A 56925-nucleotide genomic window follows, 5' to 3' on the forward strand; every position below is an offset into this window, starting at 1 on the left:
GCGCGCCGCCAGGCCACAGCCGGTCCGCCTCGGCCTGGGCGCGGGCGAGGACGCGGGGGTTGCGGGCGAGGAAGTGCAGGGCGAAGGAGAGCGCCCCCGAGGTCGTCTCGTGCCCGGCCGCCAGGAAGGTGATCACCTGGCGGCGGATGTTCTGCGGGGTCAGCCGCTCCCCGGTGTCGGGGTGCGCGGTCTGGAGCATGCGGTCCAGCAGGTCGCCCCGGGCGCCGCTCGCGTCGGCGGCGCGGCGCGCGGCGACGACCTCGTCCACCGTGCGGTTGAGGTAGCCGATGTCGACGGCGTTCCGTCGGGCCGCGGAGCGCAGCAGCAGCGGGGCCAGCGCGGGTGGCACGAGGTTGCGGCGCTGGGCGAAGCTGAGGGCGCCGACCATCGCGGTCAGGAAGGGGTGCGGGCGGGTGCGCTCGAAGGAGCCGAAGTCGTAGCCGAACCCGGTGCGGGCGATGGTCTCCAGCGTCAGCCTGGTCATGTCCCCGGGGACGTCGACGGGGGTGCCCGCCGCCGCGTGGCCGTCCCAGTGGGCCGTCAGCCGGTCGGCCACCTCCAGCATCAGCGGGTGGTAGTTCTCCATCGCGGCGCGGCTGAAGGCGGGCGCGAGGATGTCGTGCGCCAGCTGCCAGTTGGGCTCGTGGTTGTAGGCGGTGAACAGGGCGTCCCCGGCCAGGGGGCGGAGGTTGGCGACGCCCAGGCCCACGTGCTTGGCGAAGCGCGACTCGTCGGCCAGGTCGGTGGCCAGCGGCGCGCCCCAGACGAAGACGATCTCCCGGCCGAAGCCCTTGCGGCGGAAGATGGGCCCCAGCTCGCGGCCGAGCGCCATGGAGTCCTGCACGGGCGTACGGAGACCCGCGCCGAGCACGTCGCCCAGCACCGGGACGCGGCGCGGGGGATGGGGGATGCGGCGCAGTTGCGGCCAGTCCCCCTCGGCGCCGTGGAACCCCCGGCGGAAGCCCTCGGGCGCGTGCGCGGGCGCGGCGCCTGGCATGTCCTGCTGCGCGGTCATCCTCCGTGCACCACCCGTAGCTGTACGTAGGCCCTCATTGTGCCCCACCGGCGCTCCTCCCACTCTCCGCCGCGCCTCCTGACGGGTGGGCGGCGGCGACGAGTTGGGGGCGGCGGGACAGCGGTGGTGGGGCGGGGGCGGTGCGGCGGCGGTGGTGCGGGCCGGCGTCCTACGGGGCCAGCCGGCCGGCACAGCACTCACGGTTCCGCGCCGCGTCCGCGAGGTCCACGCGGCGGGCGCCGGCGGCCAGTACCGCCTGCTCGACCGCGTCTTCCGAGCCGGGCCGCACCTTGCGCAGCAGGACGTGCACCTGGCCGTCCCCGGATTCGTGGAAGGAGCAGCCGTTGTCCGCGCTGTGCCGGGCCAGCACCTCCATGACCAGCGTGCGCGGACCGGCGTCGAAGCTTCCGTCGAAGATCGCGACAAGGTCGGTCAGACCACCGACGCCCACCGCGCGCGTGGCGATCCCGTCGTCCCCGGCGGTGGCGATCTGCACGGAGCCGGTGGTGCCGATCGCGCACGACGTTCCCGAGGCGTGTGCCGCCTGGACCCGGCCGCGCTGCGCGGGAACGGAGGCGAGCGGCTTGCCGTCGTGTCGCAGCAGCTGCACCTCGAAGTCGCCCACCAGCCAGATCCGCTCGTCGTCCGCAGGCATGGCGAACGCGCCGTAGCTGTGACACAGATGCTCGCCCCCGCGGGACGTGAGCCAGCCCACGCGGGAGTCGCGGGCAGCCCAGCGGGCCGTCACCAGCACGCCGCGCGGGGTGGCGTAGCCCGTCAGTTCGGCCTCGTCGGCGCCGCCGGAGTGCCACAGCCCCAGCAGCTCCAGGTCCGGGGAGAAGTGCGCCACGACCCCGCGCTGACCGTCGGCGACGACCAGCCCGTGCGCGGTGGCGGTCAGCGTCGGGTCCCCGCCGACCGCACGGGAGGCAGGCCGCTCGTCGGTGGCGGCGAGGCCGGAGGCGGCAGGGCCGAGGCCGTCCAGGACCACGTCACGCTCCCAGTTGCCCGGCTGCCCGACGGCCAGTCGGCAGACCCCGTCCACCGGCGGGAGCACCGCGGCCAGCCGGCCGCCGCCGAGTGCGGCCACGCGCGCGACACGGTCCGCGTGGTCTGCGTGGTCCGCGACCAAGGACACGTCGCTCAGCCGGAACTCCTGGAGCCGCTCACCGGCCCAGATCCGGTCGGAGGCCACGTCCACCGCCAACGGCGTCTTCCAGCCCAGGTGTGCGCTCTTCGCCTCACCGATCACCGCGGAGTCCCGTAGCACGTGCACAGCGCCGGTGCTCTCGCACGCCTGGACCACCAGGGTGCCGTCGGTCCACATCTCCATGGGTAATCCTCGCGTCGTCGTGTCCAGCGTCGCGGTGACCCTATCGGGCCTGGCCTTGATTCCCTTTACCCGGACGGGCCTTGGAGCGCGCGGTAGTGTCGGTCGGCATGCGCCTACTCGTACTCGGCGGCACCTCGTCCGTGGGGCCGGGCCCTCGTGGACGACGCCCTCCGCGCGGGTGCCGAGGTGACCCTGCTCGTTCGCGGGCGCACAGGAGTTGAGCTGTTCCCCGGTGTACCCCGGCGCATCGGCGACCGGGACACGGCGGCGTCCCTCACCTGCGTCCTGACCCTGCCCTACCTCGCGCTCGTACTGATCGAGCTGGTGAACGGCATGCAGTGGCACGAGCGCCTCCAGCGCTGCCCCCCCGACGTCCGCCGGACGTGCCGTCCGGGCCACCACCCACCTCGCTCCGCCGCGACCCGTGAGGCGCCATGGCCCGCCTCCGGCGCGCGCCGTTCCCCCGAAGCAGCGGCGTTCCGGGATTCCGCACCGCGCCTGCCTCCGGGACGGCCGCCCGTGCGGAATACTCGCCGCCGGGGTTCGCGGTCCGCCCGACCGGGACGACGAGGAGCTGCCTTGTACGACACGGACGTCGCCATCGTGGGGGCGGGCGCCGCCGGTCTCTCCCTCGCCCACCACCTGTGCCTGCCCTCCCGGCCCGGCCGTCGCCGCCCCGCCGTCCAGCTGATCGAAGCGCCGCCGGGACCGGTCAGATCCCCGGAACGCACCTGGTGCTTCTGGGAGCCGCCCGGCGGCGCCTACGACAGCGCGCTGACCGCGTCCTGGCAGCGCCTGCGGGTGCGCGGCCCCGACGGCGCGGAGATTATCGGCGATCCGGCCCCGCTGCGTTACAAGATGCTGCGCTCCCGCAGCTTCGAGGAGCTGGTCGGCGCACGGTTGGAGGCCGTGCCGGAGGTGCGCCGGACGGAGGCCGTGGTCGACGCCGTACGCCAACTGCCGCACGGCGCCGAGGTGCTCGGGCGCACCGCGCGGGGTGGCTCCCTGGCGCTGCGCGCCCGCTGGGTCTTCGACTCCCGCCCGCTGGACGCGCTCCCGCCGAGCCGCACCAGGCTGCTCCAGCACTTCCGCGGCTGGTTCCTGCGTACCGAGCACCCCGTCTTCGACTCCGCGGTGCCCGATCTGATGGACTTCCGTACGCCCCAGCCCGCGCACGGCCTCTCGTTCGGCTATGTACTGCCGACCAGTCCGTACGAGGCGCTGGCGGAGTACACCGAGTTCTCCCCCGCGATCCTCGACGACGCGGGCTACGACCGGGCGCTGGGGCACTACGTGCGCGAGGTGCTCGGCGTGGAGCGGTTCGAGGCGACCGCCACCGAGCAGGGCGTGATCCCGATGAGCGACGCGCGGTATCCCCGTCGCGTCAGTGCCTCGGTGTTCCGCATCGGCACCGCCGGCGGTGCGACCCGCCCGTCCACCGGCTACACCTTCGCTGCCGTCCAGCGGCAGGCGCGCGCCATCGCCTCCGCGTACCACCAGCGCCGTACGCCGCTGCCGCCGCCCGCGCACTCGGCGCGCTCCCGGCTTATGGACGCCGCCCTGCTGCGCGCCCTCGGCAGCGGCCGGGTGGACGGCGCCGCCTTCTTCACCCGGCTGTTCCAGGAGGTGCCCACCGAGCGGCTGCTGCGCTTCCTCGACGGCGGCACCCGCCTCCACGAGGATCTCTCGATCGGCCTGCACACCCCCTTCCTGCCCATGCTGCGTTCGGTGGCCGAGCTGCCGGTGCTCCCGCGCCGCTCCGCGGCCGTCCGGTGACACACGCCCTGATACCGGTACATTCCGAACGTCAGGGCGGCGGCACCGACCAGAAGGAGAGTCTCGATGACCCTGCTCCGCGGCAGCGCGCTGTCCTGCGCCTTCGACCAGGCCTCCCGTACGTACGACCGGCTGGTGGCGGTCAACCCCGGATACCACGCCCAGCTGCGCCGCTCCGCGTGCCGCCTCGGCCTGCCGGGCGGCGGCGCCGGACTGCGGCTGCTCGACCTGGGCTGCGGCACCGGTGCCTCCACCGCCGCGCTGCTGGCGGCGGCGCCGCGGGCCGAGATCGTCGCGGTGGACGCCTCGCCCGGGATGCTGGAGCGGGCCGCCGCCAAGACCTGGCCGCCCGGCGTCTCGTTCGTCCACGGGCGGGCGGAGCGGCTGGCGGAGGCAGGGGTCGCGGGACCCTTCGACGCGGTCCTCGCCGCCTTCCTCGTCCGCAATGTCGAGGACCCGGACAAGCTGCTCGTCACGCTGCGCGAACTGCTGGTGCCCGGCGGCAGGCTGGCGGTGCACGAGTACGTGCTCAGTGGCAGCCTCCTCCACCGTGTGGCCTGGGCCGCCCTCTGCGGCGGCATCGTGGTGCCCGTGGGCGCCCTGGCCGGTGACGGCCGCCTCTACCGCCATCTCGCCCGCAGTGTCGCGGACTTCGGCACCGCCGACCGCCTCGCGGGGCGGCTGCGCTCCGCGGGCTTCGCGCGCGTGCGGTCGCTGCCCGTGCCCGGCTGGCAGACCGGCCTCCTGCACACGACGGTCGGCGCGGCGGGGGCCGGGCGGTGAACGGCGCGCCACGCCGGGCCCGTGACCGTCGCGCCGAGGTGCTGCTCCCGGCTGCCGGGCGTCCGCGCGTCACCGGGGCGGCGCCCCGTACGGCGGTGATCGGCGGCGGCATCGCCGGGCTGGCGGCGGCCACCGCCCTCGCCGAACGCGGCGTCCGCGTCACCCTGTACGAACGCGAGTCCGCCCTCGGCGGCCGGCTGACGGGCTGGCCGGTGGAGCTGGCGGACGGCTCGGCGGCCACCATGAGCCGCGGCTTCCACGCCTTCTTCCGGCAGTACTACAACCTGCGGGGGCTGCTGCGCCGGGCCGATCCCGCGCTGGGCATGCTCACCGGACTGCCGGACTATCCGCTCCGGCACAGCAGCGGCCTCCAGGACGGCTTCGCGCGGGTGCCGCGTACGCCGCCGTGGAGCGCCCTCGGATTCGTCGCGCTCAGCCCGTCGTTCGGCTGGCACGACCTGGCGCGGATGCGGCCGAGGGCGGCGCTGCCGCTGCTGGACGTCCGCGTGCCCGACGTGTACGAGCGGCTGGACGGCGTCGGCGCCGCGGAGCTGCTCGCCCGGATCAACTTCCCCCTGGCGGCACAGCATCTGGCGTTCGAGGTGTTCTCCCGGAGCTTCTTCGCCGACCCGTGCGACCTCTCCGCCGCCGAGCTGGTGCTGATGTTCCACATCTACTTCCTCGGCTCCAGCGAGGGCCTGCTCTTCGACGTGCCGCGCGAACCGTTTCCCGCCGCGCTCTGGGAGCCGCTGGGACGGTACCTCGCCGGGCACGGCACCGACGTCCGCACCGGACGCCCGGTGCGCAGCGTGGCACCCGCACCGGGCGGCGGGCTGGACGTCACGGACGGCGGACGGGGCGGCACCGAGCAGTACGACGCCGTCGTGCTGGCGCTGGACACCGGCGGCCTCCAGCAGCTTGTCGCCGCCTCCCCCCGGCTGGCCGACGCGGAGTGGCGCGCACGCGTCATGCGGCTGCGCACCACCCCGCCCTTCCTGGTCTCCCGGCTCTGGCTGGACCGCCCGGTGGCCACCGGACGCGCCGGCTTCCTGGGGACCAGCGGCTTCGGCCCGCTGGACAACGTCAGCGTCCTGGACCGCTGGGAGGGTGAAGCGGCGCGCTGGGCGGCCCGTACCGGCGGCTCCGTCGTCGAACTGCACGCGTACGCCGTCGATCCGGCCGCGGGCCGGTCCGCCGTACAGGACCGCATGCTCACCGAGCTGCACCGCGTCTACCCGGAGACCCGCACCGCCCGGGTCGTCGACCAGCGGCACGAATGGCGTTCGGACTGCCCGCTCTTCCCGGTCGGCGGCTATCCGCACCGGCCGGGTGTGCGCACCCCGGACCCGGCCGTGACGTTGGCGGGCGACCTGGTGCGCACCGAACTGCCGGTCGCCCTGATGGAGCGGGCCGCGACGACGGGTTTTCTCGCCGCGAACGCGCTGCTGGAGCGCTGGGGGGTGCGTGGCCAGACCCTGTGGACCGTCCCGCGCAGGGGCAGGTCCGCCGCCCTGCGCGCACTCAACCGCCTGGCGGGCGCCTGAGCCGTCGGGCTGGTGCAGCGTGCACAGCTCGGCCGGGCGGGGCTCAGCCCGGGAAGCGGCCGGTGCTGCGGAGGGTCCAGCGGCGTTCCGCGTAGGCGAGGTCGTCCCGCCACAGCCGTCCGGCCGCCGCCCGCATCAGCGGCCGGAGCGCCGGGGCCGCCGCTCTGGCGAGGGCGAAACCGGGACGCGTAGAGGCGGCGACCACGGCTTCCACGACGGCCGTGCGCGGCTGCCCGGACGCGTCCGGGCCCAGCGGTGTCGCATGGGTCTCGACGACCGAGCCACGCCCCTCGCCGCGGGTGATGTGCATGACGACGGTGCGGGGTCCGGGCGCGGTGAAGACGGCCCGGACCGGCACCACCGCCCGGCCCGCGACCTTGAAGGAGACGTCCACGGTGAACCCGTCCGCATCGTCGCCGTCCGCATCGTCGCCGGGCGTGCCGACGACGGTGAGGTCGACGAAGGAGTACGGGTGGAACCACGCGCCGTGCCAGGGGTCGAGCCGGTTGGCGACCACGTCCTCCGGCTCGCACCGCCCGGTGACCGTGCACACGGCCTCGACGGCTGCCGCCGGGTCCGGCCGGGCCGGGACGACCGGCCGCGCCAACGGCTCCTCGCCCCCGGCCTGGTCCAGCCGGACCCAGGCGAGCACCCCGTCGTCGTACGCGGGGAAGGGCTCCCAGCCCGCGAACGGCGCACCGTCGAGGGCGAGTCCGTGCCAGTGGCAGATCAGCGTGCCGCAGCTCACCGGGCTGTCCTTCAGCGGTGCCCCCAGATGCGGGCAGGCCCCGGCGCCCGCCCGCAGCCGCCCGTCCGCGCCGCGCCAGCAGACGACCTCGGTGCCCGCGACGGTACGGCCCAGCGGCCGGCTCGGGGTGATCTCCCGGACGGCGCCCAGCACGTACCAGTTGCCGGACGGGCGGGCCTGGGCCTGCTTGAGCGCGTCGGCGATGAGGGCGGGGCGGGCCGCGCGCCAGGTGGGCTGCTGGCGTTCCCAGGGGACGGGGTCGCGGCGCAGGCTCAGCGGGAAGCGGGCCGGGTGGGGTGAGCGCGCTGCGCGGGGGGACCGTCCGGTGCCGCGCCCGGCGGCCCTCATGCGGCCGTCTCCGGGACGCGGGCCGCGTCGGTACGGGCCGCCCCGGCACGGGCCGCGCCGACCCGCGCCGCCGTGACCCGCGCCAGGCCGTCCACGGCGACGGCCGCCCGCACCCGGCGGGGCACCCGTGCGCGGCGGTGCAGGACCGCGTAGCCGTCGTCGGCGACGGCGTCCAGGATCGCGCCGTAGAGGATGAAGGCGGTGCGGATGCAGGGCCGCGCCACGGCGTCCAGCATGGGGAGCCCGGGGGCCGCCTCGCGGTACACGTCGCGGATGAGGTCCGCCGCGGCCCGCAGCGCGTCGGTGATGCGCCGGTCGCGGGTGCCGGTGGACCGGCTCCACCGCAGGAGGTCGCGGTCGACGCCGTGCGCGGCCAGCAGGTCGGCGGGCAGGTAGATCCGGCCGCGGTCCAGGTCCTCGCCGACGTCCCGCAGGAAGTTCGTCAGCTGGAACGCGACGCCGAGCGCCGCGGCGTGCGGGGCGGCCTCCGCGCGCGGCACGACCGTGCCGAGCACGGGCAGCATCTGGAGCCCGATGACCGCGGCGGAGCCGTGCATGTAGACGCTGAGTTCGTCGAAGGTGGGGTATCCGGTGACATCGAGGTCGCTGCGCATCGAGGTCATGAAGTCGGCGAAGTGCTGGTGGTCGATCTTGTACCGGTCGGCGGTGTGGGCCAGAGCCCGTACCACCGGCTCGTCGCTGTCGCCGTGCCGCAGCCCGGCCTCCAGCCGGTCCTGGAGGAGCCGCAGCGTGGTGGAGCGCTCGGCGGGGGTCGCCGTGCTGTCGAGGTCGTCGACGATGTCGTCGGCCCAGCGCGCGAAGCCGTACAGCGCGTGTACGGCCGGCCGCCGTTCGACGGGCAGCAGGCGGGTGGCGAGGAAGTAGGTCTTGCCGTGCCGTGCGTTGAGCCGACGGCAGCGGGTGTAGGCGTCGCGCAGCGCGGGCTCGGTGATGCCCGCCGCGTCGAGTTCACGGTCGGTCATGGTGCGATGCCTTCCGGGACGGTGCGGGCCGCCGCTGGGGGCGTCCGCCGGGCGGGTGGTGCCAGGCCGGTGACCCGTGCCGCCGCGAGCTTCCCGGAGAGCAGTACGGTCGGCACGCCGACGCCCGGTGTGGTGCCGCAGCCGGCGAGCACGGCGTTCACGGTGCCGCGTACGAGGTTGCGGGGACGGAACGGTCCGGTCTGCGCGAACGTGTGGGCGGCGGCGAAGGGCGTGCCGGCGGCGTGCCCCTGGGCGCTCCAGTGCATCGGGGTCACCACGCACTCCTCCTCGATGGCGGACGCGATGCCGCGGAGGTCGCGGCGGTCCAGCTCGGCGAGCAGGCTGTCCCGGTAGCGGGGCGCGAGGTCCCGCCACTCGCGGCTGCTGGGGCCGATGTCGGTGTTGGGGCACGGCGCCAGCACGTAGTGCAGATGGCGGCCGGGCGGCGCGAGGCCGGGATCGGTGGCGGTGGGCCTGGTGATCAGCAGCGACGGATCGCTCATCAGCCGTCCGGTGCGGGTCAGTTCGTGGAAGGTGTCCTTCCACGCGGCGCCGAAGGAGAGGGTGTGGTGCCCCAGCTCCGGCCAGGTGCGGTTGGTTCCGGCGTGCAGGACGACCGCGGAGGGGGAGTGGCGGAGCGGGACGGCGCGGCGCGGCCGGTGCCCCAGCAGGCCGTAGGCGAGAGGCAGGTCCGGGGTGAGCACCACGGCGTCGCAGGGGAACCGCCCCTGGCCGGTGTGCACGGCGGTGATCCGCTCCCCGGAGCGCTCCAGCCGGGTGACGTCGTGGCCGAAGCGCAGGTCGGCGCCCGCGTCGCGGGCCGCGTCCGCCATGGCCCGGGGCAGCGCGTGCATCCCGCCGCGCGGGAAGTACACCCCGGCGACCGTGTCCATGTAGGCGATGACGGCGTACGCGGCCAGCGCCCGGGCGGGCGGCACTCCGGCGTACAGGGACTGGAAGGAGAAGACCCGGCGCAGCCGCTCGTCCTCGAGGTAGCGGCCGATGCGGGCGTCGAGGCGGCCGAAGCCGCCGAGCGCCGCGAGCCGTGCCAGGTCGGGGTGGAGGAGCGAGAGCGGCGAGTCGAAGTTGGTGTCGATGAAGCGGCGCATCTGCACCTGGTAGAGCTGCTCCAGCCAGCGCCGCAGCCGCCGGTAGCCGAGTGCCTCCCGGCCGCCCGCGAACTCCTCGACGGCGGCCTCCATCGCGTCCGCGCAGGTGTGCACGTCCAGTGCGCTGCCGTCGGTGAACCGCGCCCGGTAGGCCGGGTGCAGGGGGATGAGGTCGAGACGGTCGGCGAGCGTGTCGCCGACCGCCGCGAACGCCTCCTCGACGAGGTGCGGCATGGTCAGGACGGTCGGGCCGGTGTCCATGCGGTAGCCGCCGCGTTCCAGCAGCCCGGCCCGGCCGCCGGGCGTCCCGTCCCGCTCCAGGACGGTCACGCGCCGCCCGGCGCCGAGCAGGTGCAGCGTGGCGGACAGCCCGGCCAGCCCGGCGCCGATCACCACGACGTGGTCGGTGGGGCCCTTCAGCGCCCTCGGCCTGGGGCCGCTCATCGGATGCCGCCTTCGGCCGGGGTCGTCAGGAGGACGGGCAGGGGCGCCGCGCCCGGTGTCCCGCGTGGTGCCTCCGCCGCCTCCGGCTCCTCCGGCCGTACGCCCGCCACCCTGCGCAGCAGCTCGTGCAGGCGGCGGCCGTACGGCGGGACGGTGGGCGCCGTCGCCAGATGACGGGAGCTCAGCGCGGCCAGCCGCTCGATCTTGACCTCGACCACCCTGCGGGCCCCTGTCGTGACGAGCACCGTGCGCACCCGTTCCATATCGCCGTCGGACAGCTCGGTGCCGCGGTGCCGCGCGCCGCCGGGCAGGGCGTCGAGCAGGGCGAGCGCGGGGCGGTCGCCGGACGACTCGGCGCGCGCACGGGCGACCGTCAGCAGATAGGTGGTCTTGCCTTCGCGCAGGTCGCCGCCCGACGGCTTGCCGGTGAGGCGGGGATCGCCGAACGCGCCCAGCAGGTCGTCCCGCAGCTGGAAGGCGAGGCCCGCGCAGCGGCCCGCCCGGCAGAGCGCCCGGGTGAGCGGCTCGTCCGCGCCCGCGAGGGCGGCGCCGAGCGCCAGCGGGCGTTCCACCGAGTAGTGCGCGCTCTTGAGGCAGGCGGTGCGCAGTGCCTGGTGCGCGGAACGGGAGCCGGTCGCCTGGCCGTGCAGGTCCAGATACTGACCGGCCACCATCTCGGTCCGCATGGTCTGCCAGATGTCGCGCACCCTGGGTCCGGTGTGCGGCGGGAGCGGCGTGTCGGCCACGGTGTCGTCGGCCCAGGCGAGGGCGAGGTCGCCGACGAGGATCGCGGCGGCTTTGCCGAAGTGCTGCCCGCCGGGAGCCTCGCCGGCCCCGCCCCGCCCGGCGCTCCCGTACTGGGCGTTCAGGTCGGCGTGCACGGAGGCGCGGCTGCGCCGCCGGGGGGAGTCGTCCATCACGTCGTCGTGGACGAGCGCGCAGGTCTGGATGAGTTCGAGTCCGGCGGCCAGCCGGAGCGCCGCGTCCGTGTCCGCCGCGTCCGTGCCGCCCCCGGCCGCCCGCAGGCCCCACCAGAGGAACTGCGAGCGCATGCGCTTGCCGCCGTGGAGGGTGAAGTGCGCGACGCGTCCGGCCACGTCCCGGGCGAACACCGGGTCGACGGCCGAGGCTGCGGCGACCCGTTCGTCCAGCAGGTCCGCGAGTACGCGGCCGACCGCGCCCGGCACGTCGGTGTCGACGACGGCGGCGGATGCGGCGGCGGCGTCCGGCCGGGCGGGCTGGGGCTGGGGCTGCGGGAGGGGCCGGGGCTGGGTGGCGAACGGGTCCGGCGGGTCGTCACCAACGGATTCCTTCGCCCGCATGCGGCGCATCGCACGTCCTCTCGTCGCGGTCGATCGGCCTGGGACCCCTGCATTCCCTGCGGGGACGCCGTTCGGATGCGGTGCGCCGCACTCTTCCGGCGCCGCGTCACCGCCTAGGAGCCCTTCCCGTTGTGTGCCGCTGTGTGCCGCTCTTTCCGTTGTGTGCCACGTCTGGGCGAACGGCGCGTCGGCGTGGGCGCGCTGCGGCCCGGCCCCCACGCGGCTGAGGCCGCCGGGCCCTCAGGCGTCCCCGAAGCGCGGGCGGGCCCGCGTCCGCCGCGTCGGCCCGGCGGGCGGAAGGGGCCTCCGGGCGTGAGAGTGGACGCGATGGCTACCACGCACTGGCTGTTCGGAGACCAGCTCGGCCCGCACTTCCTGACTCCGGGCGACGCGGGCCCCGCCCGGGACGCGCCCCTGGTGATGATCGAGGCGCGGTCGGTCTTCCGCCGCCGCCGCTTCCACCGGGCGAAGGCGCACCTCGTGCTGTCCGCGATGCGCCACCGCGCCGCCGAACTGGGTGACCGGGTCCGGTACGTGCGGGCCGGGACCTACCAGGAGGGCCTGCGGGAGGCCGTCGGGGACCGCGAGGTGACCGTCCATCACCCCACCTCGCGCGCCGCGCTGGGTCTCGTCCGGTCGCTGGAGCGGGTCACCGTTCTGCCGCCACGCGGCTTCCTCGTCCCACTGCCGGACTTCACCGCCTGGGCGGACGGCCGACGCGGCGCGCGGCTGCGGCAGGAGGACTTCTACCGCTGGGTGCGGCGCGGCTGCGGCGACCCCGGCGACGGCATCCTGATGGACGCGGACCAGCCGGCCGGCGGCCGGTGGAACCTGGACCACGACAACCGCGAACCCCCGCCGCGCGGCGCGGCGGAGCTGGACGTCCCCGCGCCGTACCGGCCGCGTGAGAGCGCGATCGACGACGAGGTGCGCCGTGATCTCGACCGCTGGGAGCGGGACGGCGACGTGTCGTTCGTCGGACGGGACGCCCCGCGCCGCTTCCCCGCGAGCCGTCGCGAGGCGCTCGCCGCCCTGCGCGCCTTCATCGGCCGCCGCCTGCCCGCCTTCGGCCCGTACGAGGACGCCATGCTCGCCGGTGACCCCGTCATGAGCCACAGCCTGCTCTCGTCCTCGCTCAACCTGGGTCTGCTCGATCCGGCCGAGTGCGTGCGGCGCGCGGAGGACGCGTGGCGGGCGGGTGAGGCGCCGCTCGCGAGCGCCGAGGGGTTCGTGCGGCAGGTGGCGGGCTGGCGGGAGTACGTCTGGCAGCTGTACTGGTACTTCGGCGAGGACTACCGGGGCCGCAACGCGCTGCGGCACAGGGCGCCGCTGCCCGGCTGGTTCCTGGAGCTGGACGCCGACGCCGTGACGGCCCGCTGCCTGTCCACCGTGCTCGCCCAGGTACGGGACACGGGCTGGACGCACCACATCCCCCGGCTGATGGTCCTCGGCAGCCACGCTCTCCAGCGTGGCTGGGACCCGGCGGCCGTCACCGACTGGTTCCACCGCTGCTTCGTGGACGGCTACGACTGGGTGATGCTGCCGAACGTCGTCGGGATGTCCCAGTACGCGGACGGCGGCCGGATGACCACCAAGCCGTACACCTCCGGCGGCGCGTACCTGCACCGGATGAGCGACTTCTGCGGCCCCTGCGCGTACCGGCCCACCGAGCGGACGGGGGAGCGGGCCTGCCCGTTCACCACCGGGTACTGGTCCTTCCTCGACCGCCACCGACGGCTGCTGGCGGGCAACCCGCGCATGAGCCGCGCGGTGCGCGGCCTGGACCGGCTCCCCGACCTCGCGGAGCTGCTCCGCGAGGAACGGCACCGGGGCGCCGGCCCGCCCTGACACATGCGCGGGCGCACGAGAGTGTGAGCGGGCAGACCCGGGGGCAGACCCGGGCGCCCCGGCCTCCGTTCCGGGAGCGGGCTCAACGGCGCCGGTCGCGACACAGCCGGACCGCTTCGGCGCGATTCGCCGCAGTGCCGACGACGGTCAGGCGCCGAGTACCACCGGGGCCTGATCCGCATCACCTTCGCGGCGAGCCCCGGCGCGGACGCGTCGCCTCGTACTGACGTCGCCGGGGAGCTGCGCGCGCACGCGGCTCGCGCTGGTCCCTGCGGGAGAGCCCTCAGCCGGTTTCCTCCAGCAGCGCCCGCGCGGCGGCGAGGTCGCCGACGTCGATCCAGCCGGGAATCCGATGCGGCTGCCGGGCGCTGTCCTGCGGGCCCGGGGACATGAGGTAGTCCCAAGCGGTGCGCACCTCGTCACACGTGGCTGAGCCCGGCCCGTCGAGCAGCCACCGTTCCAGGCTCTCCCGCAGGCCGCTGTCGGCCGGTTCCCAGGCGGCCTTGTACGCGAGAGCCACGGCCCGTTCGGCGAGCAGGTCCCGGCTGTCGGCGTCGAGCAGCGCGTTCCACAGCCGAATCTCGCTCTTGGCGTCTTCCCGGGTGATCGCCAACAGCACAAACGCATGCCGGCGCAAGGAGCGGTCCGGGAGTCCCACCACGTCGAACCAATCGGCTGGAGCGACACGCAACTCCTTGCGGCACTCCTCGCCGACGTGCGTCATGTCCGCTCCGTACAGCGTCGTGGGGCCCGGCCAGGCGGCGTGCTTCGCGATGCGGATGAGCAAGGCGACGACGGCCACGCGGTCACGGGTACGCGGGTGCAGCGCGAGACGCCGCAGGAACGGCAGCGCCGCGGAGGTCGCCGGGCTCACGTGCGGGCCGATCGGGCTCAGCAACGCGAGCCGGTCCCGGAGTTGACGCACCGCCTCCAGGTCACCCTGCCGGAGCAGCCGCAACAGCATCGGTACCTGGTCGACGTCGCGCGCGCAGTCCCAGGCCAGCTCCCACCGGACGTCGTCCAGACCTGCGAGCGGCTCGCTGATGCGCGCGGCGGCAGCTCCCGTCATTGTCCGTGCACCTCCACAGGGCGCGTCACCGCCGCCACGTCCTGTCCCGGGACGGCGAACACGACGAGTTAGCCGCGCCGGAGCGCCGTGACGAACGAGGCCCAGGCGGTGGCGGGGAAGACGAGGGCGGGGCCGTGGGGGGTCTTGGAGTCGCGGACCGGCACGCCGCTCGGGTAGCCGTCCAGAACCTCGACGCAGCTGCCGCCTTCGCTGTTGCTGTACGACGACTTGCGCCAGCCGCTCAGTTCGGCCGAGTCCCGGATTATGCGCTCACTCATGTGAGTAGTCCTTCCCGGCGCTCTTCATCAGAGCGACAGATTCCTTCAGGGGCAGGGCATCGCTCAAGGCCAGATCGTATGTGCCTTGGAGGTGCCGGACCAGCGCGGGTGAGTCGTGGACTTTCCCGATGGACTTGCCCTCGCTGTAGGCGGCCGGTGGTTGGTCCTCGAACTCCATGAGGGTGAGCATGCCGAGGAGCAGCGGATGGGCGCCGAGGCCGAGCGGCAGCACATGCACGCGGATTCTCTCGCTGTCGACCAGGCGGATCAGGTGCTGGATCTGTTCCGCCATGACTGCCGGTCCGCCGACAGGTCGGCGCAGCACGGCCTCGTCGACCAGCGCCGACACTACCGGGGTCAGCGGGTCGTCCAGGATCTTCGCCCGCTCCAGCCGGGTGACGACGAGCCGGTCACATTCCTCGGCACTCCGTGGAGGGAAGTTGACCCGCAGGACCGCACGCGCGTACGCCTCGGTCTGAAGGATGCCGGGCACGTAGGACAACGCGAACTCACGGATCACCGTGGCCTGTTGTTCGAGCAGGCGGGCCGTCTCGAAGTAGTCGGCGACAGCCACGTTCTCCTGCGGGAGGAAGCTGCTCAGGACGTTTCCCGTGTTGAGGGCGCGGTCCAGGCGGCGGGCGTCCTCCTTGGAAGGGACGCGGCGGCCCGCTTCGATGTGGGAGATGTGCGAGCGGGTCATGATGACCGCGTCGGCCAGCTCCTGTTGTGTCAGCCCCGCCGTCTCGCGCTGGGCTTTCAGCCATTCCCCATAGGTGCTACCCATCGTCAACTCCCGTGAGACGAAGTCGCTGTCACCCGAAACCCCCTGGTCAGCGTAGCTCGACTCGTCTCACTCTGTGAGTGGATTGCTACACCACGAATCCGGCCACCCGGCCGGTGATCCGCACGAGAGACCCCCGCGACCGCTGCACACGGTCCGGGGGCGTGGTCATCAACCAAGCAACCAACTGGAGTTGACGACGTGTCGCACTGTATCTCCCTGGCCTTCGAGGCACTCCTGCACCTCTTCCGGCCCGCGCGGGGCCGTCACCGGCCGGGCCGGGAGGAGGACTCTGCGCCGCCGCCCGTGGACCCGCCGCCGACGCCGCCCCGCCCGGCGCCCGCCGAGCCCGTGCTGCGGGGTGAGGACAGTCCGCTCGTGCGCCCGTATCTCGTCGCGTACGAGGCGGAGGAGGCGCGCCGCCGACGGGCGGGGCAGCGCGAGCTGTGGCTCGTCGTGCAGGGCCTCGACCTCGGACCGCGTCCGCTTCCCCGGGCGGAGGTGTCGGTGTGATCCGCGACGTGCCCGCCCGCAGCGCCCGGCTGCTGCCGTGGCCCACACCCGAGGGCAACCCCTGCTACGTCCTCGGCGACGGTACCGGGCACATCGCCCGCATGGCCGACCACGTCGAGAGCGTGCAACTGGAGATGGCCGCCGACCTGCTCACCCATGTCGCGGACCTGCTCTCCGACCGCAGGGCCACCCCTGAGCAGCTCCGCTTCGTCACGGCCCGGATGGCCGAGTCGCTGCGCGACGTGCACCGCGTCGCGCGGAGCAGGGGCGACCGTATCGAGTGTCACCCTGGGGGCGACGACGAAGCGCACCGAGGGCTGGAGAGGGAACCGGATGAGGGCACGTTTTGAGGAGATCGACTGGAAGCCGACGCCGATGGGGGAGATCAGCCTTCGGCGGCGGGCCGATCCCTCGACCGGTGCCGACGTGTACGAGGTCAAGCTCGGGGACGAGTTCCTGATGTCGAGCATGTTCACGGCCGGGGAGATCGCGCTGTCCCGGCTCGGGCTGGCGCCGCTGGGCGAGGCCGCGGACGGGGAGCTGGACGTCGTGGTCGGCGGGCTCGGGCTGGGCTACACCGCCGACGCCGTGCTGGACGACGCGCGGGTGCGTGCGCTGCTGGTCGTGGACGCGCTCGGGGAGGTCATCGAGTGGCATCGGCGGGGGCTCGTGCCGCTCGGCCCCCGGCTGGCGGGCGATCCGCGCTGCCGCTTCGTGCACGGCGACTTCTTCGCGCTGGCCGCGCGCGAGGCCGACGGCTTCGATCCGGAGCGCCCGGGACGGCGCTTCCACGCCGTCCTGCTGGACGTCGACCACTCCCCGGAGCACGTCCTGCACCCGAGCCACGCCTCGCTCTACACGGACGCGGGCCTGCGCGCGCTGGCCGAACGCCTGCACCCCGGCGGGGTGTTCGCGCTGTGGTCCAACGACCCGCCCGACGCCCGCTTCGGCGCCGTGCTGGCACAGGTCTTCGCGGAGTCGGAGGCACACGTGGTGACCTTCGACAACCCGCTCCAGGAACGCCCCGCCACCAACACCGTCTACGTGGCCCGGGTTGAGGACCGCGGCTGACCGAACGCAGTACCCGAGGGCTGCACCAGCGTCGCACCGTGGGTGGTCACCGGCGGCACACGCCCTACGGCTGCGAAGGACGGTTCTGCCGCACGGCCTCCTCCACGCGCAGAACCGGATACATGGCGAAGCGGGTGTCCCACGACGAGTGCCGCCGCTCGAAGAACTCGCGGCGTGCTTCCGGGTTCGCGGCGAAGGCCGCGTCCGCGGCGAGCTTCTGCCGGAACTCCTCGGCCAGGGCCGGGTCCTGCTCCAGCATCTGCTGCGCGAAAATCTCGGTGACGTAGGGCTCGACGTATTCCTTCTGCTCGAAGTGGGCGTTGAAGTACCCCCAGGAAGCCAGCGAGTCAGGGGACCGCGGCTCCAGCAGGGTCATCAGGAGCCTGGCCCCGGGCTGCGCGATGGGTACGAACAGGCTGCCCGCGGGCAGCGCCTGCGGCTCGGGCTGCCAGTCGCCCTGGAGGACGAGCGGCATGCGGCCCTCGGACGGGACGGACGCGAACCGCGTGCCGGTCGTGCGGAACACCTCGGTGTCGAGGCGGTCGAAGCCGTGCTCCAGCGTCTGGTGGGCGAGCCCGTGCAGGTCCAGCTTGGCGGCGACCAGGGACGCGTACGCGCGGGGCACCAGGTACCCGGCGCGCGGCGCGCGCACGGTGAGCGAGGGCAGGGTGCTGCCGCGGAAGGGCACGCGCCAGATCTGCGGGGTTGCCGGGTCGTAGACCGTGACGGGTTCGCCGGAGATCGGGGAGAGTTCGCGGGTGTAGGCGTATCCGCGGAACTCGATGGTGCGCACCGGCTCCGCTGCGCCCTGCGGGCCGTCCCCGGTGCCGCGGACCTCGTCCCGCCGGTCGACCACGATGTCCAGGACGACGTCCTGGCCGCCCAGCAGGCTCGCGTGCTGGTCGGCCTGGCGCACGGCGGCGGCCCAGGCGCTGCCGTGCGCGGCGAGAAGCTCGGCCAGCCCGACGATCGCGTTGCGGCTGATCCGCACGCGGGTGGCGTAGTCCTTCCAGGAGTGTGTCTCGACCAGAGCGGTGTAGCGGTTGCGGGTGGGGAAGTAGCCGGTCGAATAGCGCGGGGTGTACTCGGTGACCTGGAAGCCGGAGGAGGGATCGTCCTCGATGACGGGCTCCGGGTAGAACGGCAGCGGCAGCGAGCCCTGCGCGGCCAGCTTCTCCAGCAGCGCCGCACGCATCGCCGTACCGGCGGCGTGCAGCTGCTGGTCGCCCAGGTGGATCGGCTCGACCTGGATCGAGACGTCGGGTTCGAAGTCGGCGCCGTCGGTGACGTGCATGTCCGCGCAGACCAGCGGGTCCCAGTCGCGCAGCAGCGCCAGGAGTGCCTGCATCTCCGGCGATTCGGCCTTGGTGTAGTCGCGGTTGAGGTTGAGGTTGTGCGCGGTCGCACGCCAGCCGGTCTCTTCCGGGCCGTCCTGGTTCGGACGGTTCCACCGGCCCGTCCGCTCGTGGCCGTCGGCGTTGAAGGCGGGCACGAAGAGGATCGCGACGTGTGCCAGGGGATCGCCCTGCGGCGGGTGCACGGCGATGTGCGAGCCGCCCGTCACCTCCGCCGGCGGCTCACCGCCGAGCAGCTCGCGCAGTGCGATGAAACCGGCGTCCTTGCCGTCGCTCTCGCCGGGGTGGATGCCGGCTTGGACCAGCAGCAGCGGGATGCCCCGTTCGCGCAGCGCCTCGGGGGTGAACGCGCCTTGGCGCGAGACGAGCAGGGCCCGCATCGGACGCCCCTCGGCCGACTGCCCGTAGGTGAAGCTGCGCACCGCTTCGGGCCAGCGCTCGGCGAAGGCCGCGCACAGCGCCTCCACCTCGTCCAGCCGTCCGGTGCGGCGGAACTGCGACTTCTCGGCGAGGGTTTCGAGGGTCATCGAGGGTTCTCCCTGTTCGTCAAGCACGGGGCAGGGTGGTCCTGGTCCCGGCTGTCGCCGAGGCCGCGGTCCGTACGGGGCGCAACGCCCCGCGCTCCCAGCCGCCCCGGCGCCCCGGCCGCCGCTCGGACGCCCGTCGCACCGTACCGGACGGCTCGGCCGCCGCTCCGCCGCGGCGACCCAGCGGCGACCTGCCTCCCTGCCCCGGAGCTGCACGTTCCGCCCAGGGCGGGTGGCGGCGACAGGGCCTAGCCGAGGACGCGGCCCAGGAAGCCGCGCAGGTAGCCGGTGACCGTGTCGAAGGCGCTCTCCAGGGCGAAGTGGCCCGCGTCGAGGAGGTGGATCTCGGCGTCGGGGAGGTCGCGGGCGAAGGCGAGCGCCCCGGCGGGGAGGAAGATCTCGTCGTTCCGGCCCCAGACCGCCAGCAGCGGGACCTGGCTGGTGCGGAAGTACTCCTGCACCTGCGGGTAGCGGGCGACGTTGGTCGGGTAGTCGCGGAACAGGCGCAGCTGCACCTCCGCGTTGCCCGGCCGGGTGGCGAGCGCGTGGTCGTGCGCCCAGGTGTCCGGGCTGACCAGGCTGGGGTCCGGCACGCCGTGCAGGTACTGCCAGCGGATCGCGTCCAGGCTCAGCGCGTCGCGTACGGGCTGCTCGGTGGCGGGTCGGGGGTCGGCGGCGTAGGTCCACAGGGGTGCCCAGAACTCCTCGTGGAAGCCCTCCTCGTAGGCGTTGCCGTTCTGGGTGACGATGGCGGTGATCCGCTCGGGGTGCGCCACGGCCAGCCGCCAGCCGACGGGGGCGCCGTAGTCCTGCACGTAGATCGCGTAGCGGTGGACGCCGAGGTGGGTGAGCAGGTGGTCGGTGACGGTGGCCAGTGCGTCGAAGGTGTAGTCGAACTCGCTGACGGGGGGCGCGTCGGAGCGGCCGAAGCCGATCAGGTCCGGCGCGATGACGCGGTACCTGTCGGCCAGTGCGGGGACCAGCTCGCGGAACATGTGCGAGCTGGTCGGGTAGCCGTGCAGGAGGACGACGGCCGGGGCGTCGGGGTGGCCCGCCTCGCGGTAGAAGACGGTGCGGCCGTCGATGGTGGCGGTCCGGTGGTGCACGCCGGGCATGCTAACTCCTTTGAGTCATTGAACTGGTTAGGTCTCCCGTCATGACAGCACGCGGGTGCTAACCTGTCAATGTCGTCGATGGGGTTAGAGGGGTGAGGGGTGTGGAGGCCGAGGCCGACCTGGAGGTGCTGCTCGCGCTCCTCAACAGCAGACCGCTGCTGGACGGCACCGAGCGGGACGAGCTGGCTGACGGGCGCCGCGCGCGCCGCTGGGCGCGGGCGCACGGCGGGACGGGCGGCGCCGCCGAACTGGCGCGGCTGCGGGACGTGCGGGAGCGGCTCCGCGCGGTCGTGACGGACGAGGAGCCCGCGGCGGTGCTCGGTGGGGTGCTCGACGGCGTCCACCAGGTCCCGCGGCTCGGTGAGCGCGGCGTGGCGTGGGAGCTGGTGGCCGAGCCGGACGCCCGGCTGGCCGTACGGGCCGTGCTCGCCTGGGCGTGGGCGCGGGAGAACCTGCCGGGGCGGCTGCGGCCCTGCGGCAACGACGAGTGCCGGCTCTTCCTGCTCGACCGCAGCCGGGCCAACCGGGCGCGCTGGTGCTCGATGGCCACCTGCGGCAACCGCATGAAGGCCAGGCGGCACTACGACCGGGGGCGCACGGGCCGGGCGGCGGCAGCCGAGTAGGGGCCGCCCGCGCGGGAGCCGGAGGGGCATGGGGCGTGCGGGCCGGGCGGAGGTGTCCGTCCGGCCCGCACGCCGCGCGCGCTCAGGGCCGTCCGGCCAGCTTCTCCGCCGCCGCGACGCCCGACACCTTCGTGGCGCCGTGCGTGATGACGTGGACGGCACCGGGCGCCAGCCCGTTCGGCACGCCCATCTCGACGACCACCGCGTCCGGGCGGCTGTCCAGCATCCGGTGCACCGCCTGCTCCATCCAGGCGTGCCGGGCGGCGTCCCGTACCACGACGACCAGCGACCGGCCGGACGCGGCGTCCAGCGTCGAGCGCTCCAACAGGCCGTCACCGCCCGCCAGTTCCTGTTCGGTCAGCCGCACCGAGGTGGTGCCCGGCAGCAGTTCGCTCAGCGGGGCGGCGACGCCCCACGGCGTGCCGCCGTCTATCGCCAGGCTCATCGTCGGCGACAGCTCCACCACGTGCGGCGCGTCCGCCAGCGGCAGCACCGTGTCCGCCCCGGAGGCGGCCAGCACCCGTACGGCGCGGCGTGCCGCGCGCAGCCCGATCTGCGGCTCCGGGCCGGTGCCGGAGGCGGCTGCGGCCCGTACGCGCTCGGCGGACCAGGTGGCGAACTGCCGTACGCGCTCCGCGGCTTCGGCCAGCCGGTCGTACTCCAGTGTGCCGTCCTGGACGGCCTTGACCAGCGCTCCGGCGAGCAGGTCGTAGGTGGACTCGCGGGCGTCCTCGCCGCCCACGCAGACCGCGTCCACGCCGCTGACCACGGCGCGGACCGTCGCGCCGTCGATGCCGTAGAGGTCGGTCACCGCGCCCATCTCGATGGCGTCGGTCACCACGAGGCCGTCGAAGCCGAGTTCGCCCCGGAGGAGGTCTTGCAGGATGCGTCGGCTGAGGGTGGCGGGCAGCTCAGGGTCGTACGCGGGGACCAGCAGGTGCGCCGTCATCACGGCCCGTACGCCCGCCTCCATCGCGGCGGTGAAGGGCGGCAGCGCGGTGGCGGCGATCTCCTCGGCGCTCGCGCCGACGCGGGGCAGGCCGTGGTGGGAGTCGACGGCGGTGTCGCCGTGGCCCGGGAAGTGCTTGGCGCAGGCGGCGACCCCGGCCCGCTGGAGACCGCGCACCCAGGCCGCGGTGTGGCGGGCCACGGTGTCGGTGTCCGCGCCGAAGGAGCGCACGCCGATGACCGGGTTGCGGGGGTTGGAATTGACGTCCGCGCTCGGCGCGTAGTCCAACGAAACGCCCACGGCGCGCAGTTCGCTGCCGATGTCGTAGGCGACGCCCTCCGTCAGCTCGACGTCGTCCACGGCGCCCAGCGCGAGGTTGCCCGGACGGGAGGACCCCGACCACGCCTCCAGCCGGGTGACGTCGCCCGCCTCCTCGTCGATCGCGATGATCAGATCCGGGTTCTCCGCGCGCAGCGACTCGTTGAGCCGGGTGACCTGCTCCGGGTCGACGATGTTGCGGCCGAAGAGGACGACGGAGTTGAGCCCTTCGGCGATCCGGCGGCGGACCCAGTCCGGCGCGGTGGTCCCTTCGAACCCGGGTTGCAGCACGCCGTTGGCAAGCCGCGCCACGTCCTGGTGGCGGCTGTTCGAATCCATGGCTGGAGACCTCCCACGGCGCGCACGGGGGCTCGCCAGTTGGACGACGCGTGACAGGGGGGACTTGGTACGGTCCAATCCGGATGTTGGCGTAGACCAATACGGGTGTCAAGGCATCATGAGACCGCTGGAATCCGGGTAAACACGGAAAATCACCGAGTTCGGACCGGGGTGCTCCCAGCGGCGCGCCGCGCGCGACTTGCCTGGTCGAGTGCGGTGAGCAGGGTGCGCGGGCATGCGTCGGGCCGGTCGGTGCGGACTTCGTCCCGCGTGGAGGAGAAGTCCGTCCGCGCGAGTGTGGCCAGGGTCGGGAGGTCGGCCCCGTGGCGACGCCTGCAGAACGAACGGCCGTCCGGCGGCGGCTGGTTGAAAGGCCTTGCGTCCCCGCCTCAGCTCGCGCGGGCCTCCCGGTGCGCGGTGGGGCGGACGGCGTGGGCGCGCTTGAAGGCGACGCTCAGCGCGGAGGCGTCCGCGTAGCCGACCCGGCGGGCGATGGCGCCGACCGTCTCGCCGCTCTCGCGCAGCAGGTCGGCGGCGAGTGCGAGGCGCCAGCCCGTCAGATAGGCCATCGGCGGTTCGCCGACGACCTGGCCGAAGCGGCGGGCGAAAGCCGCCCGCGACGCGCCGCTGCGGCGGGCCAGTTCGCCGACCGTCCACGGGCGGGCCGGTTCTTCGTGGATCAGCCGCAGCGCCTCGCTGACGACCGGATCGTCCAGCGCGCGGTACCAGCCGGGCACCGGGGTGCCGTCGCGGGCGAACCACTCGCGCAGCGTGGAGACCAGCAGCAGGTCCAGCAGCCGGTCCAGGACCACCTGCCGGCCGGGGGCGCGGCGCCGGCGCAGCTCGGCCAGGACGAGCGCCACCTCGGGGCACTCCTCCTCCTCGTCCTCGCAGCCCAGCACGACCAGGGCGGGCAGCTCGGACAGGACGCGCCGGGCGATCTCGCCGGTGACCTCGTAGGCGCAGGAGAGCACCGCGTCCCGGGCGTCGGGGGTGGTGCCCCAGCTGTAGTGGTCCAGCCGCCGGTCCTCGCCAAGCGGGGTGCCGTCCGCGCCGACGCACAGGTCGTCGCTGTGCACCGTCACCGTCGGCGGGGCGCCGCCGGTCACGGGGGTGTCGGCGACGGTGACCGGGCCGCCGCCCGCCAGCAGCGCGACGTCGCCCGCGCCGAGCAGGTGCGGCTCGCCCGTCCCGGTGCTGATCCAGGCCCGGCCGCTGAGCATGGTCAGCAGCCGGATCGGCGCGCCGTCCACGAACCGCAGCGACCACGGCGGGTCCAGCAGGGAACGGGTGAAGACCGCGCTGTGTGCCCGGACCTTGTCCAGCAGGGCGGAGATGGCGTCCACCGGAGCAGCGTAGCCGGGCGAGACGGGTGCACATCAAGACGGCTGAACATCAAACAGAGACCCGCAGCCGTCGCACGTCTCACCACCGGGTGCTGGACTGGTCGGCATGACCACACCGAACGACGCACCGACCACCCTCGTCCTGGGCGCCACCGGCAAGACGGGCCGCCGGGTGGCGGCCGGCCTGCGCACACGGGGCCTCCCCGTACGGGCCGCCTCCCGCACCAGCGCCCACCGCTTCGACTGGGACGACCGGAACACCTGGGAGCCCGCGCTCGACGGCGTGCGGGCCGCCTACCTGGTGGACTCCCAGGGGCCCGACGCGGCCGTCGCGCTGCGCGACTTCGCCCGCCTCGCGGTGGAGCGGGGCGTCGAGCGGCTGGTGCTGCTCTCCGCCCGGGAGGACGGCGAGGCGGCGGCGGCCATGCTGGCCACCGAGGCGGCCGTACGGGAGTCCGGCGGCGCGTGGACGATCCTGCGGCCCTGCTGGTTCGCGCAGAACTTCCACGAGTCGGACTTCCTGGCGGACCCCCTGCGGGAGGGCGAACTGCGGCTGCCCACCGGGGAGGGCCCGGAGCCCTTCGTCGACCTCGCCGATCTCGCGGACGTCGCGATCGCGGCGCTCACCGAGGACGGGCACCAGGGGCAGAGCTACGAGCTGTCCGGCCCGCGCCTGCTGACCTTCGGTGAGGCGGTCGGCGAGATCGCCCGCGCGAGCGGACGGGACCTGCGCTACGTGCCGGTGTCCGTGGCGGAGTACGTGCCGCATCTGACCGGGCGGGGCTACCCCGTCGCCGTCGCGGAACTGCTGGGCGGACTGTTCGAATGGGTGGCTCAGGGGCGGCACGCGCACCTGTCCGACGGGGTGCGGCGGGTGCTGGGGCGGGAGCCGCGTGACTTCTCCGACTACGTGCGCACCACCGCCGAGTCCGGCGCCTGGCGGGCCAACTCCCCGCGGTAGCGGGCCAGTCGGCCGGTGCGGCCCACGGTGAGCGCGCCGACCAGCCGTCCGCCCCGGTGGTAGGCGACCTCCAGCCGCCGCCCCGGCAGGTCGTACTCGGCGACGCTGGTCTCTTCCGCCCACCCGGGCAGGCCGACGGAGCGGAGCGCGGCGCCGTGCAGGTCCGACCAGAACGAGGGCACGTCGGTGAACGGCACGAGCGCTTCGGGCCGCAGCAGGATGCGGGCGGCGGCGATGCCCTGGGCCACCGCGTGGGACCAGTGGCCGAGCGCGACCGGGGCGCCGTCGGCCAGCGGGTGCGGCACCCGCGCGACGTCGCCCGCGGCCACCACGCCGGGCAGCACGGTGCCGTCTGCACGCAGCACGCGCAGGTACGGGTCGCAGCGCACGCCGCCGTCCAGCGCGAGCCCAGCACCGGCCAGCCAGTCGGTGGCGGGGGCGGCGCCGAGGGCCAGGAGGCAGGTGTCGGCGGGCAGCCGGGTGCCGTCCGAGAGGCCTACGGAGGTCAGCCGACCGGCGGCGCCGGGCCCGTCCGCCGTACCGAAGCCGGTGACGCGGGTGCCCGTACGCAGGCCGATGCCCGCCGCCCGGTGCAGCGCGGCGACGAAGGTGCCCGCCTCGGCGCCGACCGCCCCGGCCAGCGGCTGGGCAGCGGCCTCCACCAGGGTGACATCGAGGCCGCGGGCGCGGGCGGCGGCGGCGACCTCGCCGCCGAGGAAGCCCGCGCCGACCACCACGAGCCGCCCGCCCCGCTCACACGCCGCCCGCAGCGCGACCGTGTCGTCCCAGGTCCGCAGCGTGTGCACGCCCTGGGGCGGCGGGCCGTGGCGCGCCGGCCAGCCGCGGGCGGCGGCGCCGGTGGCGAGGAGCAGCCCGTCGTAGCGCAACTCGGTGCCGTCGGCGAGGGTGACCGCGCGGTGTGCGGGGTCCAGGCGTACGGCGGGGCGGCCCAGCAGCCAGCGGGCGTCGAGGTCCGGCGGCAGCGGCAGGTACGGCGGGTGCGCGCCGTCGTCCGTGGTCAGCAGCTCCTTGGACAGCGGCGGCCGATCGTAGGGGAGCTGCCGCTCGGCCCCGACGAGGGTCAGCTCCCCGTCGAACCCCTCGGCGCGCAGCGCCTGCGCCGCCCGCAGTCCGGCCAGCGAGGCGCCGACGATGACCAGTTGACGGGGCGTCATGGCGCGGCCTGAGAGATGGTGAGCGCCCGTACGGGGCAGAACGCCGCCGCGCGTTCGGCCGCCGCGCGCAGCGTGTCCGGCGGGTCGGTCTCGTAGACGAGGAACTCGTCGTCGTCGAAGGAGAAGATCTCGGGCGCCTCGAAGACGCACTGTCCGTGGTTCTCGCAGCGGTCCAGGTCAACGCTGATCTGCATGGCCGGTTCCCTCCTGGGGTGCGGCGGGCGGGTTGAAGCGGGAGTAGCGGGGCCCCGACCAACGCAGCGGCGAGGCGGCGGTGATCTCCCGGACGTGGGTCAGGGAGAACTCCACGAGGCGCTGCGCGCCGGGCACCGACTCGGCGTGCGCCGGGTCCCAGAGGGTGCGGGCGGTGCCGGTGAGGTGGAGGACTGCGCCGCTCTCCCAGTCGGGGAAGAGGAGTCCGGCGGCGGGGCGGACCGCGAGGTTGCCCAGCGAGAGGAACATGGCGTTCCCGGTGTAGTCGGGCCAGCGCAGCACGGTGGGGGAGAGGACGTGGACGAAGCCGGGGTTGCCGCCCCGGTGCGAGGCGTCGGCGTCGCCCGTCTCGGCCGCGCTGGCAAGGAAGAAGGTGTCCGCCGCCCGGACGGTGCGCTGCTGGGTTGCGGACAGGGCGGTGCCGTCGGTGACGGTGCGGGTGGCCGCCGCCGTGCGGTGCTCGGCCTCGGTGAGGAGGCGGAAGTCGCGCTGCTGGAGGTACTTGGGGCAGTTGGCGATCACCTGCTCGACGTCGACGCGCAGGCCGTCCGCCGTCGGCACGGCCCGCCCGTTGATCCGCATCCGGCGGCGGGTGGCGGGCTCGATCGCGATCATCCCGACGAGGGCGGGCGGCGCGGCGGGTGGTACGGCGGACGGTACGGACGGCGGCCCCGCCGGGACCCGCCCGGGGACGTGCCGGAGCACATCCGCGAGCGGGTCCGCCGAGAGCGGCAGCGCGTCGACGGTGAGCGTGTGGGCGTCGTCCACCCGCAGGAAGCCGGGCGGGCCGGTCAGCTGGGTCGCCCAGACGCGGCCCGAGCCGTCCGCACCCCCGACGACGATCATCGGCTGCCGCGTGAGGAACTCCGCGGCGACCGGCGGGATCGTCCCGCCGATGGCGCCGAGCGAGGAGCCCGCCTGCCGGGTGACCCCGGCGCGCTCCTGCACGGCGATCTCCCCTGGGTGGTAGCGGGCCATGGTGTCTGCTCCGATCAGAAGAAGCCGCAGGTGGGCGCGCCGGCGGTGGGGGCGTCGGCCGGGTCGGCGCCGGTGGGGGCGTAGATCTCCAGCCGGATGCCGTCCGGGTCGGTGAAGTAGATGCCGCCGGAGGTGCCGCTCTCGCCGTGCGGCACGACGCCGTCGTAGTTGAACTCCGCGCCCAGCGTGCGTAGTACCTCTTCGGCGGCCCGGACCTCCTCGATGGTCTCCACCTGGAACGACAGGTGGTGCAGACCCGGCTGGTCCGGCGAGAAGGCGCCCTCGCTCTGCTGCCAGAGGGTGACCAGCAGGCGGCCTTCGCGGCCGAGGAAGACCCAGCGGCGGTCCGCCTCCGTGCCCTGCGCCAGCACGTCGAAGTCGAAGAGCTTGCGGTAGAAGGCGAGCGAGCGGTCCAGCTCGGTGACGTTCAGGCCGACATGGCCGGTCTGGAGGGTGGCGGGGGTGCGGACGGCGGGGGCGGTGCCCATGGGCGATCACATGCCTTCGGGAGGGGTTACGGACCAGCTCCGTAACCGTTGAAAGTGACTTTAAGGGTTAGATGCTGGAAACGTCAACCAGTGATCTGCATCAGAGCGGTTAGAGTAGAGGCGGACACGCGAACCCACGCCCCCGTCCGCCGACCCCGGAAGGAACCGCCGTGCCGAGCACCTCCGAACCGGACCCCCGGCCGCTGATCGGCGAGCCGCCCTCCATGGACCTGCTCAACACCCGCTGGATCGATGCCGACGGCACGCAGGACCTGCTGGAGACCGTCGGCGGCCTGGCGATCTGGCTCGACAGCCCGGTGATCCGCGAGGTGCTGGGCGGGCGCCGGGTCCCGGCCGACCGCGCCACCCTCGACCGGGTGCTCCAGGCCCGGCGCGCCCTCGCGGCAGCCGTGGACGCACCCGACCCGGCGGACGCGGAGGCGGTCGCCGCGCTGAACGCCGTGCTGGAGCGGGGGCGGGTGAGGCGGCTGCTGCGCTGGGACGGCCCGGCCGAGGAGCCCGAGGTGGCCGAGCGCGCCTGGCTGCCCGCCTGGCTGGCCGCCGAGGACTACCTGCGGCTGCTCGCCGACCGCCCCGAGCGCATCCGCCCGTGCGCCAACCCCGCCTGCATCCTGCACTTCTACGACGTGTCCAAGAACGGCACCCGCCGCTGGTGCTCCATGGCGGGCTGCGGCAACCGCGCCAAGGCCCTGCGCCACTACGCCCGTACGCGGGGCTGACCGGGAAGACCGAGGCCCGGAAGACCAGGCCCGGGCGGCGGGGCGCGGCGGCGGGGCGCGGCGGCGGTCAGCCGTGCGGCAGGACCACGGCGCGCCCGTTGACGCGCCCCTCGTGCAGCCGCGCGTAGGCCCGCGGGGCCTCGTCCAGCGGGTACGTCTCGACGTGCACGTCGATCACCCCGGTACGGGCCAGCTCCAGGACCTCGATCAGCTCACCCCGGCTGCCCCAGTACGGCGCGCGCACTGCCGCGTCGTAGGGCGTGACGCCGAAGCCGACGCTCGCCGCGCCGCCGCCGATCCCGACGACGGTCACGTCGCTCTCCATGGCCGCGCAGCCGGTCGCGATCGCCACGGTGGGCGGCGCACCGACGAAGTCGAACACCGCCTCAGCGCCCTGACCACCCGTCAACTCCCGGATGGCGCCCGGCGCTTCGGCATCGGAGAGGAACGTCTCGTGCGCGCCGACCGTACGCGCCAGCCGCAGCTTCTCCTCGCTGACGTCCAGCGCGACCACCCGCGCCGGGCTCAGCGCGCGCAGCAGCTGTACGGCCACGTGGCCGAGGCCCCCGGCGCCGATCACCACGGCGGTGCTGCCCGGCGTCAGCTTCGGCAGCGACAGCTTGATCGCGTGGTACGGCGTCAGCCCGGCGTCCGTGAGCGGGGCGGCCGTCACCGGGTCGAGGTCGCCCAGCGGCACCAGGTGGCGCGCGTCGTGCACGAGCAGGTACTCGGCGAGGGCGCCCGGCGCGCCCAGTCCGGGCGGACGGATGTCCAGTTCGGCGGCGCGGCGGCAGTAGTTCTCCCTGCCCTGCGCGCAGGGCAGGCAGCCGCCGCAGCCCCAGGGTCCGTACACCGCGACGGGCGTGCCCTCGGCCACGAGGCCGCCGACACCCGGGCCGAGGGCCTCGACGGTGCCGGTGGCCTCGTGGCCGAGGGTCAGCGGCAGCGGGAAGGGCAGCTCCTCGGCGGTCCAGCTCATCACGGCGATGTCCGAGTGGCACAGTCCGGCGGCGGTCACCTTGAGCAGGACCTGCCCGGGGCCGGGCCGCGGGGTGGGCACGGTGACCACCTCGGGGTCGGCGCCGACGCTCAGGTACTGGACGGCTTTCACAGGCGACTCCTGACGTCGGCCCCGCCCGCGCCGGGCGGGCGGTCGGCAAGCGGCCCCCGCGTCGAGTGTCCCCCCGATGCCCCGTCCGCGCAGGTCGGGCGCGTGCGGGCCGCGCGTGCCCGGGGTGTCCGTGCGAGCCGGGCAAAACGCTCGATGTGGCATGCAAGTATATTTTCTGGAAACTCTTGACACGCCCTGGCGCGCCTCCTAGCTTTGCGGCTAGCTCGTTAGGCAGGCACAGACGAAGACCACCTGTCGGTGGTCTCGCCGTGCCTTTTTCCGTGTTGCGCCATCGATAGGTCCTTGGGTAAGGACGGAATCCATGGCACAACGTTCGAGCGTCAACGGCGTCGCCGACGTCGTCGCGCTCATCGACAGGCTGGGGAAGATCACCGGCCGCGCGAAGTTCATCTGGTTCCTGGTGTTCGGGGGACTCTTCCTCGACGCCTACTCGAACGCGGCGCTCAGCGCCGGGCTCGCTCCGATGACGGACCAGATGTCCCTCAGCAGCACCCAGGTCAGCGTGCTCACCGCCACCGCCCCCGCGCTCGCCATCCTCTTCAACCCGATCGGCGGCTGGCTGGCCACCCGGATGGGCCGGGTACCCCCGCTGCTGATCGCGAAGGTCTTCGCCCTGGCCGGCGCGCTGCTCGCCGCCTTCGCGGGCGACTTCACCACCGTCTGGCTGGGCCGGGTGATGGTCGGCGTCGCGTACGGCATCGACTTCGCCGTCGCCATGGCCCTGCTGGCCGAGTACACGCCCGCCAAGCTCAGCGGGCGGCTGAACCTGTGGCAGGCCGTCTGGTACGTCGCCACCACCAGCAACCTGGCCCTGGCCCTGGTCTTCTTCCACTTCGACGTCGGCGACGACATCTGGCGCTGGTCGGTCGGCTCGGCGGGCGTCGTCGCGGCCGTGCTGCTCGTCTTCCAGTACCTCTTCCTGGTGGAGAGTCCGGCCTGGCTGGCCGCCAAGGGACGGCTGGAGGAGTCGGTACGCAACCTGCGCCGCATCTACGGCATCACCGCCGTCGTCGGCGACAGGTCCGCCGCGGGGGACGCCGGCGGCGCGGGCCGCCCTCCCGCGCTGGGCCTGCGGCAGGCGGGCATCCTCTTCCGCGGGCGCTACCTGCCGCGGACCATCCTCTCCTCGGTCATCTCGCTCGCCCAGGGCATGCAGTACTTCGCCGTGGGCTGGTACCTGCCGCTGATCAGCCTCACGATCTTCGGCGACAGCTTCGAGAAGGCCACCATCGGCTCGATGGTCTTCAACGCCTTCGGCATCGTGGGCGGTGTCGTCTCGGCCCTCGTGGGACGCCGGCTGGGCCTGCGGATCAGTTCGGCCACCGGCTTCGCGGGGGTCTTCGTCGCCCTGATCGCGATGGGCCTCACCTTCGGCAAGGTGCCCACGGCGGTCGCGTTCCTGCTGCCCGTGCTCTTCATCCTCTGCCACTCCGCCGGTCCGGGCGCCAACGGCAAGTCGATCGCCGCGCTCTCCTACCGCAGTGACATCCGCACCCTGGGCACCGGCGTCACCGGCATGATCGGCAGCTTCGGCAGCGTCGCGGGCCTGTACCTCTTCCCGCAGATCAAGGACTCGCTCGGACTCGCCGACACCTTCCTCGTGCTGTCCGTCGTGCCGCTGCTGGGCATGATCACCTGTCTGATCATCAAGTGGGAGCCGACCAGGGCACCGGTGCCCCCGGACGACGAGGTCCTCGAAGAACTCGACGGCCTGTACGGGATCACCGCGGGCAAGGAGGGCGGCACCCGTCCGAAGCCGCCGGAGGACGTGCCCGCGGGCTCGCGCTGACACCAGCGGCACGGCTGACGCGGCTGACGCAGCCGACACGAGCAGGTGGCGCCCCGTACCGCCCCACCGCGGGGCGCCACCGCCCGCCCGCCACCCGCCGCCCCAACCCCCACCCACCGTCTCTTCCGCTCGGAGTGAAAGGGCTGCAATGACGCAGACGTTCCCCGGCCCCGGCCCCGGCCCCCGCCCCGCCGCCCGGCGCGGCGTGCTGGCCGTCGACGAGGGCACCACCGGCACCCGCGCCGGCCTGGTCCTGGACGACGGCACCGCCGGCGAGGTCTTCTACCGCCCGATCGCGGTGAGCCACCCCGACGGCCTGTCCGTCGAGCAGGACCCGCGCGAGATCTGGACCGCCACCCTGGACGTCTGCCGCCAGGCCCTCGCCGACGCCCGCGCGCGGCACATCGAACCCACCGCCGTGGCCCTGTCCACCCAGCGCGCGACGGCGATCCTCTGGGACCGCCGCACCGGCGACCCCCTGGTCCCCGCCGTCGTCTGGCAGGACCGGCGCTACGCCCAGGACCTGCGGGCCTACGAGGCCGACTGGGACGCGGTGCTCACCCGGCGCACCGGCCGGCCCGTCGGCAGCCGCTCGCCCTTCTACTGGGCGGCCCGCCAGATCGCCGAGCACCCCGCCGTGGCCGCCGCGTACCGGGAGGGCAGGCTGCTCTTCGGCACCGTCGACACCTGGCTGATCTGGCAGCTCACCGGCGGCGCCGTGCACGCCACCTCGGCCACCAACGCCAACCCCACCGGCGGCTACCTGCTGCGGGAGCACGCCTGGGACGAGGAGTGGATCGCCCACCTGGGCTTCCCTCTCGAACTGCTGCCGGAACTGCTCTCGGACGACGGCGTCCACGGCGTCACCGACCCGGACCTGCTGGGCGCCCCGCTGCCGGTGGCCGCCACCATGGGCGACCAGCACGCCGCGCTGATCGCCCTCGGCGGCCTCACCGCCGGAGCGGGCATGTGCATGTACGGGACGGGCGCGTTCGTCGACGTCGCCACCGGCGACCGGCCCGCGCTGCCCCGGCCGGGGATCGAGGGCGTCCTCGCCCAGCCCGGCTGGCGCCAGGGCGGGACCACCGAGTTCAGCCTGGAGGCGTACACCTCCACCACCGGGTCCGCGCTGCGCTGGCTCTGCGACGACCTCGGCTTCTTCACCTCCCCGGCCGAGATCGGCGAGCTGGCCCAGCAGGCCGCCCGGTCCCGGACCGCGCAGCCCGCGTCGGACGGCGGGGGCCGCGCCGCCTGGTTCGTCCCCGCCCTCGCCGGGGTCCGTACGCCCGCCTGGCGGCCGGAGGCGACCGCCGCACTCGGCGGCCTCACCCTCGCCACCAGCCGCGCGGACCTCGCCCGCGCCGTGATCGACGGCATCGCCCACTCCGTCTGCGACCTCATCGACGGGGTCTCCGACACCATGCGGGCGCCCTTCCGCCAGCTGCGCGTGGGCGGTGGCGTCTCCGGCAGCGAGGCGCTCATGCGCAGCCAGGCGGACCTGACCGGCCTGCCGCTGGAGCGGGTGGCCGACTCGGCCACCGCGAGTCTGCGCGGCACCGCCTACCTGGCCGGGGTCCGCCAGGGGCTGTGGTCCTCCCTCACGGAGGTCGTGGAGGCGCAGCCGCGCGGGCAGGTCTTCGAACCCGCCCTCCCCGAGACCGATCGAGCCGAACGCCGGGCGGCCTGGCAGGCCCTGCTCGCCCGGCACCTGCGCGACCCGCACGACAGTCCGTAGGCCGAGGCCGAGGCCCAAGACGCCGAGGCCACCGCCGAGCGCACGGAACGAAACACCCTGGAGCTGATGTGATCACCCTGCCCGCCCGCAAACCGCGGCGCGCCGCCGCCGCGGCGGCCCGCCGCGAGCCCCTGCTGCTGGACCGCGCCGACGCCAAGCGCCGCCTGGCCGACGAGACCTACGACGTCCTGATCATCGGCGGCGGCGTCACCGGCGCCTACGCCGCGCTGGACGCCGCCGCGCGCGGGCTGCGCACCGCCCTGGTGGAGAAGGACGACTTCGCCTCCGGCACCTCCTCGAAGTCCTCGAAGATGGTGCACGGCGGACTGCGCTACATCGAGCAGGGGAACATCAACCTCGTCCGGCACTCCCTGCTGGAGCGCACCCGCTTCCGCAAGAACGCCCCGCACCTCGTCCAGCGGCTGCCGTTCCTCTTCCCCATCCTGGAGCAGGAGGGCGTCTTCAGCCCCAGGCTCGCCAAGGGGTTCGAGGGCCTGCTGTGGACGTACGACCTGGTCGGCGGCTGGCGGATCGGCAAGCTGCACCAGCGGCTCACCGTCGAGGAGGTGCTCGCGCACGCGCCCACGCTGCGCGCCGACCACCTCAAGGGCGGGCTGCTCTACTTCGACAGCCGCACCGACGACGCCCGGCTCACCCTCACCCTCGTGCGGACGGCCGCCGCGCTCGGCGCCACCGTGCTCAACGGGGCGCGCGCCGACCGGCTCTTCACCACCCTCGGCAAGGTCTCCGGGGCGGCGGTGACCGCGGACGGCGAGACGGTCGAGATCCGGGCGCGGGCCGTCGTCAACGCCACCGGCGTCTGGTCCGACACGCTCGACAGCCTGGCCGACACCGGCCACCGGCCGCAGGTGCGCCCGGCCAAGGGCGTGCACATCGTGGTCCCGTGGAGCAAGATCCGCAACGACTGCACGGTGACCGTCCCCATCCCCGGCCGGGCCCGCCGCGCGACCTGCACCCGCTGGGGCGACACCGTCGTGCTGGGCACCACCGACACCGACTACCAGGGCTCCTGGGACGACGTGCACTGCACCACGCGGGAGATGCAGTTCCTCCTCGACGGCGCGAACACCGCCTTCGACACCAAGCTGACCCCCGACGACGTGGTCGGCAGCTTCGGCGGCCTGCGCCCCCTGGTGGGCGGCAAGGAGGGCGCCACCCTCGACATGCGCCGCGACCACCACATCACCGTCGGCGCCTCCGGCATGGTCACCGTGACCGGCGGCAAGCTCACCACCAGCCGCCACATGGGCGAGCTGGTGATCGACAAGGTGCTCACCGTCCTCGGCCGCAAGGCGCGCAGCCGCACCGCCTCCCTCCCGCTGGTCGGCGGCGCCGGGTACGACGCGGAGGCCGTGGCCGCCTCCGGCGGCCTCGCCGCCCACCTCGGCGAACGCTTCGGCACCGAGGCCCGCTTCGTGCACGACCTGATCGCCGAGGACGCCGCGCTCGCCGCGCCGGTCGTCGCCGGACTCCCGTACACCCGGGCCGAGGTCGTCTACGCGGCCCGCGCCGAGATGGCCCGCTCGGTGGACGACGTGCTCGCCCGCCGCACCCGCTCCCGGCTCTTCGCCCGGGACGCCTCGGCGGCAGCCGCCCCCGAGGTCGGCCGCCTGCTCGGCGCGGAGCTGGGGCTGACCGCCGAGCAGGTCGACCGGCAGGTCGCCGACTACCTCGCCTCCGTACAGCACGAGAAGTCCGTCCTCCTGGACGGACCCGCAGGACCCGAAGGAGCAGCAGCATGATCAGCCGCCAGTCCATCACCAACCCCTTCAGCCGTGGCGAGTACGTCGTCGGCGCCCCCACCCCGCCGCGCTGGGGCGACGCCACGCCGCCCGGCGACGGGCCCGCCTCCCTCCAGGGCGAGGTCGTCCACGTGTCCGAGGAGGTGCTCGACGCGCTGCGCGGCGCCGCGCGGGCCGTGCACACCGAACGCTCCGAGGTCGTGCTGCGCACCCGCGACTGGTGGGCCGGTTCGATGATCGGCGAGACCGACGGGAACCCGGCGACCCCGGACGCCGTCATCGTGGAGGCGGCGGACGAGGACCAGGTCGCCGCCGTCCTGCGGATCTGCCACCAGGCGGGCGTCCCGGTCACCGCCTCGGCCGGCCGCAGCAACGTCACCGGCGCCGCGCTGCCGGTCTTCGGCGGCGTCGTGCTCGACCTGTGCGGCCTGGACCGCATCCTCTCCTTCGACGCCGAGTCGAACGTGGTGGACGTGCAGGCCGGCATGTTCGGCGACCTCTTCGAGAAGGAGTTGCAGGAGAGCCACCAGGTCACCACCGGGCACTGGCCCTCCGCCTTCGCCCTCTCGACGGTCGGCGGCTGGATCGCCTGCCGCGGCGCCGGCCAGCTCTCCACGCGCTACGGCAAGATCGAGGACATGGTCGTCGGCATCGACGTCATCCACGCCGACGGCACCAAGGCCACCTACGGCGACTACTCGCGCGCCGCGACCGGCCCGGACCTGCGGCAGCTGTTCGTCGGCTCCGAGGGCACCCTCGGCGTCATCACCTCGGCGCGGCTGCGGGTGCACCCGCTGCCCGACTACGCCAAGGCGCTGGCCTTCGGCTTCGAGACCTTCGAGCAGGGCCTGGACGCCTGCCGCAAGATCCTCCAGCGCGGCGCCACCCCGGCCGTGCTGCGGCTGTACGACACGCTGGAGAGCAAGGTCCACTTCGGCCAGGAGGACACCAACCTGCTGCTCATCGCCGACGAGGGCGACCCCGAGCTGGTCGACGCCACGCTGCGGGTGAGCCGCCAGGTGTGCGAGGAGTACGGCCCCGAGCTGGACAGCGAGGCCGTCTTCGCGCGCTGGCTGCACGACCGGATGCTCACCGGCAAGTCCTCCGACGGCTTCGAGCCGGGCCCCGGCTTCGTCGCCGACACCCTGGAGATGGCGGCCTCCTGGGCCATCCTGCCCGCCCTCTACGACGAGGTCGTGGCGGCCATCCAGTCCGTGCCCGGCACGCTGGCCGCCTCCGCGCACCAGTCGCACGCCTACACCGACGGCGCCTGCGTCTACTTCTCGCTGCGCGGCGACGTCGAACGCGGCGAGCGGCGCACCTGGTACCGGGCCGTCTGGGACGCGGCGAACGCCGTGCTCGTCCGGCACGGCGCCGCGCTCAGCCACCACCACGGCAGCGGCCTGCTGCGCGGCCCGTACCTGGCGGACGCCCTCGGCGCGGGCTTCGACACGTACGTCGCCGTCAAGCGCGCACTCGACCCGGAGGGCATCCTGAACCCAGGCAAGCTGGGACTGCCGAGCCGCTTCGGTACGCCTCCGCTGAGCTGATCCGGTCAGGGTGTGTCCCCCGCACGGCGCTCCCCAGGCGCGGGTGCCGGGGACACGCCTCTCCTCCACCCCAGGCAGGACCCAGTGAACCCCAGCCCCAGCCCTTCCCCGTCACCCAGCCCGTCGCCGCCGAACCCGGGCTCCGGCTCCGGCGCCGCCTCCGCGTCCGCCTCGCGGGGGCGGTCCCAGCTCCCGCCCCGGCTCGCCGCGGCGTTCACGGAGGTGCCGATGATCGCCTCCATCGTGGGCCCGCAGCTGCTGCGGCGGTTCGTCGCCTCGCCTGCCTCCGTGTGCATCCTCGCGTCGATGTCGGTGGGGCAGCTGCCGCAGATCGTGCCCGCGCTGGGCCGGGCGGGGAAGACGGCGTTCGTGAACGTCGACAGCAGCCCCGGCCTGGCCCAGGACCGCGGCGCGCTGGAGTTCCTCAAGGCGATGGGCGCGCACGGCATGGTCAGCACGCGGCTCTCGCTCGTCGAGAAGGGCCGCCCGCTGGGGCTGCTGACCATGCAGAAGGTCTTCGTGACCGACCGGTCCAACCTGCGCCGCAGCACGGACGCCATCGCCCGCGGCATGCCCGACCTGGTCGAACTCATGCCCGCCCCGATCGTCGCCCACATGAGCGCGGCGGCCCAGCGCGCGATGACCCCGTTCGTCGCCGCCGGATTCGTGGAGACGGCCGAGGACGCCGCCACCGCCCTGGCGCTCGGCGCCGCCGCCGTGGCCACCTCCGACCCCGAGCTGTGGCAGCTGCGCCGCGAGCAGCTGACGGCTCCCGCACCCGCGCCGGGGTCCCGCCCCGACAACAGGAGAAAAGCACCATGACCCACGTCGTCGTCGCCCGCTACCGCAGCCTGCCCGGCCGGGAGGAGGAGATCCTCGCCCTGCTCGCCGAGGTGGCCCGGGCGTCCCTGGCCGAGCCGGGCTGCCGCCAGTACCGGGTGCACCAGGGCACCGAGAACCCGCGCGTGCTCGTGCTCTACGAGGAGTACGACGGCGAGGCGGAGTTCACCGCACACTGCGCCTCCGACCACTTCCAGCGGATCGTACTGGGCCAGGTCGTCCCGCTGCTGGAGCACCGCGAGGTGACGCGCTGCGCGCCCGCGGGGGCCGGTGACGGGCAGGGGGGCCGGTCGTGAAGATCGCCGCCGCCGTCCTGCGCGAGGTCGCCCGGGAGCGCCCGTACGGCACCACCCGCCCCGTCGGCATCGAGGAGGTCGAACTCGGCGCACCGCGCGAGGGGGAACTCCTGGTGCGGGTGGCGGCAGCCAGCCTGTGCCACTCCGACCTGTCCGTGGTCAACGGCGACCGGGTGCGCCCGCTGCCGATGGTGCTCGGCCACGAGGCGGTGGGCGTGGTCGAGGAGACCGGGCCCGGCGTACGCGCCCTGCGCCCCGGCGACCACGTCTCACTGGTCTTCGTGCCCAGCTGCGGCCACTGCGCCCGCTGCGGCGAGGGCCGTCCGGCGCTGTGCGGCACGGCCGCCGCCGCCAACGGCGCGGGCGGCCTGCTGCACGGCCCCTCGCTGCTGCGCGGCGCGGGGGGCGAGGTCGTCCACCACCAGCTGGGGGTCTCGGCGTTCGCCTCGTACGCGGTGGTCGCCCAGGAGTCCGCCGTGCGGATACCCGAGGACGTGCCGTTCGGCGTCGCCTCGATGTTCGGCTGCGCGGTGCTCACCGGAGCGGGGGCGGTCATCAACACGGCGGGCGTACGGCCCGGCCAGTCCGTCGCGGTGCACGGGCTCGGCGGGGTGGGGCTGTCGGCGGTGCTGGGCGCGCGGGCGGCCGGCGCGTGGCCGATCGTCGCGCTCGACCCGGCCCCGGCCAAGCGGGAGCTGGCCCTGGAGCTGGGCGCCTCGCACGCGTACGCGCCCGAGGACGCCGAGGCGGTGCGGGAACTGACCGGCGGCGGCTGCGAGTTCGCCGTCGAGGCGGTGGGCAGCCCGGCGGTGATGGCGGAGTGCGTACGCGCGGTGGCGCGTGGCGGCACCGTCGTCTCGGTCGGCCTCCCGGCCCCGGACCGCACACTCGAAGTGCCCGCGCTGGCCTTCGCGGGGGAGGGGAAGTCGCTGCTCGGCTCCTACATGGGCGACTCCGTGCCGCAGCGGGACATCCCGCGCTACCTCGACCTGTGGCGTGCCGGCGCGATGCCGGTGGAGCGCATGCACAGCGGCACCGTGCCGCTGGACGGGCTCAACACGGCCCTGGAGGAGCTGGCCACGGGGGCGGCGATCCGCCAGGTCATCGACACCTCGGGCGACCTGTCGGTCTAGGTCGCCCGGCTCGGCGGGGCCCTGCCGCCTCACCGTGCGGATGCCCGGGGCGGGTGCCACGCTGGAGGCATCGGCCGCGACCGGTCGTGCGCCTCGCGCCTCGCGCCTGAAGGGAAACGATCATGATCACGACTGACTTCGTTCCCGGCTCGCCGTGCTGGCTCGACATCGGCGTGCGCGACGCCGCCGCGGCGTCGGCGTTCTACGGCGCGGTGTTCGGCTGGCGGGTCGCCCCGTTCGGTCCCGAGTCGGGCGGCTACGGCCTCTTCCAGCTGGACGGCCGCACGGTGGGCGCGCTCGGGCCGCTGGAGGGCGACGAGGCCCGCCCGGCCTGGATGATCTACTTCAGCACTCCGGACGTGGACGCCGCCGCCGGTGCGGCGGATCGGCTGGGCGGCGCGGTCCGCGTCCCGCCGACGGAGGTGGCGGGCGCCGGGCGGCTGGCGCAGTTCACCGATCCGGTCGGCGGCGAGTTCGCCGTCTGGGAGGCCGCCGGGGTGCCGGGGCTGGTCGCGGTGGACGAGCCGGGCTCGCTGTGCTGGGTCGAGCTGTGCACGACGGACGCGTCGGCCGCGAAGCCCTTCTACCGGGGCCTGTTCGGCTGGCAGGCAGCCGACATGCCGATGCCGGGCGGCGCCGAGGGGACGTACACGCTGCTGACGCCCGCCGGTGCGGGCGAGGAGCGGATGCACGGCGGCATGGTCGAAGTGCCCGCCGAATACCTCACGTTGACTGGTGGCAGGCCGTACTGGCACCCCGTCTTCGCCACCGCCGACTGCGACGAGACGGTGCGCGGGGTCACCGCGCACGGCGGGGCCGTGCAGTTGGGGCCGGAGGACGCCCCGGGCGTCGGGCGCCTGGCCGTCTGCACCGACCCCTCCGGCGCGGAGTTCGTCGTCCTCACTCCCGTCCCGGAGGGCTGACCCGCAGCGCAGGGCCGACCGGCCGCGGGCGCGGCGGACATCGGGGGAGGTAACCCCCCAGATTTCGCTGGGTAGTTGGGCCTGGAAGGCATTTTGCCGAATCCCACGATGCGAGATCTGGTCAGGCTCCACCGGCGCGGTTAGGCTCCTGCTTGGCCACTGGGATTTCGGTGGTCACCACCTTGCGGGGCGGAATTCTCGGTAGCGGAGCGTGCAGGGAAGAGAACCCAGTGCAAGTCGGTGCGGAAGCAAATGCAACCGGCTGGTGCCGTACGCCGAGTCGCGACCTGGGTGGGTAGCCAGGAGGGGCGTGCGATGGACGAGATGGACTCGGTGTTCGCCGAGGTTGACGCATTGCGGAAGGGGCTTCCGGAACGAGCCTCGTATCGTGACGAGGAGACCCTGCGGGAGCTGGCACGCCGGATCGAGGGCACGAGATATCTCTCCCGGCAGCCGATCGCCCGGTCTCTCGTCGAGGACCTTCGTTCCTTCACGCCCGGAGGGCGCCTACGGGCGACGAAGGAGCACATCAACGGCCGCCGGGACGGCCATATCTTCTCGCTCTTCGACGCCTCGTACTTTCCGAAGCTGTCACTGGACTACCTGACCTACGAGGAACTGCCCGCGGACCCGCATCTCGCCGAGCACTATGCGAGCAACACGGCACCGGTGCGCATCACCGGAAGGTCGGCGGGATTCCGTTCCCGGGTGGTGGTGGCGCTCTTTCCGGAGAACCACATCGACGGCTTCCAGGACCCCGACGACCTCATCTTCTACTTCATCGACAAGTTCGTCGAACGGCACAACCGGATCACCCGCGGCATGATCGGCGAGGTGATGGCCGAGGGCAGCTTCCCGCTGATCCAGGGCGCGCCCGACGCCGTCGTCGAGCAGGCGTCGTCCTGGTGGGTGCGGCTGCACGAGTACCACCACCGGCAGGGCGACATGCCCATACCCGACTTCCTCGACGCGAAGAAGTACAAGCCGCTGGCCGGGCTCGAGGAGCTGCGGGTGGACGTCTCCGCGATGCTCGCGCTGCTGGGCGACGAGAAGCTGCCGCGCCGGGAGGCGCACACCGCCTACGAGTACATCCTGTCCGAGCGGCTGCTGCGCTACGCGGTCGAGGGAATTCCGCGGCCCAACTACGACGCGGTGGCGTCGCAGCTGCTGTTCGGATATCTGGAGCGGCACGGGGGTATCCGGGTCGAGGACGCGGTGATCTCGCTGGCGCCGGAGCTTCCCGAGGTCCTGGAGCGGTTCCTCGGCGAGATACACGCCATCGAGTCGCATATACACCAGGAGCCGGTGGCGGACGTACGGAAGCGGCTGATCGCGTTCACCGACCAGTACACCGACTACGACCCGGTGGCCCGTGACTACCGTTACGTGCCGTTCTTCGCCGAGGTCAAGCAGAAGCTGGGGATCTGAAAGGCGACCGCTCGCAGCGCCGGGCTCTTGCCGTGCCATATGGAAACCCGTAGTGAAACCCGTAGTGAATCCAGTAGCGAGTGCCGTCTCGCCCGTACCAGGAGCGATTATGACCACTGCCGTTGAATTCTCCACAGCCGATCGCGACGCGCTCGACGAGCGGGTGGACAAGGAGATCGACAGGGCGCGTTTGCGGCGCGCCGACAACAATTTCTTCCGCAATGCACGCAGCGTGGAAACCGTCGCACCGCAGGCCGGTCTTGATGTCGCGGTCTGGTGGCGGGTGATGACGAAGAGCTTTATGTTCAGCACCCTCGCGGGACTCGGCACGATGGCCCGTACGTTCGCCACCCGGGAAGCGCCGACGCGCGATCTGCTGGGCGCGTTCCAGACCGTGTACCAGGTCATCGGCGACGACCTCGACAACGCGGCGCCGGAGTTCAGCGCGGTCGCCCCGAGCGGCCCGGCCGGCATCCACTACGTGTGGTGGGACGACACCATCGTCGCCCCGCTGGCCGCGCGCCTCGGCAGCCAGGCGCAGCGGAGCGCCGAGGAAGTACCCGCCCCCATCGCGGACTTGCTGGCCAACATGGAGCGGCTCGCCGACTCCCCGCTGGGCGCCGCCGTCCAGCTCCGGGTGGTGGAGACCATCGCGCTGGACATCGCCGTGGGCTTCCGGCGGATGTACGCGAAGGTGTGGGTGGACGGCGAGAAGGTCTTCGGCGAGGCCGGCCAGTTCGCCTGGATCGACGCCCACATCAAGGCGGAGACCGTGCACGCCGCGCAGGTCAGCGATGACGAGACCGGCATGACGACGATGGTCACCACCGAGGCGGAGGCCGCCGAGTTCGAGCGGCTGGTGGCCGAGTACGTGGACAGCTGGTCCGGCGCGCTGGAGTGCTTCGCGGGCCGGCTGGCCCACTCCGCGCCGGAGACCGCCCCGCAGTCCGCGACCGCGACGGCCTGAGCGGGGGACCGCACGTTGGACATCGTCGACCGGTACGGTCTCACGCTGGCTCTGGTCGAGCCCGGGGAGCTGGCGGACCAGCCGTGGCTGCGCGCGGACCGGCCGGTCGATGTCGTCCGGCTGCCCGATCCGCCCGCGGCGCGCTGGGCCGAGCTGGCCGAACGGGGCTTCGTCCACAAGCCGTCGGTACTGACCTGGCTGTCCGCGCTGGGCCCCGACGAGGACACCCACCTGGCCGGGCTCCACCGCACGGTGCGCCGTTCCGTACGGACCGCCCGCCGCGAGACGGCCGCGGCCGGGCTGCGCGAGGTGGTGGAGGACCCGGTGACCCCGGCCTCGCTGGACCGCTTCTTCGCGCTGTACGGGGCGCGGGTCTCCGAGATGCGCCACGGCGTGCCCTTCGCACTGGACTACCGGGACGCGGTGCTGCACGGACCGCGCAGGTTCTTCGGTGTCTTCGCCTACCAGGGCGACGAACTGGCGGGCGGCGTCCTGCTGCTGGAGTGCCCGTCCGTGGACCTGCTGGTGCTGCGCTTCTCGGCGGTCAGCGCCCGGTGGCGCCGCTCCAGCCTGGCTCGCCCGCTCTATCTCGCGGCGATGCGGGCCGGGCGGGAACGCGGTTACGGCCGGGTGTCCATGGGGAACGAGCCGAACCTGCTGGGCCATCTCACGCAGCCGGGGCTGCTGCTGTTCAAGGCGGGGATGGGCTTCCGGCCGGTGCCCTCGCAGGAGTGCGCCGATCCGCAGGGCGGTGACGAGGCGGATCTCGTCCTGCGCCTGGGCACGCTCAGCGACCCGACGCTGATCCTCGGATACGCCGGGCAGGCGGCGGGAGCCGCGCAGGCGGGCGGTCCGGGCTCCGGGCACTCCGGTCCCCGGCCGGGCCGGGGCCTGGCGGGCCACCTGTTCTGCGAGGCGCCCGTGGACACCGGCCTTTACCACGCGCCGTTCCTGGAGTCCCTGCACGTACGGCCCCCCGGCCCGCCCAAGGGCCACGACCGCACCCCGCCGCCGTGACGGGGCCGCCGGGCGGCCCCGCGTCGCGCGGGTCAGGCCGCGGCCCGCTGCTCGACCCACTCGTACACCCCGCTCAGCACCCGCCGGTGCTGCTCCCGCCCCATCAGGGAGAGGAAGCCGGGGACGGGGTTGACCTCGAGGACCACGTAGCCGTCCCGGGTCGGCAGGATGTCCAGCCCGGCGAGGGTCATCCCCATGGCGCGGGTGGCGCGGAGGGAGAGGTCCACCAACTCCTGCGCAGCGTCGATACGTTCGTAGCTCGCGCCCTCCACCGTCTTGCACCGCCAGGAGCCCGCGGCAGGCAGCTTGAGGAGGTTGAGCGGGGTGGCCTCTCCCGCCACCACGATCCGGTACTCGCCGCCCTCGGTCGGGTAGTACGGCTGGCACACCAGGGTCGGGAAGCGGGCGAGCAGATCCTCCACGAGCGCCTTGTCGGCACCCGGGTCCTCGACGCGTTCCACGTCCATCCCGCGGTAGCCGAAGGACGGCTTGAGAATCACCGTGCCCCACGCGGCGCAGGCCGACTCGACGTCGGCGAGCGACATCACGGACCGCACCGGCGGTACGGGCACCCCGGCCGCGGCGAGCCGCTGTGCCATCAGGAATTTGCTGTAACCGGTCACCCAGACGTCTGCCGGGTCGAACAGGCGGGGGCCGGGGACGTTGCTGAGCATGGTCAGCCGCTCGACCCGGTCCTGCCAGTCGTCACCGTAGAGCTTGCACCGGTTGATGATGGCCTGAAATGACTCCGCGGGCTCGCCGCGCAGCGTCAGTGAGGGCCCCTTCGGGCCCGGTTGGTACGCGATGTCCTCCAGTGTGAAGAAGGAGGTCTCGTGTCCCCGTTCACGGCCGAAGTCGGTGAGATGGGGGCCGTCGGGATCGATGCCGGAGTAGTCCCAGCCGAGCACGCCGATCTTCACGATGCCTCCCAGAACTTCCGCGCCGCGCTGCCCGGAAGTCGCGTTCAGGTGCCGTCCGGGTGAGCCTGACCTGCGTCCAAGTCGTTGTCAAGTGGTATGGCACAGCGTTGAGTTGGGACTTGTGCGGGACGAAACAGCGTCCGTGCAAAGGGGTTCCACGAGCCTCCCGGCATCCCCTAGGCTCGCCGCTCGTTGGGCGTTGCCCAGGTCGAGTTCGCTCGCGTTCGAGAGGTGCCGCAGTGGGTAAGTGGGACACGCTGGTCTTGCCGGAGCCCTCCCGGGCCGCCGCCTATCGGGCGGCCGGCTGGTGGCGCGAAACCACCTTTCTGGACGACCTGTCCGACGCCGTCCGCGACCGCCCCGGCCACCCCGCGGTGATCGCGTACGAGGGCCGTTCCCGGGTCCGCGAACTGAGTTACGCCGACCTCCAGTTGTACGTCGAGCGATTCGCAGCTGCACTGAGTGAACTCGGAGTGGGTCGGGGTGACGTCGTCGCGCTCTACCTGCCGAACCGCTGGGAGCTGACGGCGCTCTACCTGGCCTGCTACCGGCTGGGCGCCGTGGCCACCCCGGTCATCCCCGCCCTGGACGTGCGCGAGCTGAGCCATGTGCTGCGGGAGAGCGAGGCGCGGGTCTGCGTCACCGTCGACCGCTTCCAGGACATCGACTACGGCGCCCGCCTCCAGGAGGCTGCCCCGCCATCCCTCGCGCACCGGGTGGTGTGCGGCGACGCCGAGGCGACGGGTGCGCTCGGCTTCGACGAGTTCTTCGTCCGCACGCCCTGGGAGGAGCGCCGCAGCGTCCCCGAGACGGACCGGCTGGGTCCCGACGATCCGGCGCTGCTGCTCTACACCTCCGGTACCACCGGGCGGATGAAGGGCGTGGTGCACAGCCAGAACACCCTGCACGCGGCGGTCCTCGCGGTCTCCGTCCCGCACCGGCTCACCGGCGGCGACGTCATCTCCATCCCCAACTTCGCCACCCACATGGCGGGGCTGTCGTACGCCTGCTTCATGCCGCTGCTGCTGGGCGCGACCTGCGTCGTGCAGGACGCCAACCGCGACATGGAGCTGCTGCTCGACCTCATCGCGCGGCACCGCGTCACCTGGGCGTACGCCTCGCCCGCCTACCTGCTGGACATGCTGGACGCGCAGGGCAAGGAGCCCCGGGACACCTCCAGCGTGGTGCAGATCGTCTCCGGATCGGCGCCGATCCAGCCGCAGTTGATCGCCCGCATGCGGGAGGTCTTCGACATCCCGGTGCGGGCGCTGTGGGGGATGACGGAGAACGGCGCGGTCACCGTCACCCGCGACGAGGACCCGGAGGGGTGGGCGGGGCACAGCGACGGGCGCGCGGAGCCGTCGATGGAGCTGCGGGTCGCGCCGGAGGCGGACGCGGAGGCGGACGTTGACGCCGACTCGGACGTGGACGCGGACGCCGGCGGCGGGCGGCTGCTGGTGCGCGGCGCCTCCCAGTGCCTCGGCTACCTCGGCCAGCGCGAGGTGTACGAGGCGTCCGTGGACGAGGACGGCTGGTTCGACACCGGCGATCTGGCCCGCGACGACGGCCGCGGCGGCATCCGTATCGTCGGGCGGTCCCTGGACCAGATCACCCGGGCCACCGGACAGAAGGTCTCCACCCTGGAGGTCGAGTCCGTGCTGATCCGGCACCGGGGCGTGCGCGAGGTGGCACTCGTCGGCTACCCGGACCCGCGCGTGCCCGGCGCGGAACTGGTCTGCGCCGTGGTGGTCGCCGAGGGCGAACCGCCCACCCTGGAGGAGCTGCGGGACCATCTGGCCCAGGAGAGGATGGCCGAGGTGCTCTGGCCGGACCGGGTGCAGTTCGTCTGGGAGCTGCCCAAGAACTCGCTGGGCAAGCTCCTCCGCCATCCGCTGCGCCGGCGTCTCGAGATCGAATACGCCACCCACCGATGACCGCGGACGGAGCCCGGCGGCGGGCGGTCGCGCTCGCCGTCATCTCCACGGCCCAGCTGATGTTCCTGCTGGACGCCACCATCGTCAACGTCGCACTGCCGGAGATCCAGGGCTCGCTGCGGCTGCACGGCTCCGACCTGGAGTGGATCGTCGCCTCGTACTCCGTCGCCTTCGGCGGGCTGCTGATGCTCGGCGGGCGGGTCGGCGACATCCTGGGCCGCCGGCGGATGTTCACGGCGGGCGTGGCGGTGTTCACCGCGGCCTCGCTGCTCGGCGGGTTCGCCGACGAGCCGTGGCTGCTGATCGTCTGCCGTACGGCGCAGGGCGTCGGCGCCGCCGCGGCCTCGCCCGCCGCGCTGGCGCTGATCGCGGTGACCTTCCCGCAGGGCCCGGAGCGCAACCGGGCGGTGGCCTGGTACACGGCCGTGGCCACGGCGGGCGGCGGGGTGGGCCTGCTGGCCGGGGGCGTGATCACCGCGTATCTGTCCTGGCGCTGGGTGATGTTCGTGAACGTGCCGATCGGGATCGCGGTCCTCGCCCTGTCCTGGCGGGTGCTGGGCGAGACGCCGCGCCGGCGCGGCGCGTTCGACGTGGCGGGGGCGCTCACCGGCACACTCGCCGCGCTGCTGCTGGTGCACGGCCTGATCAGCGGCGGCGCCGAGGGCGGCCACTGGGGTGACGTGACGGTGCTGGCCGCGCTCGGCGCCGCGGTCGTGCTGCTGCCGGTCTTCGTACTGGTCGAGAAGCGCGGCAGGCAACCGCTGGTGCCGCTGCGGCTGTTCGCCGACCGGACGCGGTTCGGCACGTACGCGATGCTCGCGCTCACCAACACCGCGATGTTCGGCATCTTCTTCTTCCTCACCCTCTTCCTCCAACAGGTCTGGGACTACAGCCCGTTGGACACCGCGCTCGTCTACATCCCGCTGACCTGCCTGCTCGTGGCCGGCGCGAAGGCCAGCTCCCGCCTGGTCGCCCTCATCGGCGCCCGCAACCTGGTGTGCTGCGGCCTGCTGACCGCCTTCGCCGGGATGCTGTGGCTCTCCCGGATCGGGGAGGCCGAGGGGTACGCCACCGGGATGCTGGTGCCGACCGTGCTGACGTACGCGGGGCTCAGCGTGACCGGCGTACCGCTGACCCTGGCAGCCCTGGCGGACGTGGCCGACGAGGACTCCGGCGCCGCCTCCGGCCTGCTCACCATGGCCCGGCAGATCGGCGGCGCCACCGGGCTGGCGGTTCTGGGCACCGTCGTGTGGTCGACGGTCGGCGCGGCGGCGGACACCACCTTGGCCGAGGAGGCCCTGGCCGACGGCATCGGCCGGGGCTTCCTGGTGGCCGCCGGATTCGCCCTGCTGTCGCTGCTCGTCGCCCTGCTCACCATGGAACGGGACGTACGGGGCGACCGCGATGGCGACGGCGACCGCGCAGCCCCGGCCGAGGTGCCGACCCCGACCACGCCTCCGACCACGCCCCCGACTTCGCCTCCCGCCCCGCCCTCGACCCCGGCCGGGCAGCGGTGAACGCCGCGCCGGGCGCGGGCACCGCCGCCGCGCCGGGGGCCCGCGCCGGGGCCGCCGACGGGACCCCGACCGGAGCCGCCGCCGACTTCCTGGTCATCGGCGGCGGCATCGCGGGCGCCGCCGCCGGGTACTTCCTCGCCCCGCACGGCCGCGTCGTCCTCCTGGAGGCCGAACGCGCGCCGGGCACGCACGCCACCGGACGCTCCGCCGCGCTCTTCTCCGAGTACTTCGGCAACACTGCCGTACGTGCGCTGACCGTGGCCGCGCGCGCCTTCTACGCGCGCCCGCCCGCCGGTTTCGCCGCCGCCCCGCTGCTCACCCCGCGCGGGGTGCTCGCGCTGGAGACCCCGGGCACCGGCGCGGAGTTCGAGGCCGCGCTCGCGTCCGGCGCCACCGCACCGCAGCCCGCCGCCGAGATCGGCCGGCGGCGGGCGCTGGAGCTGTGCCCGGCGCTGCGACCCGACGCCTTCGGCCGCGCCCTGTACAAGCCGGGCGCCTGCGACATCGACGTGGACGCCGCGCACCAGGGCTTCCTGCGCGGCCTGCGCGCCGCGTCCGGGAGCGTGGTGACCGGCGCCCGGGTACGTGCGCTGATCCGGCGGGCCGGGAGCTGGCGGGCGGCCACGGACGCGGGCGAGTTCACCGCGCCCGTAGTGGTCAACGCGGCCGGCGCCTGGGCCGACGAGGTGGCCGGGCTCGCCGGCGTCCCCCCGGTGGGCCTCGTGCCGCGCCGCCGCACCGCCGCGCTCGCCCGGCTGCCCGCCGGACACGACGTGCGGGGGTGGCCGATGGTCTCCGACGTGGCGGACACCTTCTACGCCAAGCCGGAGTCCGGCGGCCTGCTGCTCTCCCCGGTGGACGACGAGCCCGCGCCGCCCGGCGACGTCCGCCCCCGCGACCTGGACGTGGCCGCCGCCGTCGACCGGTTCGAGGCGGTGGCCCCCCTGGGCATCCGGCACATCGGCCACGCCTGGGCCGGACTGCGCACCTCGACGCCCGACGACACCCCCGTCCTCGGCCCCTGCCCGCACGTCCCCGGCTTCTGCTGGATGGCGGGGCTCGGCGGCTACGGCATCCAGACCGCCCCCGCCGCCGGTGCGCTGCTCGCCGCGCTCGCCACCGGCGGCACGCTCCCGTCCGCGCTCGCCCCGCTGGTCCCGCAGCTCACCCCGCTCCGTGGCCGCGCTCCCCTCCGCGAGGAGCGGTGAACCCACCACCTCGCGCCGTCCCCCTGTCACCCGCAGAGAGTTCGGAGACATGTCGGAAACCATCTGGCAGACCGCCGGCAGCCGCGTGGACCACGGCCCGTACCGCCCCGTGCACAGGCTCATCGAGGAACAGACCGACCGGACCCCGGACCGCCCCGCGCTGACCTTCCGAGGCACGGCGGAGACCACCTGGACGTACGCGGAGTTCGACGCGCTCGCCAACGGCCTCGCCGCCGACCTGCTGGCGACCGGTGTCGGCGCCGGCACCGTGGTGCCCGTGGTGACCGGCAACAGCCTCGAACTGCCCCTGTGCATGGTGGCGTTGATGAAGGCGGGCGCCGCCTTCGCGCTCTGCGACCCCGCCTGGCCGGAGGAGCGGCTGCGGTCGGTGCTGGCGGAACTGGACGCGCCGCTCGTACTCACCTCGGGGCCGCTGGTCTGCACCGTCCGCCCCGCGTACGTCGTCTGCGCCGACCGGATCACGCCCAGCACCGTGCGCCCCGGCGCAGGGGGCACCTCCCCCCACCCCGCGTCGCCGGGCCCCGACCAGCCGGTCTACGGGGTGTTCACCTCCGGCACCACGGGCACGCCCAAGTGCGCGGTCAACCTGCACGGCGGACTGACCAACCGCTTCCGCTTCATGTCCCGCCACTTCGGCGCGACCGGCGACGAGGTGGTCCTCCAGAACAGCCGCCACACCTTCGACTCGGCGATCTGGCAGCTGCTGTGGCCGCTGACGACCGGGGGCCGCACCGTCATCCCCGAACAGGGCGACTTCCTCGACCTGGAGCGGACCGTCGAGGCGATCCACCGCTACCAGGTCACCGTCACCGACTTCGTCCCCGCCATCCTCGGCATGCTGCTGACCCTGTTGGAGGCCGAACCCGAGGCCGCAGGCAAGGTGGCCTCGCTGCGCCAACTGGTCGTCGGCGGCGAGGAGATCATCCCGCACGCCGTGCACCGGCTGCGCGCCCTCGTCCCCGGCCTGGAGATCACCAACGGCTACGGCCCGTCCGAGACCTCCATCGGCATGGTCTTCCACCGGATCGACGGCGGCGAGGGGGACCGCATCCCCCTGGGCCGCCCCATCGACAACTGCTACGCGCTGATCACCGACGACGCGCTGCGCCCGGTGCCGCCCGGCACCACCGGCGAGATCCTCGTCGGCGGCGCCTGCGTGGGCGCCGGATACCTGGGCGACCCGGCGCGCACCGCCGAGGTGTTCGTGCCCAACCCCTTCCCGCGGATACCCGGCGACACCCTCTACCGCACCGGCGACCTCGGCTGGTTCGACGAGGCCGGGCTGCTGCGCTTCACCGGCCGCCGCGACCGGCAGGCCAAGGTGGACGGCGTACGGATCGAGCTGGCCGAGATCGAGACCACCGCCGAGGGCTGCCGCGGCGTCGTCCAGGCCAAGGCGCTCACGCTGCGCCGCCACGGCCGCAACCGGCTGGTGGTCGCTGCGGCGGCCGAGGAGGACACCACCCCGGCGGACCTGCGCGCCCACCTGGTGTCCACCCTGCCGCGCATCCAGGTGCCGCAGCACTGCTTCGTCCTGGAGAGCCTGCCGCTCACCGACAACGGCAAGGTCGACCTGCGGGCGCTGCGGCTGCTGGTGGAGGGGAAGTTGGCCTCGGAGGCGCGCCCCGCCCCGTCGTCCGCCCACCTCACCGGCACGCTCGCGGAGCGCATCGCCGAGGTGATGCGCTCCGTCCTCGACCTCCCCGCCTTCGGCACCGGCGACGACTTCCTGCTGCGCGGCGGCGACTCGCTGACCGCCCTGGCCGCCCTGCTGCGGATCAGGCAGACGGCGGTACGGGCGGTGGGCCTGGCCGACCTCTACGCGCACCGCACCCCCGACGCGCTTGCGGCGGCCTTGGAGGACGCGGGCGGCGCGGAGGCGTCCGCGGCGGCCCCGCTCATGGAACACGACTCCGCCCTCCCCGCCGACCTCGCCGAACTGTGCGCCCAGGCGGGCCGGTTCACGGGCACCCCGGCCGCGCTGCCCCCGCGTACCGTCCTGGTCACCGGCGCCACCGGCTTCGTCGGCGCCCGGGCCGTGCACCGGCTGCTGTCGGCCACCACCGCACGTGCCGTGTGCGTGGTGCGGGCCCGCGACGACGCGCACGCCCGGGACCGGATCGTACGGACGCTGCGCGCACAGGGGCTGTGGAAGGAGTCGCTCGCCGCACGCCTGGAGGCACGCTCCGGCGACCTGGGCGCGCCCCGGTTCGGCTGGCCGCCCGGGACCTGGCAGGCGTACGCGGCCCGCTGCGACGCCGTGCTGCACGTCGGGGCCCTGGTCAACTTCCTGCTGGACTACCGGGCACACCGCCCCGCCAACGTCACCGGCACCGCCGAGGTGCTCCGCTTCGCCCTGACCGGGCGGCCCAAGCCGCTGCACCACGTCTCCACCCTGGGCGTGCTCGACCAGCACGCCGTGCACACGCCAGGCCGCCTCGGGGAGGACTTCGACCCGGCCGCCGCCACCGCTCCCAGCAGCGGCTACAGCCGCTCCAAGTGGGTGGCCGAACGGCTGCTGTCCGCCGCCCGGCGGCTCGGCGCGCCGGTGACGCTCTACCGCCTGGGCGAGGTCATGCCCGCCGCCGACAACGGCGTGCCCAACCCGCGGGCCCTCACCCACCTGCTGCTCTCCGCCTCGCTCCGCCTCGGCGTCCGGCCGGACGTGCCGATGCGCTCCGACTACACCCCGGTGGACGAGGCCGCGGCCCGCCTGGTCGCGGGCCTCGCCGAGCCGCCCGGCGGCGCCGTCTACCACGTGTTCCGCGACGGCAGCGTGGACTTCGCCGCGCTCGACCTGGCGGGCCCGGAACACGGGGGCGTCCTGCGTACGGTGCCGCCCGCCGAGTTCATGGCCGCGCTCTCGGCGGCGGCGGAGGGAGAGGTGGGCGGGGACGGCGAGCCCGCCGTCGCCGTGCTGCACGGCCTGCTCACCGCCCTCCCGGCCACCGGGCCCGGCGGCGTACCGGACTTCCGCCGGCTGCTGGCGGACAACCCCGGACTCTTCGCCAAGGAGGCGTGCACCGCCCTGGACGCGCGGCACGGCCTCCGCGAACGGCCGCTGGCGGCGGCCCTCGACGCCTACCGCACGACCCTCACCGCCTGACGGCCGTGAGCTGAGCAACAGTTCCGAGAGAGGACGACTGTGCACTACCGCACCTTGGGCCGGCTGGGCTGGCAGGTCAGCGAGATCGGCTACGGCATGTGGGGAATCGGCGGCGGCCCCGGCGGCTTCACCGGCTGGGACTACGACGTGGCGCCGGACTGCCTGGACCTGGCGGTCGAGAACGGCTGCACGTTCTTCGACACCGCCTGGATCTACGGCCGGGGCGTCAGCGAACAGCTGCTGGGCGCGCTGCTCCGGCGGCACACCGGCCGCACCGGCGAGGACCGCCTGCGGGTGGCCACCAAGATCCCGCCGCTGAACCGGGAGTGGCCGCCGGGACCGGAGGACACCCTCGACGACGTCTACCCGGCCGCGCACATCCGCGAGTACGTCCACCGCAGCCTGGAGAACCTGGGCACCGACCGGATCGACCTGCTCCAGTTCCACGTCTGGGAGGACCGCTGGAGCGGCGACGAGCGCTGGCAGCGGGCGGTCGCCGACCTCAAGGCGGAGGGCGTGGTCGACGGCTTCGGCATCAGCGTGAACCGCTGGGAGCCGGTGAACTGCCTGCGGGCCCTGGACACCGGCCTGATCGACGTCATCCAGGTCATCTACAACATCTTCGACCAGGCGCCGGAGGACGAGCTGTTCGCGCGCGCGCAGCGCGACGGCATCGGCATCATCGCCCGGGTCCCCTTCGACGAGGGCGGCCTCACCGGCACACTCACCCGCGACACCGTCTTCCCCGAGGACGACTGGCGGGCCGTCTACTTCGGCCCGGAGAACCTCGGCCCCACGGTGGACCGCGCCGAGCGGCTCACCGAGCTGCTGCCCGAGGGGATGACCCTGCCGGAGCTGACGCTGCGCTTCATCCTGCACCACCCCGCCGTGAGCACCGTCATCCCCGGCATGCGCAGGCCCGAGCACGTACGCGCCAACCTGGCGGTCTCCGGGGCCGCGCCCGCGCTCGACCCCGCGCTGCTGGACGCACTGCGCGCCCACCGCTGGGACCGGCGGCCCACGGCGTGGTCGATGTGAGCGTCATCGCGCTGTGGGCGCACCCGCGTGCGGTCTCCACGGCCTTCCTGCGGATGATGATCGAGCGGGGGGACGTGACGGTGGTGCACGAGCCGCTGGTGCTGCTCACCGACCACGGCGAGGTGGCCGTACCGGCGGCGGACGGTGCCGCGGCGGCGGACACCGGTGGGGCCGAGGGCACCGGTGGAGCCGAGGGCACCGTCACCGTACGCACCCCCGCCGCGCTCTTCGCCCAGCTGGCCGAACTGGGCTCCCAAAGACCGGTGTTCTTCAAGGACACCCTCGAATACCACTACCAGCACCTCTTCGACCACCCGGAGCGGATCGCCTCCTTCACGCACACCTTCATCGTCCGCGAACCGGCCCGCACGATCGCCTCCCACCACGCCGTCAAACCCGAACTGGCCTGCCACGAGATCGGCTACGAGCACCAGCACGCGCTCTTCGAGCTGGCCTGGAGGGTGACGGGAAACCGCCCCGTGGTCATCTCGGCCGAACGGCTGCTGGCCGACCCGCCCGCCGTCGTCGCCGACTACTGCGAGCGCGTCGGCCTGCCCTATCTGCCCGAGGCACTGACCTGGCAGCCGGGCGAACGCGCCGAGTGGCGCCAGAACGAGCGCTGGCACCGGGACGCGAGCGCCAGCTCCGCCTTCCGCGCCCCGGCGCGGGAGTACGAGGTGACCGTCGAGAACGACGCGCGGCTGCGCGGCTTCTACGAGCACCACCTCCCCTTCTACGAGCAGCTCCTCGCGCATGCCCGCTGAACACCGGACCCGGACGACTCAGGAGACCTGAATGACGAGCACGACACCGGCCACCCCTGGCGAGGAGTTCGCCCGCGCCTACCTCGCCGACCCGCAGAAGGCCGAGGTGCACTTCGACTTCACCCTCAGCGACGCCTTCAAGCCCGGCAAGCAGCGCCCCCGGATGACGGCCCGCAACCTCTTCCGCACCCAGCGGGCCGACACCGGCCCGGTGCGCTCCTGGCACGAGACCAGGCCGGAGGACCCGGCGGCCGGCGAGCGGCGCGAGGGGCGGCTGCGGGAGGAGGACTTCCGCTTCTCGCTGGCCGAGTACGGCATCGAGCCGGTCACCGCCTGGGCGCAGATCCCCGACGGCCTGGAAGCCGAACCCGAGGGCCTGGCCTCCTTCATCGACCGCAGGCTCATGGTGCGGCTGGGCACCGCCGAGAACCGCGCGCTCACCCTCGACGTGCTCCGGCACCCCGACGTGGCACGGCTGCCCTACACCGGCACCTACACCGCCGGGGTGCTCGCCGCCTTCGACGAGATAGAGCAGACGGGCGGCACCGGCCGTGCTCTGATGGTCAACCCCCGGGACTACTACGGCGAACTGGTGGGCGCCGGAAGCCTGCTGGGTGACCTCGCCCGCGAGGACGTGCAGCTGTGCCGCCACCGCCATGTGGCGCCCGGCTGCGCGCTGGTGGGGGACTTCGCCATGGCGGCGCGGCTGCTCGACGCGGGCCGATCGGTGATCAAGGTGGCGGAGCCGCCGGAGGGCACCTTCGACCGGCCGGGCACGGCGGTGTGCGCGCAGGTGTACGAGTCGGTCGCGGTGCAGCTGCCCACGCACTTCTTCCACGTGGTGCCCGCCTGACGGGCCGCCGCCCGCCGCGGGCCGGGGGAGGGGCCGCTCAGGGCTGCCCCGTGGTTCGCGGCGGGCTGGCGGCGGGCGGCGACTCCCTCTCCCGGCGGGCTCGCGGCGGCATGCGACTCCGTCTCCCGCGTTGTCGTCGGTCACCAGCCCACCAGGCTGGCTCCCTCCTCCGCCTTGGACACGAAGCCGCATGCCGCCGCTCCCTCAGCCACCGGGAGTTACGGGACAGCCCTTACGCTGCCCCGTATGCAGACCTACACGATCGGCCAGGCGGCGCGCCTGCTGGGCGTCAGCCCCGACACCGCGCGGCGCTGGGCGGACGCGGGCCGGGTCGCCACCCATCGCGACGACGCCGGGCGGCGCGTGATCGACGGCCGGGACCTGGCGGCCTTCTCCGTCGAACTGGGCCAGGGCGAGGACGAGGACGAGCCGTCCTACACCTCGGCACGCAACGCCTTCCCCGGCATCGTCACCGCCGTCAAGCTGGGCGACGTGGCGGCCCAGGTGGAGATCCAGGCCGGCCCGCACCGACTGGTCTCGCTGCTGACCCGGGAGGCCGTCGAGGAACTGGGGCTGGAGGTCGGCATGCGCGCGACCGCGCGGGTGAAGTCCACCAGCGTCCACATCGACCGCGCCTGACGAGACCGCGCCCGGGCCGGTCGGCCCGTGCGGGGCCGCGCCGCGCTCAGCCCGCGGCACCCTCGCTGTCGGCCGGGACGACCACGACGGGCAGGTGCGCGTGGTGCACCACCTCCGTACTGGTGGAGCCGAGCGTCAGCCTGCCCCACATGCCGGAGCCGCGGGAGCCGACGACCAGCAGTGCGGCGCCCTGGCTGACCTCCAGCAGCACCTCCGCCGGGCGCCCCGGCTCCGCCGTGACCTCCACCTCCACGGCCGGTCCGCCCAGCCGCTCCTTCAGCTGCCGCACCGAGTTGGTCACCTCCTCCAGCGCCTGCTGGCGCAGCTGCGTGTACAGGCTGCCGTCCGGGTCCGGGACGGTCATCCAGCCGTACGCCGCGTAGCGGTCCGGCGTGTAGAAGTAGGCGCAGACGGCCCGTACGGTGACCCCGCGCAGCTGGGCCTCGCGGAGCGCGAAGAGTACGGCCTGCTCGGCGTGCGGCGAGCCGTCCGTACCCACGACGATCGGGCGGCCTCCGCCGGTCGCGGCGCTGGGGGATGAGTCGGTCATGGTGAGCCTCCTGTCGGCGGTTCCTCGGTCTGGCGTTCCCTGCTCCGGTGTCCTTGGTTCCGTGTTCTTCGCGCGGGTGCTCCTTGCGCGGGTGCTCCTTGCGTGGGTGGTCCTTGATCCGCTCCCTGTCTAGCCCTCCCGCGTCTCCCCGTCCTGTTCACCCGGCGCGCCCGGCGGTCCGGTGCCCAGCGCGGCGGCCGTCACCCCGGACAGCGGCGCGGCGGGACCCTTGGGCCCCGGGCCCGGGTTCACCTCGATATCCGGGCGGTGCAGGTCCAGCGCGGGCGACTCGGAGCGCACGCGTGGCAGGACCAGGAAGTTGTGCCGGGGCGGCGGACACGAGGTCGCCCATTCGAGTGACCTGCCGTAGCCCCACGGGTCGTCCACCTCGACCTTCTTGCCGTACCGGGCGGTTTTCCACACGTTGTAGAAGAACGGCAGCAGAGAGAGGCCGAGCAGGAACGAGCTGACCGTGGAGACGGTGTTCAGGAAGGTGAACCCGTCGGCTGCCAGGTAGTCCGCGTACCGGCGCGGCATCCCTTCCACACCCAGCCAGTGCTGGACGAGGAAGGTGCCGTGGAAGCCGGTGAAGAGCGTCCAGAAGGTGATCTTCCCCAGGCGTTCGTCGAGCATCTTGCCGGTGAACTTGGGCCACCAGAAGTGGAATCCGGCGAACATCGCGAAGACGACGGTGCCGAAGACGACGTAGTGGAAGTGCGCGACCACGAAGTACGTGTCGGAGACGTGGAAGTCCATCGGCGGCGAGGCCAGGATGACGCCGGTCAGACCGCCGAAGAGGAAGGTGACCAGGAATCCGATCGACCAGAGCATCGGGGTCTCGAAGGAGAGCGAGCCGTTCCACATCGTGCCGATCCAGTTGAAGAACTTCACCCCGGTCGGCACCGCGATCAGGAAGGACAGCAGCGAGAAGAACGGCAGCAGCACGCTTCCGGTGGCGAACATGTGATGGGCCCATACGGTCACGGACAGCCCGGCGATGGCGATCGTGGCGCCGATCAGGCTGAGGTAGCCGAACATCGGCTTGCGGCTGAAGACCGGGATGATCTCGGAGATGATGCCGAAGAACGGCAGCGCGATGATGTACACCTCGGGATGCCCGAAGAACCAGAACAGGTGCTGCCAGAGCAGCGCGCCCCCGTTGGCCGCCTCGAAGACGTTCGCCCCGAACTTGCGGTCGGCCTCCAGCGCGAGCAGCGCGGCGGCCAGCACCGGGAACGCCATGATGACCAGCACGCCGGTCAGCAGTACGTTCCAGGTGAAGATCGGCATCCGGAACATCGTCATGCCGGGCGCGCGCATGCAGATGATGGTGGTCATGAAGTTGACCGAGCTGAGGATGGTGCCGAAGCCGGAGAAGGCCAGGCCCATGATCCACAGGTCCGCGCCGAGCCCCGGGGTGAACACCTCGCTGTTCAGCGGCGCGTAGGCGAACCAGCCGAACCCGGCGGCCCCGTCCGGGGTGAGGAAGGCGCCGACGGCGATGAGGGAGCCGAAGAGGTAGAGCCAGTAGGAGAGCATGTTCAGCCGGGGGAAGGCCACGTCCGGCGCGCCGATCTGGAGCGGCATGATCCAGTTGGCGAAGCCGGAGAAGAGGGGCGTGGCGAACATCAGCAGCATGATCGTGCCGTGCATGGTGAACGCCTGGTTGAACTGCTCGTGCGACAGGAGCTGGATGCCCGGCCGGGCGAG

50 protein-coding genes (2 of these 50 cut by a window edge) are annotated in these 56925 nt (G+C 73.8%); 29 read left to right on the top strand and 21 right to left on the bottom strand.

The window, feature by feature from the left end; translation table 11 throughout:
• On the bottom strand, window positions 1-997 hold the 5' portion of the coding sequence (locus H299_RS33405) for a cytochrome P450 (protein WP_037758632.1). The gene continues 458 nt to the left of window position 1, outside the view; only the first 997 of its 1455 coding nucleotides appear in the window; the start codon lies at window positions 995-997; its stop codon lies off the left edge, out of view.
• A gap of 187 nt (window positions 998-1184) precedes the next feature.
• Entirely contained in the window at window positions 1185-2348 is a 1164-nt protein-coding gene (locus H299_RS0110760; protein ID WP_027748415.1) for a hypothetical protein, read from the bottom strand.
• Between the two features lie 579 nt (window positions 2349-2927).
• Here H299_RS0110760 and H299_RS0110765 point away from each other — a divergent pair.
• From H299_RS0110765 to H299_RS0110775, 3 genes are all read left to right on the top strand, one after another.
• Window positions 2928-4124: a lycopene cyclase family protein gene (locus H299_RS0110765; RefSeq protein ID WP_027748416.1), complete on the top strand. Its 1197-nt coding sequence runs from the start codon at window positions 2928-2930 to the stop codon at window positions 4122-4124.
• Between the two features lie 66 nt (window positions 4125-4190).
• Entirely contained in the window at window positions 4191-4907 is a 717-nt protein-coding gene (locus tag H299_RS0110770) for a class I SAM-dependent methyltransferase (RefSeq protein WP_027748417.1), read from the top strand.
• The gene (locus H299_RS0110775; RefSeq protein WP_027748418.1) at window positions 4904-6451 is read left to right on the top strand and encodes an FAD-dependent oxidoreductase; all 1548 of its coding nucleotides are present in this window, start codon (window positions 4904-4906) and stop codon (window positions 6449-6451) included. Before H299_RS0110770 ends, H299_RS0110775 begins: the two co-directional genes overlap by 4 nt.
• A gap of 43 nt (window positions 6452-6494) precedes the next feature.
• Here the strand turns inward: H299_RS0110775 and H299_RS0110780 are convergent, their stop codons facing one another.
• The 4 genes from H299_RS0110780 to H299_RS33410 are packed head-to-tail and all read right to left on the bottom strand — an operon-like array spanning window position 6495 to window position 11405.
• Window positions 6495-7547 (bottom strand): DUF5914 domain-containing protein, encoded by a 1053-nt coding sequence (locus H299_RS0110780; protein WP_078512622.1) that lies wholly within the window; start codon window positions 7545-7547, stop codon window positions 6495-6497.
• A complete protein-coding gene (locus H299_RS0110785) occupies window positions 7544-8530 on the bottom strand; it encodes a phytoene/squalene synthase family protein (protein WP_027748420.1) in 987 nt (328 codons plus the stop codon). The genes H299_RS0110780 and H299_RS0110785 overlap by 4 nt, the downstream gene beginning before the upstream one ends.
• Entirely contained in the window at window positions 8527-10083 is a 1557-nt protein-coding gene (locus tag H299_RS0110790) for a phytoene desaturase (RefSeq protein WP_027748421.1), read from the bottom strand. Before H299_RS0110790 ends, H299_RS0110785 begins: the two co-directional genes overlap by 4 nt.
• Window positions 10080-11405 (bottom strand): polyprenyl synthetase family protein, encoded by a 1326-nt coding sequence (locus tag H299_RS33410; protein WP_078512648.1) that lies wholly within the window; start codon window positions 11403-11405, stop codon window positions 10080-10082. The genes H299_RS0110790 and H299_RS33410 overlap by 4 nt, the downstream gene beginning before the upstream one ends.
• 327 nt (window positions 11406-11732) lie before the next feature.
• Between H299_RS33410 and H299_RS0110805 the strand changes: the two genes are divergently transcribed.
• The gene (locus H299_RS0110805) at window positions 11733-13253 is read left to right on the top strand and encodes a cryptochrome/photolyase family protein (RefSeq protein ID WP_027748422.1); all 1521 of its coding nucleotides are present in this window, start codon (window positions 11733-11735) and stop codon (window positions 13251-13253) included.
• A gap of 283 nt (window positions 13254-13536) precedes the next feature.
• On the opposite strand, the gene H299_RS0110810 is transcribed toward H299_RS0110805, so the two are convergent.
• The 3 genes from H299_RS0110810 to H299_RS0110820 all read right to left on the bottom strand — a co-directional run bounded on the left by H299_RS0110810 (window position 13537) and on the right by H299_RS0110820 (window position 15384).
• Window positions 13537-14322 carry a hypothetical protein gene (locus tag H299_RS0110810; RefSeq protein WP_027748423.1) on the bottom strand — a complete coding sequence of 262 codons (786 nt, stop codon included), beginning with the start codon at window positions 14320-14322 and terminating at the stop codon, window positions 13537-13539.
• Between the two features lie 68 nt (window positions 14323-14390).
• The gene (locus tag H299_RS0110815) at window positions 14391-14600 is read right to left on the bottom strand and encodes a DUF397 domain-containing protein (RefSeq protein ID WP_027748424.1); all 210 of its coding nucleotides are present in this window, start codon (window positions 14598-14600) and stop codon (window positions 14391-14393) included.
• The gene (locus tag H299_RS0110820) at window positions 14593-15384 is read right to left on the bottom strand and encodes a Scr1 family TA system antitoxin-like transcriptional regulator (RefSeq protein WP_027748425.1); all 792 of its coding nucleotides are present in this window, start codon (window positions 15382-15384) and stop codon (window positions 14593-14595) included. Before H299_RS0110820 ends, H299_RS0110815 begins: the two co-directional genes overlap by 8 nt.
• A 198-nt stretch (window positions 15385-15582) precedes the next feature.
• Here H299_RS0110820 and H299_RS0110825 point away from each other — a divergent pair, with 198 nt between their 5' ends.
• The 3 genes from H299_RS0110825 to H299_RS0110835 are packed head-to-tail and all read left to right on the top strand — an operon-like array spanning window position 15583 to window position 16965.
• Window positions 15583-15894 carry a hypothetical protein gene (locus H299_RS0110825; protein WP_027748426.1) on the top strand — a complete coding sequence of 104 codons (312 nt, stop codon included), beginning with the start codon at window positions 15583-15585 and terminating at the stop codon, window positions 15892-15894.
• Window positions 15891-16244, top strand: a complete 354-nt coding sequence (locus H299_RS33420; RefSeq protein WP_051262315.1) for a hypothetical protein — start codon at window positions 15891-15893, stop codon at window positions 16242-16244. The genes H299_RS0110825 and H299_RS33420 overlap by 4 nt, the downstream gene beginning before the upstream one ends.
• Window positions 16228-16965: a spermidine synthase gene (locus tag H299_RS0110835; RefSeq protein ID WP_027748427.1), complete on the top strand. Its 738-nt coding sequence runs from the start codon at window positions 16228-16230 to the stop codon at window positions 16963-16965. The genes H299_RS33420 and H299_RS0110835 overlap by 17 nt, the downstream gene beginning before the upstream one ends.
• Window positions 16966-17029: 64 nt before the next feature.
• Here H299_RS0110835 and H299_RS0110840 read toward each other — a convergent pair whose 3' ends face one another.
• A complete protein-coding gene (locus H299_RS0110840) occupies window positions 17030-18847 on the bottom strand; it encodes a M14 family zinc carboxypeptidase (protein WP_051262316.1) in 1818 nt (605 codons plus the stop codon).
• A 248-nt stretch (window positions 18848-19095) separates the two neighbouring features.
• Complete coding sequence (locus H299_RS0110845; protein ID WP_027748429.1) at window positions 19096-19962, bottom strand: alpha/beta hydrolase; 867 nt, start codon at window positions 19960-19962, stop codon at window positions 19096-19098.
• Window positions 19963-20081: 119 nt separating this feature from the next.
• Between H299_RS0110845 and H299_RS0110850 the strand changes: the two genes are divergently transcribed.
• Entirely contained in the window at window positions 20082-20585 is a 504-nt protein-coding gene (locus H299_RS0110850; protein ID WP_027748430.1) for a CGNR zinc finger domain-containing protein, read from the top strand.
• A gap of 82 nt (window positions 20586-20667) precedes the next feature.
• On the opposite strand, the gene H299_RS0110855 is transcribed toward H299_RS0110850, so the two are convergent.
• On the bottom strand, window positions 20668-22191 hold the full coding sequence (locus H299_RS0110855) for a glycoside hydrolase family 3 protein (protein ID WP_027748431.1): 1524 nt from the start codon (window positions 22189-22191) through the stop codon (window positions 20668-20670).
• A 389-nt stretch (window positions 22192-22580) separates the two neighbouring features.
• Window positions 22581-23537, bottom strand: coding sequence for an AraC family transcriptional regulator (locus H299_RS0110860; RefSeq protein ID WP_027748432.1), 957 nt, complete (start codon window positions 23535-23537; stop codon window positions 22581-22583).
• 106 nt (window positions 23538-23643) lie between these two features.
• On the opposite strand from H299_RS0110860, the gene H299_RS0110865 reads away from it, so the two are divergent.
• Window positions 23644-24498, top strand: a complete 855-nt coding sequence (locus H299_RS0110865) for an NAD(P)H-binding protein (RefSeq protein WP_027748433.1) — start codon at window positions 23644-23646, stop codon at window positions 24496-24498.
• On the opposite strand, the gene H299_RS0110870 is transcribed toward H299_RS0110865, so the two are convergent.
• The 4 genes from H299_RS0110870 to H299_RS0110885 are packed head-to-tail and all read right to left on the bottom strand — an operon-like array spanning window position 24444 to window position 27352.
• Complete coding sequence (locus H299_RS0110870; protein ID WP_027748434.1) at window positions 24444-25673, bottom strand: FAD-dependent oxidoreductase; 1230 nt, start codon at window positions 25671-25673, stop codon at window positions 24444-24446. The genes H299_RS0110865 and H299_RS0110870 overlap by 55 nt on opposite strands.
• A complete protein-coding gene (locus H299_RS0110875) occupies window positions 25670-25867 on the bottom strand; it encodes a ferredoxin (RefSeq protein WP_027748435.1) in 198 nt (65 codons plus the stop codon). The genes H299_RS0110870 and H299_RS0110875 overlap by 4 nt, the downstream gene beginning before the upstream one ends.
• Window positions 25851-26864, bottom strand: coding sequence for a pyridoxamine 5'-phosphate oxidase family protein (locus H299_RS33425; RefSeq protein WP_051262317.1), 1014 nt, complete (start codon window positions 26862-26864; stop codon window positions 25851-25853). Before H299_RS33425 ends, H299_RS0110875 begins: the two co-directional genes overlap by 17 nt.
• 14 nt (window positions 26865-26878) lie before the next feature.
• Entirely contained in the window at window positions 26879-27352 is a 474-nt protein-coding gene (locus tag H299_RS0110885; protein WP_027748436.1) for a VOC family protein, read from the bottom strand.
• A gap of 170 nt (window positions 27353-27522) precedes the next feature.
• Between H299_RS0110885 and H299_RS0110890 the strand changes: the two genes are divergently transcribed.
• A complete protein-coding gene (locus tag H299_RS0110890) occupies window positions 27523-28092 on the top strand; it encodes a CGNR zinc finger domain-containing protein (RefSeq protein WP_027748437.1) in 570 nt (189 codons plus the stop codon).
• Window positions 28093-28159: 67 nt separating this feature from the next.
• Here H299_RS0110890 and H299_RS0110895 read toward each other — a convergent pair whose 3' ends face one another.
• Window positions 28160-29203: an NAD(P)-dependent alcohol dehydrogenase gene (locus H299_RS0110895; RefSeq protein ID WP_027748438.1), complete on the bottom strand. Its 1044-nt coding sequence runs from the start codon at window positions 29201-29203 to the stop codon at window positions 28160-28162.
• A gap of 322 nt (window positions 29204-29525) precedes the next feature.
• Here H299_RS0110895 and H299_RS33430 point away from each other — a divergent pair, with 322 nt between their 5' ends.
• The 11 genes from H299_RS33430 (at window position 29526) to H299_RS37545 (ending at window position 42665) form a co-directional block, all read left to right on the top strand.
• A complete protein-coding gene (locus tag H299_RS33430; protein ID WP_078512623.1) occupies window positions 29526-31013 on the top strand; it encodes an MFS transporter in 1488 nt (495 codons plus the stop codon).
• A gap of 148 nt (window positions 31014-31161) precedes the next feature.
• Window positions 31162-32748, top strand: a complete 1587-nt coding sequence (locus tag H299_RS0110905; protein ID WP_027748439.1) for an FGGY family carbohydrate kinase — start codon at window positions 31162-31164, stop codon at window positions 32746-32748.
• A 68-nt stretch (window positions 32749-32816) separates the two neighbouring features.
• Window positions 32817-34511 carry a glycerol-3-phosphate dehydrogenase/oxidase gene (locus H299_RS0110910; protein WP_027748440.1) on the top strand — a complete coding sequence of 565 codons (1695 nt, stop codon included), beginning with the start codon at window positions 32817-32819 and terminating at the stop codon, window positions 34509-34511.
• Complete coding sequence (locus tag H299_RS0110915) at window positions 34508-36061, top strand: FAD-binding oxidoreductase (RefSeq protein ID WP_027748441.1); 1554 nt, start codon at window positions 34508-34510, stop codon at window positions 36059-36061. Before H299_RS0110910 ends, H299_RS0110915 begins: the two co-directional genes overlap by 4 nt.
• Window positions 36062-36289: 228 nt before the next feature.
• The gene (locus tag H299_RS33440) at window positions 36290-36883 is read left to right on the top strand and encodes a glycerol-3-phosphate responsive antiterminator (protein WP_051262318.1); all 594 of its coding nucleotides are present in this window, start codon (window positions 36290-36292) and stop codon (window positions 36881-36883) included.
• Window positions 36880-37197 (top strand): putative quinol monooxygenase, encoded by a 318-nt coding sequence (locus H299_RS0110925; protein ID WP_027748442.1) that lies wholly within the window; start codon window positions 36880-36882, stop codon window positions 37195-37197. Before H299_RS33440 ends, H299_RS0110925 begins: the two co-directional genes overlap by 4 nt.
• The gene (locus H299_RS0110930) at window positions 37194-38330 is read left to right on the top strand and encodes a zinc-binding dehydrogenase (protein WP_027748443.1); all 1137 of its coding nucleotides are present in this window, start codon (window positions 37194-37196) and stop codon (window positions 38328-38330) included. Before H299_RS0110925 ends, H299_RS0110930 begins: the two co-directional genes overlap by 4 nt.
• 122 nt (window positions 38331-38452) lie before the next feature.
• The gene (locus tag H299_RS0110935; protein ID WP_027748444.1) at window positions 38453-39253 is read left to right on the top strand and encodes a VOC family protein; all 801 of its coding nucleotides are present in this window, start codon (window positions 38453-38455) and stop codon (window positions 39251-39253) included.
• A 315-nt stretch (window positions 39254-39568) separates the two neighbouring features.
• Window positions 39569-40681 (top strand): DUF6421 family protein, encoded by a 1113-nt coding sequence (locus H299_RS0110940; RefSeq protein ID WP_199782425.1) that lies wholly within the window; start codon window positions 39569-39571, stop codon window positions 40679-40681.
• 109 nt (window positions 40682-40790) lie between these two features.
• Complete coding sequence (locus H299_RS0110945) at window positions 40791-41648, top strand: DUF6202 family protein (protein ID WP_027748446.1); 858 nt, start codon at window positions 40791-40793, stop codon at window positions 41646-41648.
• A 15-nt stretch (window positions 41649-41663) separates the two neighbouring features.
• Window positions 41664-42665, top strand: coding sequence for a GNAT family N-acetyltransferase (locus tag H299_RS37545; protein WP_051262319.1), 1002 nt, complete (start codon window positions 41664-41666; stop codon window positions 42663-42665).
• A 32-nt stretch (window positions 42666-42697) separates the two neighbouring features.
• Here H299_RS37545 and H299_RS0110955 read toward each other — a convergent pair whose 3' ends face one another.
• Window positions 42698-43585: an ATP-grasp domain-containing protein gene (locus tag H299_RS0110955; protein ID WP_027748447.1), complete on the bottom strand. Its 888-nt coding sequence runs from the start codon at window positions 43583-43585 to the stop codon at window positions 42698-42700.
• A gap of 239 nt (window positions 43586-43824) precedes the next feature.
• On the opposite strand from H299_RS0110955, the gene H299_RS0110960 reads away from it, so the two are divergent.
• From H299_RS0110960 to H299_RS0110995, 8 genes are all read left to right on the top strand, one after another.
• Complete coding sequence (locus H299_RS0110960; RefSeq protein ID WP_051262320.1) at window positions 43825-45519, top strand: AMP-binding protein; 1695 nt, start codon at window positions 43825-43827, stop codon at window positions 45517-45519.
• Window positions 45516-47036, top strand: coding sequence for an MFS transporter (locus H299_RS33450; RefSeq protein ID WP_051262321.1), 1521 nt, complete (start codon window positions 45516-45518; stop codon window positions 47034-47036). Before H299_RS0110960 ends, H299_RS33450 begins: the two co-directional genes overlap by 4 nt.
• Complete coding sequence (locus H299_RS33455) at window positions 47033-48244, top strand: NAD(P)/FAD-dependent oxidoreductase (RefSeq protein WP_078512626.1); 1212 nt, start codon at window positions 47033-47035, stop codon at window positions 48242-48244. The genes H299_RS33450 and H299_RS33455 overlap by 4 nt, the downstream gene beginning before the upstream one ends.
• 49 nt (window positions 48245-48293) lie before the next feature.
• Window positions 48294-51371 carry an amino acid adenylation domain-containing protein gene (locus H299_RS33460; RefSeq protein ID WP_051262322.1) on the top strand — a complete coding sequence of 1026 codons (3078 nt, stop codon included), beginning with the start codon at window positions 48294-48296 and terminating at the stop codon, window positions 51369-51371.
• 39 nt (window positions 51372-51410) lie between these two features.
• Window positions 51411-52409, top strand: coding sequence for an aldo/keto reductase (locus tag H299_RS0110980; protein ID WP_027748449.1), 999 nt, complete (start codon window positions 51411-51413; stop codon window positions 52407-52409).
• The gene (locus H299_RS0110985) at window positions 52406-53173 is read left to right on the top strand and encodes a sulfotransferase-like domain-containing protein (RefSeq protein WP_078512627.1); all 768 of its coding nucleotides are present in this window, start codon (window positions 52406-52408) and stop codon (window positions 53171-53173) included. Before H299_RS0110980 ends, H299_RS0110985 begins: the two co-directional genes overlap by 4 nt.
• Window positions 53174-53204: 31 nt before the next feature.
• Entirely contained in the window at window positions 53205-54026 is an 822-nt protein-coding gene (locus H299_RS0110990; protein ID WP_027748451.1) for a family 3 encapsulin nanocompartment shell protein, read from the top strand.
• 246 nt (window positions 54027-54272) lie between these two features.
• Window positions 54273-54665 (top strand): helix-turn-helix transcriptional regulator, encoded by a 393-nt coding sequence (locus H299_RS0110995; protein ID WP_027748452.1) that lies wholly within the window; start codon window positions 54273-54275, stop codon window positions 54663-54665.
• 46 nt (window positions 54666-54711) lie between these two features.
• Here the strand turns inward: H299_RS0110995 and H299_RS0111000 are convergent, their stop codons facing one another.
• Window positions 54712-55215: a universal stress protein gene (locus H299_RS0111000; RefSeq protein WP_051262323.1), complete on the bottom strand. Its 504-nt coding sequence runs from the start codon at window positions 55213-55215 to the stop codon at window positions 54712-54714.
• Between the two features lie 129 nt (window positions 55216-55344).
• On the bottom strand, window positions 55345-56925 hold the 3' portion of the coding sequence (gene ctaD, locus H299_RS33465) for an aa3-type cytochrome oxidase subunit I (protein ID WP_486587239.1). It continues 162 nt past the right edge of the window; 1581 of the gene's 1743 nt are visible here — the last part of the coding sequence; its start codon lies off the right edge, out of view — the gene reads right to left on this strand; it ends in the stop codon at window positions 55345-55347.

The organism is Streptomyces sp. CNH287 (genome assembly GCF_000424825.1).

What these genes read in the sequence shown, in the direction of transcription:
- H299_RS0110760 (WP_027748415.1), bottom strand. Translation starts at nt 2,348, where the DNA reads ATGGAGATGTGGACCGACGGCACCCTGGTGGTCCAGGCGTGCGAGAGC.
- H299_RS0110770 (WP_027748417.1), top strand. Translation starts at nt 4,191, where the DNA reads ATGACCCTGCTCCGCGGCAGCGCGCTGTCCTGCGCCTTCGACCAGGCC.
- H299_RS0110780 (WP_078512622.1), bottom strand. Translation starts at nt 7,547, where the DNA reads ATGAGGGCCGCCGGGCGCGGCACCGGACGGTCCCCCCGCGCAGCGCGC.
- H299_RS0110785 (WP_027748420.1), bottom strand. Translation starts at nt 8,530, where the DNA reads ATGACCGACCGTGAACTCGACGCGGCGGGCATCACCGAGCCCGCGCTG.
- H299_RS0110790 (WP_027748421.1), bottom strand. Translation starts at nt 10,083, where the DNA reads ATGAGCGGCCCCAGGCCGAGGGCGCTGAAGGGCCCCACCGACCACGTC.
- H299_RS33410 (WP_078512648.1), bottom strand. Translation starts at nt 11,405, where the DNA reads ATGCGGGCGAAGGAATCCGTTGGTGACGACCCGCCGGACCCGTTCGCC.
- H299_RS0110805 (WP_027748422.1), top strand. Translation starts at nt 11,733, where the DNA reads ATGGCTACCACGCACTGGCTGTTCGGAGACCAGCTCGGCCCGCACTTC.
- H299_RS0110810 (WP_027748423.1), bottom strand. Translation starts at nt 14,322, where the DNA reads ATGACGGGAGCTGCCGCCGCGCGCATCAGCGAGCCGCTCGCAGGTCTG.
- H299_RS0110815 (WP_027748424.1), bottom strand. Translation starts at nt 14,600, where the DNA reads ATGAGTGAGCGCATAATCCGGGACTCGGCCGAACTGAGCGGCTGGCGC.
- H299_RS0110820 (WP_027748425.1), bottom strand. Translation starts at nt 15,384, where the DNA reads ATGGGTAGCACCTATGGGGAATGGCTGAAAGCCCAGCGCGAGACGGCG.
- H299_RS0110835 (WP_027748427.1), top strand. Translation starts at nt 16,228, where the DNA reads ATGAGGGCACGTTTTGAGGAGATCGACTGGAAGCCGACGCCGATGGGG.
- H299_RS0110840 (WP_051262316.1), bottom strand. Translation starts at nt 18,847, where the DNA reads ATGACCCTCGAAACCCTCGCCGAGAAGTCGCAGTTCCGCCGCACCGGA.
- H299_RS0110845 (WP_027748429.1), bottom strand. Translation starts at nt 19,962, where the DNA reads ATGCCCGGCGTGCACCACCGGACCGCCACCATCGACGGCCGCACCGTC.
- H299_RS0110855 (WP_027748431.1), bottom strand. Translation starts at nt 22,191, where the DNA reads ATGGATTCGAACAGCCGCCACCAGGACGTGGCGCGGCTTGCCAACGGC.
- H299_RS0110865 (WP_027748433.1), top strand. Translation starts at nt 23,644, where the DNA reads ATGACCACACCGAACGACGCACCGACCACCCTCGTCCTGGGCGCCACC.
- H299_RS0110870 (WP_027748434.1), bottom strand. Translation starts at nt 25,673, where the DNA reads ATGACGCCCCGTCAACTGGTCATCGTCGGCGCCTCGCTGGCCGGACTG.
- H299_RS0110875 (WP_027748435.1), bottom strand. Translation starts at nt 25,867, where the DNA reads ATGCAGATCAGCGTTGACCTGGACCGCTGCGAGAACCACGGACAGTGC.
- H299_RS33425 (WP_051262317.1), bottom strand. Translation starts at nt 26,864, where the DNA reads ATGGCCCGCTACCACCCAGGGGAGATCGCCGTGCAGGAGCGCGCCGGG.
- H299_RS0110885 (WP_027748436.1), bottom strand. Translation starts at nt 27,352, where the DNA reads ATGGGCACCGCCCCCGCCGTCCGCACCCCCGCCACCCTCCAGACCGGC.
- H299_RS33430 (WP_078512623.1), top strand. Translation starts at nt 29,526, where the DNA reads ATGGCACAACGTTCGAGCGTCAACGGCGTCGCCGACGTCGTCGCGCTC.
- H299_RS0110905 (WP_027748439.1), top strand. Translation starts at nt 31,162, where the DNA reads ATGACGCAGACGTTCCCCGGCCCCGGCCCCGGCCCCCGCCCCGCCGCC.
- H299_RS0110915 (WP_027748441.1), top strand. Translation starts at nt 34,508, where the DNA reads ATGATCAGCCGCCAGTCCATCACCAACCCCTTCAGCCGTGGCGAGTAC.
- H299_RS33440 (WP_051262318.1), top strand. Translation starts at nt 36,290, where the DNA reads ATGATCGCCTCCATCGTGGGCCCGCAGCTGCTGCGGCGGTTCGTCGCC.
- H299_RS0110925 (WP_027748442.1), top strand. Translation starts at nt 36,880, where the DNA reads ATGACCCACGTCGTCGTCGCCCGCTACCGCAGCCTGCCCGGCCGGGAG.
- H299_RS0110935 (WP_027748444.1), top strand. Translation starts at nt 38,453, where the DNA reads ATGATCACGACTGACTTCGTTCCCGGCTCGCCGTGCTGGCTCGACATC.
- H299_RS0110940 (WP_199782425.1), top strand. Translation starts at nt 39,569, where the DNA reads ATGGACGAGATGGACTCGGTGTTCGCCGAGGTTGACGCATTGCGGAAG.
- H299_RS0110945 (WP_027748446.1), top strand. Translation starts at nt 40,791, where the DNA reads ATGACCACTGCCGTTGAATTCTCCACAGCCGATCGCGACGCGCTCGAC.
- H299_RS33450 (WP_051262321.1), top strand. Translation starts at nt 45,516, where the DNA reads ATGACCGCGGACGGAGCCCGGCGGCGGGCGGTCGCGCTCGCCGTCATC.
- H299_RS33460 (WP_051262322.1), top strand. Translation starts at nt 48,294, where the DNA reads ATGTCGGAAACCATCTGGCAGACCGCCGGCAGCCGCGTGGACCACGGC.
- H299_RS0110990 (WP_027748451.1), top strand. Translation starts at nt 53,205, where the DNA reads ATGACGAGCACGACACCGGCCACCCCTGGCGAGGAGTTCGCCCGCGCC.
- H299_RS0110995 (WP_027748452.1), top strand. Translation starts at nt 54,273, where the DNA reads ATGCAGACCTACACGATCGGCCAGGCGGCGCGCCTGCTGGGCGTCAGC.
- H299_RS0111000 (WP_051262323.1), bottom strand. Translation starts at nt 55,215, where the DNA reads ATGACCGACTCATCCCCCAGCGCCGCGACCGGCGGAGGCCGCCCGATC.